41 protein-coding genes and 1 pseudogene (2 of these 42 only partly in view) are annotated in these 57,671 nt (G+C 72.6%); 25 read left to right on the forward strand and 17 right to left on the reverse strand.

The genetic code is table 11. The features are described 5' to 3' along the window. Positions 1 to 3,604 carry the 5' portion of a SpoIIE family protein phosphatase gene (locus tag ABZT47_RS11295; protein ID WP_354839027.1) on the reverse strand. Its footprint begins 533 nt before the window's first position, so the window shows 3,604 of its 4,137 coding nt (coding positions 1-3,604); its start codon is at positions 3,602 to 3,604; its stop codon lies beyond the left edge, outside the window. 456 nt (positions 3,605 to 4,060) lie between these two features. Between ABZT47_RS11295 and ABZT47_RS11300 the strand changes: the two genes are divergently transcribed. Next, positions 4,061 to 4,417 (forward strand): STAS domain-containing protein, encoded by a 357-nt coding sequence (locus ABZT47_RS11300; protein WP_354839030.1) that lies wholly within the window; start codon positions 4,061 to 4,063, stop codon positions 4,415 to 4,417. A 25-nt stretch (positions 4,418 to 4,442) separates the two neighbouring features. Here ABZT47_RS11300 and ABZT47_RS11305 read toward each other — a convergent pair whose 3' ends face one another. Beyond that, entirely contained in the window at positions 4,443 to 5,117 is a 675-nt protein-coding gene (locus ABZT47_RS11305) for an NAD(P)-binding domain-containing protein (RefSeq protein WP_354839033.1), read from the reverse strand. 100 nt (positions 5,118 to 5,217) lie between these two features. On the opposite strand from ABZT47_RS11305, the gene ABZT47_RS11310 reads away from it, so the two are divergent. From ABZT47_RS11310 to cutA, 6 genes are all read left to right on the forward strand, one after another. Further along, the gene (locus tag ABZT47_RS11310; protein ID WP_354839036.1) at positions 5,218 to 5,595 is read left to right on the forward strand and encodes a helix-turn-helix domain-containing protein; all 378 of its coding nucleotides are present in this window, start codon (positions 5,218 to 5,220) and stop codon (positions 5,593 to 5,595) included. Between the two features lie 230 nt (positions 5,596 to 5,825). Continuing rightward, the gene (locus tag ABZT47_RS11315) at positions 5,826 to 6,662 is read left to right on the forward strand and encodes an oxidoreductase (RefSeq protein WP_354839039.1); all 837 of its coding nucleotides are present in this window, start codon (positions 5,826 to 5,828) and stop codon (positions 6,660 to 6,662) included. A gap of 192 nt (positions 6,663 to 6,854) precedes the next feature. After that, positions 6,855 to 8,225, forward strand: coding sequence for a solute carrier family 23 protein (locus tag ABZT47_RS11320; protein WP_354839042.1), 1,371 nt, complete (start codon positions 6,855 to 6,857; stop codon positions 8,223 to 8,225). Beyond that, positions 8,222 to 9,118 carry an FAD binding domain-containing protein gene (locus ABZT47_RS11325; RefSeq protein WP_354839045.1) on the forward strand — a complete coding sequence of 299 codons (897 nt, stop codon included), beginning with the start codon at positions 8,222 to 8,224 and terminating at the stop codon, positions 9,116 to 9,118. Before ABZT47_RS11320 ends, ABZT47_RS11325 begins: the two co-directional genes overlap by 4 nt. Then, the gene (locus ABZT47_RS11330; RefSeq protein ID WP_354839048.1) at positions 9,111 to 9,629 is read left to right on the forward strand and encodes a (2Fe-2S)-binding protein; all 519 of its coding nucleotides are present in this window, start codon (positions 9,111 to 9,113) and stop codon (positions 9,627 to 9,629) included. The genes ABZT47_RS11325 and ABZT47_RS11330 overlap by 8 nt, the downstream gene beginning before the upstream one ends. Next, positions 9,626 to 12,016: an aerobic carbon-monoxide dehydrogenase large subunit gene (gene cutA / locus ABZT47_RS11335; RefSeq protein WP_354839051.1), complete on the forward strand. Its 2,391-nt coding sequence runs from the start codon at positions 9,626 to 9,628 to the stop codon at positions 12,014 to 12,016. The genes ABZT47_RS11330 and cutA overlap by 4 nt, the downstream gene beginning before the upstream one ends. A gap of 282 nt (positions 12,017 to 12,298) precedes the next feature. Here cutA and cydB read toward each other — a convergent pair whose 3' ends face one another. From cydB to ABZT47_RS11350, 3 genes are all read right to left on the reverse strand, one after another. Further along, positions 12,299 to 13,228 carry a cytochrome d ubiquinol oxidase subunit II gene (gene cydB, locus ABZT47_RS11340; protein ID WP_354839054.1) on the reverse strand — a complete coding sequence of 310 codons (930 nt, stop codon included), beginning with the start codon at positions 13,226 to 13,228 and terminating at the stop codon, positions 12,299 to 12,301. Between the two features lie 9 nt (positions 13,229 to 13,237). Beyond that, positions 13,238 to 14,674, reverse strand: a complete 1,437-nt coding sequence (locus ABZT47_RS11345) for a cytochrome ubiquinol oxidase subunit I (RefSeq protein ID WP_354839057.1) — start codon at positions 14,672 to 14,674, stop codon at positions 13,238 to 13,240. Between the two features lie 178 nt (positions 14,675 to 14,852). Beyond that, positions 14,853 to 15,569, reverse strand: a complete 717-nt coding sequence (locus ABZT47_RS11350) for a polysaccharide deacetylase family protein (protein WP_354839060.1) — start codon at positions 15,567 to 15,569, stop codon at positions 14,853 to 14,855. Between the two features lie 691 nt (positions 15,570 to 16,260). On the opposite strand from ABZT47_RS11350, the gene ABZT47_RS11355 reads away from it, so the two are divergent. From ABZT47_RS11355 to ABZT47_RS11370, 4 genes are all read left to right on the forward strand, one after another. Next, on the forward strand, positions 16,261 to 17,271 hold the full coding sequence (locus tag ABZT47_RS11355; protein WP_354839062.1) for a Crp/Fnr family transcriptional regulator: 1,011 nt from the start codon (positions 16,261 to 16,263) through the stop codon (positions 17,269 to 17,271). Between the two features lie 169 nt (positions 17,272 to 17,440). Continuing rightward, positions 17,441 to 18,346 (forward strand): hypothetical protein, encoded by a 906-nt coding sequence (locus ABZT47_RS11360; RefSeq protein WP_354839064.1) that lies wholly within the window; start codon positions 17,441 to 17,443, stop codon positions 18,344 to 18,346. A 561-nt stretch (positions 18,347 to 18,907) separates the two neighbouring features. Then, positions 18,908 to 19,717 (forward strand): carbon monoxide dehydrogenase subunit G, encoded by an 810-nt coding sequence (locus ABZT47_RS11365; RefSeq protein WP_354839067.1) that lies wholly within the window; start codon positions 18,908 to 18,910, stop codon positions 19,715 to 19,717. 380 nt (positions 19,718 to 20,097) lie between these two features. Beyond that, on the forward strand, positions 20,098 to 21,000 hold the full coding sequence (locus ABZT47_RS11370) for a hypothetical protein (protein WP_354839070.1): 903 nt from the start codon (positions 20,098 to 20,100) through the stop codon (positions 20,998 to 21,000). 102 nt (positions 21,001 to 21,102) lie between these two features. Here ABZT47_RS11370 and ABZT47_RS11375 read toward each other — a convergent pair whose 3' ends face one another. From ABZT47_RS11375 to ABZT47_RS11385, 3 genes are all read right to left on the reverse strand, one after another. Beyond that, entirely contained in the window at positions 21,103 to 22,470 is a 1,368-nt protein-coding gene (locus tag ABZT47_RS11375) for a glycosyl hydrolase family 28-related protein (protein ID WP_354839073.1), read from the reverse strand. Between the two features lie 167 nt (positions 22,471 to 22,637). Next, positions 22,638 to 23,300 carry a thymidine kinase gene (locus tag ABZT47_RS11380; RefSeq protein WP_354839076.1) on the reverse strand — a complete coding sequence of 221 codons (663 nt, stop codon included), beginning with the start codon at positions 23,298 to 23,300 and terminating at the stop codon, positions 22,638 to 22,640. 87 nt (positions 23,301 to 23,387) lie between these two features. Beyond that, positions 23,388 to 24,719, reverse strand: a complete 1,332-nt coding sequence (locus ABZT47_RS11385; protein WP_354839079.1) for a hypothetical protein — start codon at positions 24,717 to 24,719, stop codon at positions 23,388 to 23,390. Between the two features lie 268 nt (positions 24,720 to 24,987). Here ABZT47_RS11385 and ABZT47_RS11390 point away from each other — a divergent pair, with 268 nt between their 5' ends. Both ABZT47_RS11390 and ABZT47_RS11395 read left to right on the forward strand, forming a co-directional pair. Then, positions 24,988 to 27,186: a hydantoinase/oxoprolinase family protein gene (locus ABZT47_RS11390; RefSeq protein WP_354839082.1), complete on the forward strand. Its 2,199-nt coding sequence runs from the start codon at positions 24,988 to 24,990 to the stop codon at positions 27,184 to 27,186. After that, positions 27,183 to 29,087, forward strand: a complete 1,905-nt coding sequence (locus ABZT47_RS11395; RefSeq protein ID WP_354839085.1) for a hydantoinase B/oxoprolinase family protein — start codon at positions 27,183 to 27,185, stop codon at positions 29,085 to 29,087. The genes ABZT47_RS11390 and ABZT47_RS11395 overlap by 4 nt, the downstream gene beginning before the upstream one ends. 26 nt (positions 29,088 to 29,113) lie before the next feature. On the opposite strand, the gene ABZT47_RS11400 is transcribed toward ABZT47_RS11395, so the two are convergent. Further along, entirely contained in the window at positions 29,114 to 30,793 is a 1,680-nt protein-coding gene (locus tag ABZT47_RS11400) for a prolyl oligopeptidase family serine peptidase (RefSeq protein WP_354839088.1), read from the reverse strand. Positions 30,794 to 30,872: 79 nt separating this feature from the next. Between ABZT47_RS11400 and ABZT47_RS11405 the strand changes: the two genes are divergently transcribed. Then, positions 30,873 to 31,445: a helix-turn-helix domain-containing protein gene (locus tag ABZT47_RS11405; RefSeq protein WP_354839091.1), complete on the forward strand. Its 573-nt coding sequence runs from the start codon at positions 30,873 to 30,875 to the stop codon at positions 31,443 to 31,445. A 24-nt stretch (positions 31,446 to 31,469) separates the two neighbouring features. Here the strand turns inward: ABZT47_RS11405 and ABZT47_RS11410 are convergent, their stop codons facing one another. Together ABZT47_RS11410 and ABZT47_RS11415 are read right to left on the reverse strand one after the other, a co-directional pair. Continuing rightward, positions 31,470 to 34,991: a serine/threonine-protein kinase gene (locus ABZT47_RS11410; RefSeq protein ID WP_354839094.1), complete on the reverse strand. Its 3,522-nt coding sequence runs from the start codon at positions 34,989 to 34,991 to the stop codon at positions 31,470 to 31,472. A 163-nt stretch (positions 34,992 to 35,154) separates the two neighbouring features. After that, the gene (locus ABZT47_RS11415) at positions 35,155 to 38,844 is read right to left on the reverse strand and encodes a hypothetical protein (protein ID WP_354839097.1); all 3,690 of its coding nucleotides are present in this window, start codon (positions 38,842 to 38,844) and stop codon (positions 35,155 to 35,157) included. Positions 38,845 to 39,926: 1,082 nt separating this feature from the next. Here ABZT47_RS11415 and pip point away from each other — a divergent pair. From pip to ABZT47_RS11440, 5 genes are all read left to right on the forward strand, one after another. Then, on the forward strand, positions 39,927 to 40,892 hold the full coding sequence (gene pip, locus ABZT47_RS11420) for a prolyl aminopeptidase (RefSeq protein WP_354839100.1): 966 nt from the start codon (positions 39,927 to 39,929) through the stop codon (positions 40,890 to 40,892). Between the two features lie 167 nt (positions 40,893 to 41,059). After that, entirely contained in the window at positions 41,060 to 41,206 is a 147-nt protein-coding gene (locus ABZT47_RS11425; RefSeq protein ID WP_354839103.1) for a hypothetical protein, read from the forward strand. A 390-nt stretch (positions 41,207 to 41,596) separates the two neighbouring features. Next, a complete protein-coding gene (locus tag ABZT47_RS11430; RefSeq protein ID WP_354839106.1) occupies positions 41,597 to 41,743 on the forward strand; it encodes a hypothetical protein in 147 nt (48 codons plus the stop codon). Positions 41,744 to 41,821: 78 nt separating this feature from the next. After that, entirely contained in the window at positions 41,822 to 42,544 is a 723-nt protein-coding gene (locus ABZT47_RS11435) for a hypothetical protein (protein WP_354839109.1), read from the forward strand. A 51-nt stretch (positions 42,545 to 42,595) separates the two neighbouring features. Then, positions 42,596 to 45,472 carry a BTAD domain-containing putative transcriptional regulator gene (locus tag ABZT47_RS11440; RefSeq protein ID WP_354839112.1) on the forward strand — a complete coding sequence of 959 codons (2,877 nt, stop codon included), beginning with the start codon at positions 42,596 to 42,598 and terminating at the stop codon, positions 45,470 to 45,472. Positions 45,473 to 45,560: 88 nt separating this feature from the next. Here the strand turns inward: ABZT47_RS11440 and ABZT47_RS11445 are convergent, their stop codons facing one another. The 3 genes from ABZT47_RS11445 to ABZT47_RS11455 form a co-directional block, all read right to left on the reverse strand. After that, entirely contained in the window at positions 45,561 to 46,025 is a 465-nt protein-coding gene (locus ABZT47_RS11445; RefSeq protein ID WP_354839115.1) for an ATP-binding protein, read from the reverse strand. A 170-nt stretch (positions 46,026 to 46,195) separates the two neighbouring features. Further along, positions 46,196 to 46,939: a hypothetical protein gene (locus ABZT47_RS11450; RefSeq protein ID WP_354839118.1), complete on the reverse strand. Its 744-nt coding sequence runs from the start codon at positions 46,937 to 46,939 to the stop codon at positions 46,196 to 46,198. A gap of 39 nt (positions 46,940 to 46,978) precedes the next feature. Next, positions 46,979 to 47,317, reverse strand: coding sequence for a hypothetical protein (locus ABZT47_RS11455; RefSeq protein ID WP_354839121.1), 339 nt, complete (start codon positions 47,315 to 47,317; stop codon positions 46,979 to 46,981). 230 nt (positions 47,318 to 47,547) lie between these two features. On the opposite strand from ABZT47_RS11455, the gene ABZT47_RS11460 reads away from it, so the two are divergent. Next, complete coding sequence (locus ABZT47_RS11460; protein WP_354839124.1) at positions 47,548 to 48,885, forward strand: hypothetical protein; 1,338 nt, start codon at positions 47,548 to 47,550, stop codon at positions 48,883 to 48,885. A 474-nt stretch (positions 48,886 to 49,359) separates the two neighbouring features. Further along, positions 49,360 to 49,827 carry a hypothetical protein gene (locus ABZT47_RS11465; protein ID WP_354839126.1) on the forward strand — a complete coding sequence of 156 codons (468 nt, stop codon included), beginning with the start codon at positions 49,360 to 49,362 and terminating at the stop codon, positions 49,825 to 49,827. Here the strand turns inward: ABZT47_RS11465 and ABZT47_RS11470 are convergent. Continuing rightward, positions 49,824 to 51,716 (reverse strand): DUF6571 family protein, encoded by a 1,893-nt coding sequence (locus ABZT47_RS11470; RefSeq protein WP_354839129.1) that lies wholly within the window; start codon positions 51,714 to 51,716, stop codon positions 49,824 to 49,826. The two genes, ABZT47_RS11465 and ABZT47_RS11470, sit on opposite strands and share 4 nt — an antisense overlap. 407 nt (positions 51,717 to 52,123) lie before the next feature. On the opposite strand from ABZT47_RS11470, the gene ABZT47_RS11475 reads away from it, so the two are divergent. Next, positions 52,124 to 52,510, forward strand: a complete 387-nt coding sequence (locus ABZT47_RS11475) for a VOC family protein (RefSeq protein WP_354839132.1) — start codon at positions 52,124 to 52,126, stop codon at positions 52,508 to 52,510. Between the two features lie 92 nt (positions 52,511 to 52,602). Here ABZT47_RS11475 and ABZT47_RS11480 read toward each other — a convergent pair whose 3' ends face one another. Further along, on the reverse strand, positions 52,603 to 53,367 hold the full coding sequence (locus ABZT47_RS11480; protein ID WP_354839135.1) for a DUF2786 domain-containing protein: 765 nt from the start codon (positions 53,365 to 53,367) through the stop codon (positions 52,603 to 52,605). A 548-nt stretch (positions 53,368 to 53,915) separates the two neighbouring features. Between ABZT47_RS11480 and ABZT47_RS11485 the strand changes: the two genes are divergently transcribed. The 3 genes and pseudogenes from ABZT47_RS11485 to ABZT47_RS11495 all read left to right on the forward strand — a co-directional run bounded on the left by ABZT47_RS11485 (position 53,916) and on the right by ABZT47_RS11495 (position 57,488). Continuing rightward, positions 53,916 to 54,071 (forward strand): hypothetical protein, encoded by a 156-nt coding sequence (locus tag ABZT47_RS11485; RefSeq protein ID WP_354839138.1) that lies wholly within the window; start codon positions 53,916 to 53,918, stop codon positions 54,069 to 54,071. Positions 54,072 to 54,441: 370 nt separating this feature from the next. Continuing rightward, positions 54,442 to 55,593: pseudogene (locus ABZT47_RS11490) on the forward strand (CoA transferase); the annotation flags it as partial. Positions 55,594 to 55,805: 212 nt separating this feature from the next. After that, positions 55,806 to 57,488: a carboxyl transferase domain-containing protein gene (locus ABZT47_RS11495; protein WP_354839141.1), complete on the forward strand. Its 1,683-nt coding sequence runs from the start codon at positions 55,806 to 55,808 to the stop codon at positions 57,486 to 57,488. A gap of 112 nt (positions 57,489 to 57,600) precedes the next feature. Here ABZT47_RS11495 and ABZT47_RS11500 read toward each other — a convergent pair whose 3' ends face one another. Next, positions 57,601 to 57,671: the final stretch of a hypothetical protein gene (locus ABZT47_RS11500; RefSeq protein WP_354839144.1), read on the reverse strand. It continues 1,144 nt past the right edge of the window; the window shows 71 of its 1,215 coding nt (coding positions 1,145-1,215); its start codon lies off the right edge, out of view; its stop codon occupies positions 57,601 to 57,603.

Genomic DNA, 57,671 nt, shown 5'->3' on the forward strand with positions numbered 1-57,671 from the left:
GCCGGCGGCGCTCGACCAGGCCGTCGGTGTACAGCAGCAGGGTCGACCGGGCCGGCATGGTGCACCTGGCCTCGGGCCGGGCGAGCCCCGGCCGTACGGCCAGCGGGACGGAGCGGCCCTCCTCCAGGAGCAGGGTGGTCCCGTCGGCGTGGGCGACGATGCCGGGGGGATGGCCGGCGCTGGAGTAGACCAGGTCACCGGTGGCGGTGTCCAGGACGCCGCAGAACACGGTGGTGCACTTGGCGCCGGGGACCAGGGCGGCGAACCGGTCGAGGGCGGTCAGCGCCTGGGCGGGACCGGCGTCCTGCAGCAGCAGGGCGCGGCAGGCGCTGCGCAACTGCCCCATGACGGCCGCGGCCTTCAACCCCCGGCCCACGCAGTCGCCGACCACGATGCCGATGCGCTCCTCGGCCAGCGGCACTATGTCGTACCAGTCGCCGCCGACCTCCAGCGGCCGGCCCGCCGGTTCGTAGCGCACGGCGAAGCCGTCGGGGAGCTGGGACGGGCCGAGGATGGCGCGCTGGAGGGCCACGGCCGCTTCGCGCTGCTGGTCGAGCTGCTGGACCCGGTGCAGGCCCTGACCGAGGTGGCCGGCCAGCAGTGCCAGCAACGTCTGGTCCTCGTCGGTGAAGGGCCGGTTCTGGCCGAGATCGACCCAGATGGCCAGCAGCCCTTCGGGGTGCTCGAGGGTGACGCCGGCTCCGCCCGCCTCCGAGGCGACCGGGCGCAGCGGCGGCTGGTCGCGCAGCCCTTCCAGGTCCTCGCGCACCTTCTCCGGCAGGTCGTGCCAGCCGCCCTCCGAGGGCGCGGCGACGACGGGTGGCGGGCTGTCGCCGTTCCAGACGGCGGCCACGACGCGGCGGGCCTGCCAGACCTCCCGCAGCGCGGAAAGGGCCCCGCTCAGGGCGTCGGACACGGTGTCCGCCTGGGACAGGCGGATGCTGAGCGCGGCCAGGGCGCTCTCGCGCTGCACGAGGTAGTGCTCGGCGGTGACGTCGTGCAGGGTGCCCACGACGCGGCGCCGGCCGGTGTCGGGGTCGGCGACGTCGTTGAAGGTGGCCGCGATCCAGAGCCGGTGCCCGTCACGGTGGGTGAGGGGGATCACGTAGCTGCCATTGCCCTCGCCGACCAGCCCGGCGAACGCCTCGGCGACCATGGCGTGGGCCTGCGGGTCGTCCTTCTCGTCCGGCCACCAGGGGTGCATGGGGGTGTAGGGCAGGCCCTCGGGGCCGTAGCCGAGGATGTCGGTGAACGCCGAGTTGATCTCGATCACCGTGCCGTCCTCGTCGGTGACGAAGAACGCCTCCTGCAGGGAGTCGATCATGGCGCTGCGCCACCGGGCATGGCGGGTGCGCATCCGGGCCAGTTCGACGTTCGCCCGCACCCGGGCCAGCAGCTCGGCGGCCGAGAAAGGTTTGACCAGGTAGTCGTCCGCGCCCGCCTCCAGGCCCTCGATGGATGCCTCCTGGCCGGCGCGGGCCGACAGCAGCAGCACCGGCACGCCGGCGGTGCGCGGGTCGGACCGCAGCGCCGCGACCAGGGCCAGGCCGTCCAGGCGCGGCATCATCACGTCGCTGACCACCAGGTCGTGGGCGTCCGCGCGGACGGCGTCCAGGGCCTCCATCCCGTCGCCGACGGTCTCGACGAGGTAACCGGCGCCCCTGAGGAGGCGGGAAAGGTACTCGCGCATGTCGGCGTTGTCGTCGGCGATCAACACCCGCGTGCGGGCGCCGTCATCCGGCGCCGAGGGGTGGGTGCCGGCGGAGCCGTCGGCGGCCGTCCCGTCGGCGGCCGCGCCGTCTCCGGGCAGCCAGCGCAGGGCCTCCTCGACGAACGGTCCGGCGGTGACCGAGACCGCCTCCGCGGCCCCGGCCGGGACCAGGCTTCCGGCCGGCAGGTGGGCGGGACCGAAGGGCAGGCGGATGGTGAAGCGGGTGCCCTCGACCTCGGCGCTGTCGGCGGCGATGGTGCCGCCGTGCAGGCCGACCAGTTCCTGGACCAGGGCCAGCCCGATGCCGCTGCCCTCGTTGGAGCGCGACCGGGCGCTCTCGATGCGGTGGAAGCGCTCGAACAGCCGCGGCACCTCCTCGGCCGGGACGCCGATGCCCGTGTCGGTGACCGTGACCACCGCGTGGGCGTCCTGCGCGCGCACCGTGACGCCGATCGAGCCGTCGAAGGTGAACTTCAGCGCGTTGCTCAGCAGGTTGAGCACCACCTTCTCCCACATGCCGAGGTCGAGGTAGACCGGCTCGGCCAGCGGCGGGCAGTCCACCTTGAAGACCAGGCCGGCCTTGTCGATCGCGGAGCGGAAGACGCTGGCCAGCTCGGCGGTCACAGCGGCCAGATCCACCGGCTCGTACCGGGCCTGCATGCGGCCGGCCTCGATGCGGGAGAAGTCGAGCAGGGTGTTGACGAGCTTGCCCAGCCGCAGGCCGTTGCGGTGCACGACCTCCAGGTCGTCGCGCACCTGCTGGTCGGCGTCGGCCAGCGTGGTGCGCAGTTCCTGCACCGGCCCCATGATCAGAGTGAGAGGGGTGCGGAACTCGTGGCTGATGTTGGAGAAGAAGACGGTCTTCGCGCGGTCGAGCTCGGCCAGTTCCTCCGCACGCCGCTGCTGGGCCTGGTAGCTGCGAGCGCTGGCGATGCCCGCCGCGACGTGCCCCGCGGTCAGTTCGACGAACCCGCGGTAACCGTCGTCCAGCGTCCGGTACCGGTTGAGCGCGGCCACCAGGAACCCGTACGGCGTGCCGCCCTGCTGGAGCAGCGGCACCACCAGCGCCTGCGTGGGCGGCTCGGGCCAGCCCCCGGCCGGCAGGCCGGTGAACGGCGCGCGGTCGAGAGGCATGAGCACCGGCTCGCCCTGGGCCAGCGCCGCCGCCGGCCACACCGCGGCCGGATCATCGAGGGGGAGGATCGCGGGGGCGGCAGGGTGCCCGGCGGAGATCCCGGTCGTCCCTGCGAGCCGCGCCTGGCCCTCCTCGTCGAACAGGTAGGTCAGCGTGAACGGCAGGTCGTGCGCATTGCGGCCGAGCTGGCCGCAGGCGAAGGCCAGCATCTGCCGCTCGGTGCGGACCACGCTGGGATCGGAGCCGAGATCGCGCAGCGTCGCCATGCGCCGCTCGCCGATGACGCGGTCGGTGTCCTCGCTGACGACGCACAGCATGCCGACCACCGCGCCCGCGTCGTCCCGGAGGGGACTGTAGGAGAAGGTGTGGTAGGTCTCCTCCGGGTAGCCCGCCCGTTCGAGGAACAGCAGCAGCGCCTCGTCCCAGGTCGCCTTCCCCGTCTCCAGCACGGCGTCGATCCGCGGGCCGATGTCGTCCCAGATCTCCGCCCACACCTCGCCGGCCGGCCGCCCCAGCGCCCACGGATACTTGCGGCCCAAGGTGTCGCGGCGGTAGGCGGCGTTGCAGAAGAACGTCAACCGCGGCCCCCACGCCATCCACATGGGGAAGCGGGACGACAGCAGAATGCTCACCGCCGTCTGCAGGCTCTGCGGCCACTGGTCCGGCGGCCCGAGCGGGGTCTCCCGCCAGTCCACCCTGGCCAGATCGCGGCCCACCTCGTCATCGACGGTGAAAATCTCGGCGCCTGCCGCTCTCACCGGCCCGCGCTCAGCGTCGTCACGGCGCATCATCCGCCACCCTCCCGTCAACCCCGTCAACGCCGAGCCCGGCTACCCCGATTCGTGCACGTCACACGCCGTTCGCCTCGTCGGCGCCGGGAAAAGGCGGGCGCGTCGATCGGCGAGTCTCGAGGGCCGTCCCCGTCCCCACCGCCGCTCATCCCCGTGCCCGCCTCCGCCCGGGCGGATCGAACGCTCCGCCGCCCGACGTAGCAGGTCATGCAACGGTTCAACGGTTACGTAGGATATGGCAAATCGCTCCGGAGCCCTGCGTCCGCTCCGGGCGGCGAGGCCGAGGGAAGGAGCCTGACGTCAGAACCTTCGACGAATCGCTCACTGACGCGGCCGCGCCCCCACGACGTGTCGGACGACGCCGCGATGCCCGCCCTGTCCGTTCCCGTCCGCTCGACGGCCGTCCCTCCTCCAGGAGCCTCGGTGCAGCATGACGACGGCCTGACCGTCACTCTCCAGCCGCATTCGGCGCGCCTCCACGTGCTGGCCGTCGCCGGTGAGCTGGATCACCACACCGCCCCCCGTCTGCGGGCGGTTCTCGACGACTTCACCTTCGTCCCCGCCGCCGGGCTGGTCATCGACCTGTCGGCGCTGACGTTCTGCGACTCCACCGGCATCTCGCTGCTGGTCGCCGCGCACCAGCGCGCCCAGGAGGCCGGCGCCGCCGTGGCCCTGGCCGGCCTGCATCCCGACATCGCCCACGTCTTCCACATCATGGGCCTGGACCGGTTGTTCTCCTGCCACGACACCACGGACAAGGCCATGACCGCCCTGCAGTGAGCCACCGGCCGATCGGCGACCCGGCTCACGGGGAGGTCGTGGCCCTGTCCACCGCGGTGGCGGGTGAGGGAACCCGGGGGACGGCGGAGCGCGGGTCGACACCGGCGAAGGCCAGCCCGATGACGAAACCGGCGGCCTCCTCGAGCTGGCGGGCCCGCTCCAGCGATCCAAGAACGGCCGGCGTCCCGCCGACGTGGCGCACGAGCTCGCCGACCACGCGCAGGGCCGCCGGGTCGTCGCCGCACATCGCGACCGTCACCGGGGAGGCGTCCTGATCAGGCGCCCCGGCCCACTGCCCGGCGGGGAACAGGTGGAAGGCCTTGACGACCCGCGCGCCCGGCGCCAGCGCCGAGATCCGTCGCGCCGCCGACTCGCCGTTCCCGGTGAGCAACACCCCGACGCCGTGCTCGACGGCGTTCGTGGGATCGATCAGCGGAACTCCCTCCAGGCTCCCATCTGGAGCCCTGACGCTGTGCAACATCTCCTCCACCCCGTCCCAGGACACCGCGAGCAGCACCGCGTCGCGCCCGGTCACCGCCTCGCGCGGGGTGACCGCGCGCGCTCCCCGGCCGAGCCGGTCGGCGAGCCTGCGCGCCTTGGCCGGCGACCGCCCGCCGATCACCACCTCGTGACCCGCTTCCACCCATCCCGTGCCCAGCCCTTCGGCCAGGCTCCCCGTGCCCAGGATGCCGATTCGCATCGTCTCTCCCTGTCTTCGCCGTTGTGCGGTCGATGGCAACGCTAGGGAAGGCGATGCGCACCGATCGGTGCGCATCGCGGGAGCGATGATGGGAGGCGAGATGAGCGAGCGCGAAGCCCACTGCTACGAGCTGGTCGCCGACTGCCGCATGCGCGCGGCCACCGACCTGTTCGCCCACACCTGGGACCCGGTCGTGCTGGCCGCGCTGCGCCCGGGCCCGCGGCGGCGGCGCGAGCTGCGCGCGTCGATCGGCGGCATCAGCGACAAGGCTCTCACCGAGGCGCTGCACCGCCTGCTCGCCAACGGCCTTGTCGCTCGCCGGGCGTACGCCGAGGCCCCGCCCCGCGTCGAGTACGGCCTCACCGGTCTGGGCCGCAGCCTCGTGGACGGCCCCATGACCGCCCTCGGCCGGTGGATCCTCGACCACGGCGACGAACTCCTCGACGCCCAGGAGACCGCGACGGACAAGAGCGTGTGAACGATAGAGAAGGCCCGCGGCCGACCGGGAACGCGGTGCGGTAACGCTTTTGTGTCCGGGCGACGGTGGCCTCGTCCAGGGAAATCGTTTACTTTTGGTGACGTCCGCGAACGCTGCGTCGACGGCGTCATTCCGCGGCCTCGATCTACGTGCGAAGACTCCAGTTCGGCGCGTCCCTGCCCTTACGTCCCCGAGCCGCACTCCAGCTCCGTAGCGGAAGGCTGCACCGCATGTCGAAGGTCTGGTTGACCACGGGAAGCTCTCGCGGGCTCGGCCGCGAGCTCGCCGAGGCCGTGCCGGCCGCCGGTCATCGCCTCGTGGCCACGGCGCGCAGGCCCGAAGTGCTCCACGATCTCGTGGCCCGGTACGGCGGCCGGGTCCGCGCGGTCGCGCTGGACGTCACCGACGCCGCGGCCGCCCGTGCGGCCGTCCGGACCGCGGTCGAGGAGTTCGGCCGCCTGGACGTGGTGGTGAACAACGCCGGGTACGGCGTCGTGTCGGCCATCGAGGAGACCTCCGAGGAGGACTTCCGCGCGCAGATCGAGACCAATCTGTTCGGCACCGTCAACGTCACCAAGGCCGCTCTGCCGGTGCTGCGCGCGCAGCGATCCGGTCACATCATCCAGGTGTCGTCCCTCGGCGGCCGTGTCGCGGTCTCACCGGGCATAGGCGCCTACCAGACGGCGAAGTTCGCCGTCACGGGCTTCTCCGAATGTCTCAGCCTCGAGGTGCGGCCCTTCGGGGTCAAGGTCACGATCGTCGAGCCCGGCGCGATGCGCACCGACTGGATCGCCGGCTCCGTCAGCGGGGCGCGGGCCACGGAGAACTACCGGCAGACGGTCGGCGAGATGATCGGCTTCTTCGCCGCCTACGCCGGCAACGAGGGGGGAGACCCGGCGCGGGTGGCCAGGGCCATCGTCGGCCTCGCCGACGCCGAGGAACCGCCTCTGCGTCTGCTGCTGGGCTCGGACGCGGTCGAGATCGCCGAGCAGGCCTCCAGCGCTCGCGCGGCCGAGGCCGAGAAATGGGCGGCCGTGAGCAGGTCGGTCGACTTCCCGGTGCACTGAGCCGTCGCGGGGCCGGTGCGCAAGCGGACTGCTGGTGAGATCGTCACCTTTGGCAAGTCCTTACCATGTGGACGGCCCTGGACTGGTCTAATGTGCCGCAACAAGCCACAACGGCAATAACGGTACGACGCCGCGGAGGTCCGCCTGCGGGGTGGCCACCGACCGCCCGGCCCGGTCAGTGAAGGGGCTCTCATGGCCTTCGGTTGGAAGTTGCACGGGGACGGGCGCGGTCTGACGCCCGGCGAGGTGGTCAGGCCGGACGAGCGGCTGAGCTGGCCGCGCATGGTGGGGTTCGGCGCGCAGCACGTCATCGCCATGTTCGGGGCGACGTTCGTCTTCCCCCTGATCATGGGCCTGAACGCCAACGTGGCGATCATGATGTCGGGTGTCGCGACGATCCTGTTCCTGCTGATCGTGCAGGGCAGGATCCCGAGCTACCTGGGCACGTCGGCCTCGTTCGTCGGCGGCGTGGTGGCGATCCGCGCGGCGGGCGGCGACGACGGCACGGTCACCGGGGCCATCCTGGTGGCCGGCGTCGTGCTCGCGCTGTGCGGCGTCGCCGTGCACTACCTCGGCGTCGGGGTGATCAACCGCGTCTTCCCGCCGGTGGTGACCGGCGCGGTGGTCATGCTCATCGGGTTCGGCCTCGCCTACGTGGTCGCCGACGTCTACTGGCCGCAGGACCCGTGGATCGCGCTGATCACCATGATCGTCACCGGCGTCATCCTGGTGGCGTTCAAGGGGTTCGCCGGCCGCATCGGCATCCTGCTCGGCCTGGTCGCGGGCTTCGTCCTGTCGTGGGTCGCCGACAAGGCGTTCGGCGCCATCACCGCCTTCAACGCCGGCGCCGGCAAGGTCGACACCCACCCGCGGGTGAGCTTCCAGGGGGTGACGGACGCCTCCTGGTTCGGCTGGCCCGACCTGCACGCACCGAACTTCACCGTCTCGGCCATCGTGCTGGTGCTCCCCGCGGTGATCGCGCTGATCGCCGAGAACGTCGGCCACGTCAAGGCCGTCGGCGAGATGACCGGCACCGACGTCGATCCGTACATGGGGCGGGCGGTCTTCGCCGACGGCGTCGGCACGGCGCTGGCCAGCGCGGTCGGCGGCTCGCCCACCACGACCTACGCCGAGAACATCGGGGTCATGGCGGCGACCCGGGTCTACTCCACCGCCGCCTACTACATCGCCGCCGTCGTGGCCATCCTGTTCGGGTTCATGCCCAAGTTCGGCGCACTGGTGGCGGCCACGCCGGGCGGCGTGCTCGGCGGCATCACCGTCATCCTGTACGGCATGATCGGCCTGCTGGGCGCCAAGATCTGGATCGAGAACCGCGTGGACTTCGCAGACCCGGTGAACATGGTCCCGATCGGGGCGGGCATCATCCTGGCGATCGGCCCGGTGTCGCACCAGATCACCGGCGACTTCTCGCTGGCCGGCATCGCGCTCGGCACCGTCGTGGTCCTCGGCGGGTACCACCTGCTGCGGGCCATCTCCTGGCGGAGGACGGGCCCGGGCGGCGCGGCGCCGGCCGTCGCCGAAGGGAGAGAGACCAGCGCGTGAAGCCACCCCCGTTCGACTACCACGCGCCCACCGGCCTCGGCGAGACCCTGGAGGTCCTCGCCGGGGCGGGGGCGCACGCCAAGGTGCTGGCCGGCGGCCAGAGCCTGATCCCTCTGCTCAACATGCGGCTGGCCTCGCCGTCGCACCTGGTGGACATCAACCGCCTCGCCGAACTGGACACCATCGTGGTGCGGGGCGGCGGGGTGCGCGTCGGCGCGCTCGCCAGGCACGCGGCCGTCGAGCGGTCCGAGGCCGCCGCCCGGGCCCAGCCGCTGCTGCGGGCCGCGCTCCGTCAGGTGGCGCACCCGGTGATCCGCAACCGCGGCACCGTGGTCGGCAGCCTGGTCCACGCCGACCCCTCGGCCGAGCTGCCCGCCGTGCTCACCGTGCTGGAAGGGTCGGTGCGGCTGGCGCGGCACGGGGGCGGCGAGCGCGAGGTGCCGGCGTCGGAGTTCTTCGTCGGGCCCCTCGAGTCGGCGCTGCGCCCAGGAGAGCTGGCCGTCTCGGCGTTCTTTCCCGCGCTGCCGCCCCGCGCGGGCAGCGCCTTCTGCGAGGTGGCGCGCCGGCACGGCGACTACGCCGTGGCCGGGGCCGCCGCCGTGGTCGTGCTGGACGACGACCAGCGCATCGCCTCCGCCCGGGTGGCGTGCGTGAGCGCCGGGCCGGTCCCGGTGCTGCTGGACCTGTCGGAGGTGTGCGCCCGCAGGCCCGCCGCGTCGGCCGACTGGGCCGCCGTCGCGGCGGCCGTGCGCGACCGCGTGGACCCCGAGGGGGACATCCACGCCACCGCCGACTACCGTCGGCATCTGACCGGGGTGCTGGCCGAGCGGGCGCTGCGCGTCGCCGCCCAGGAGGCCGCCGGCGAGGGAACGGGGGAGTCCGCCGATGGGTGAGGCGCTGCACGAGATCGCGCTGACGGTCAACGGGGTGGTGCGGCGGGCGCGGGTCCCGGCCCGGCGGCTGCTGTCGGACTGCCTGCGCCACGACCTCGGCCTCACCGGCACCCACGTCGGCTGCGAGCACGGCGTCTGCGGGTGCTGCACGGTGCTGATGGACGGCGCGCCCGCCCGCTCGTGCCTGACGTTCGCGGTGACGGCGGACGGGCACGAGATCACGACCGTCGAGGGGCTGGCCGGGCCGGACGGCGCGCTGTCGCCGGTGCAGCGGGCGTTCTCCGAGTGCCACGCGCTGCAGTGCGGCTTCTGCACTCCCGGGTTCCTGTGCACGGTCACCGCGCTGCTGCGCGAGACACCTGCGCCGACCGACGAGCAGGTGGTCGAGGGCATCTCGGGCAACCTGTGCCGGTGCACCGGCTACCAGAACATCGTCAAGGCGGTCCACCGGGCGGCCGAGCTGATCGCCGACGAGGACGGGACGCCGGCCGCGGCGGGTGGTGAGGCGTGACGACCAGACTGTTCGGCGAGCCGGTCCAGCGCAGGGAGGACCTGCGGCTGATCACCGGGCAGGGCCGCTACCTGGACGACCTGGGGCACGACGCGCTGGCCGCGGCCTTCGTCCGCTCGCCGCACGCGCACGCCCGCATCCGCGACATCGACGTGTCGGCCGCCCTCGACGTGGACGGGCTGGTCGCGATCTACACCTGGGAGGACCTGCCGGAACGGGTCCGCGACCCGCTGCCGCTGCTGATCCCGCACCCGGCGCTGACCCACGGGCGCACCGCCTACCCGCTGGCCAGAGAACTCGTCCGGCACGTCGGCGAGCCGGTCGTCATGGTCGTCGCCCGCGACCGCTACCTCGCCGAGGACGCCGCCGCGCTCATCGAGGTCGACTACGAGATCCTCAAGCCGGTCGTGGGCATCGAGGAGGCCGCCCAGGGCGCCCACCTGGTGCACCAGGACGTCCCCGGCAACCTCGGCGCCCACCTGGTGCAGGAGGTGCCCTCCGCCGCGGGCCGCGGCGCCCGGGAGGCCGTCGAGGCGGCGCCGCACGTGCTGTCGTTCCGCCTGGACTTCGAGCGCAGCGCCTCCACGCCACTGGAGGGGCGCGGCGTGTACGCGCGGTGGGACGCCGACGACCGGTCGCTGCGGGTCTACAGCTCGACGCAGACCTCGACCAGCGTGCGCATGGCCATCGCCGCAAAGCTGGGGCTCCCGCTGCCCTCGGTGGAGGTGATCGCCCCCGACGTCGGCGGCGGGTTCGGCGTCAAGATCGTCCACCCCTGGCCGGAGGAGGTGCTCGTCCCCTGGGCGGCGATGCTGCTCGGCCGGGAGGTCAAGTGGGCGGAGGACCGCCGCGAGCACTTCGTCTCCTCGGCCCACGAGCGCGGCCAGGTGCAGCACGTGCGCGTCGGCTTCGACGACGAGGGGCACGTGCTGGGCCTCGAGGTGACGATCCTGCACGACCACGGCGCCTACACCCCGTACGGCATCATCGTGCCGATCATCACCTCGACCCAGCTGCTCGGGCCGTACCGCATCGGCGCCTACCGGGTCGAGTTCTCCTCGATCTACACCAACACCGTGCAGGTCACCCCGTACCGCGGCGCCGGGCGCCCGCAGGGGGTGTTCTGCATGGAGCGCACGATGGACCGCATCGCGGCCCACCTCGGCATGGACCGCGCGGCGGTGCGCGCCGCCAACTTCATCCAGCCCGGCGACTTCCCCTACGACCAGGGGCTGGTCTTCCAGGACGGCCGCCCGCTGATCTACGACAGCGGCGACTATCCCGAGTCGCTGCGCATGCTCAAGGAGCTGATCGGCTGGGACGGCTTCCCGGCGATGAAGGCCGAGGCGGCCGCGCGCGGCCAGCGGCTCGGCATCGGGCTCGGCTGCTACGTCGAGGGCACCGGCGTGGGCCCCTACGAGGGCGGCCACGTGCAGGTGACCTCCGACGGACGGGTCCACGTCTCCACCGGCCTCACCTCGCAGGGCCAGGGGCACGAGACGGTGTTCGCGCAGATCGCGGCCACCGAGCTGGGCGTGCCGATGTCCAGCGTGTCGGTGGTGACCGGCGACACCCGGCGCTTCGGGTACGCCGTCGGCACCTTCGCCTCGCGGGCCGCCGTGATGAGCGGCAACGCGATCGCCCTGGCCTGCCGCAAGGTCCGCGACAAGGCCCTGCGCATCGCCGCCGAGGCGCTGGAGGCCGACCCGCGCGACCTCGAGATCGAGGACGGCGTCGTGCGCGTCGTCGGCGCCCCCGGGGCGTCGCTGCCGCTGGCGACGGTCGCCGTGCTGTCCAACCCGCTCAGGTACGCCTTCGACGAGGAGGCCGCGCGGGCGACGCAGTTCGCGGGGCAGGCCCCGATGGACCGGCCGCCGGTCGAGGAGGGCGAGGAGCCGGGACTGGAGGGGCGCGACTACTACTCGCCGGTGCGCTCGACCTTCGCCTCCGGCATGCACGCCGCCATCGTCGAGACCGACCCCGACACCGCCGAGATCCGCATCCTGCGCTACGCCGTCGTGCACGACTGCGGCAAACTCATCAACCCCATGATCGTCGAGGGGCAGATCCACGGCGGGGTCGCGCAGGGCGTCGGCGGGGCGCTGTACGAACGCATGGTCTACGACGGGCACGGTCAGCTGCTCAACGCCTCCTTCATGGACTTCCTGATGCCCTACGCCACCGAGGTGCCGGCCATCGAGACCGCCCACCTGGAGACGCCTTCGCCGCTGAACCCGCTCGGCATCAAGGGCGCGGGCGAGGCGGGGGTGATCCCGGTGTCCGCGGTGATCGCCTCGGCGATCGAGGACGCCGAGGGGCTGTCCGTCGACCGAATGCCCATCTCCCCGTCCGAGCTGTACGAACTGCGCCGCTCCGCGAGGCGCTGACAAGCCCCGCCGGCCTCTCATGGCGAAGGCCGCCACGGGGTGGCGGCCTTCGCGCCCGCTCCGGCGGGGGCGGGGGGTGCCGACCGGTCAGGTCGGCTCCGGTAGGCGGATGACGTCGGACGGCGGGGTGGAGGAGGGACGCCGTGGCTCCCTCACCCCTCCCGTGTCGGGCCGGTCGTCGCGTCCACCAGCGGGGACGCGCGAACGGCGGCGCAGCAGCCGGTCGATGAGCCGTTTGAGCCCCATATGCATATGACGTCCGTGGCCCTGCGGAGAGTTCCCTCAGGCGGTGACGCGCTTGCGGAACACCCAGTAGGTCCAGGCCTGGTAGCCGAGGACGAACGGCAGGGCCGCCAGGCCGATCCAGGTGAGCACGCCCAGCGTGTACGGGCCGGACGCCGCCTCGGCGACGGTCAGGCCCGGCAGCGGCGCGCGCCACAGCGTGCCGAACAGCGCGGCCGTGGCCAGGGCGATCGAGGCGGCGGTGGCGGTGAACGCCCAGCCCTCGCGGCGGCGCCAGAGCAGCGCGGCCGCGGCGGTCAGCGCGCCGGCGGCGGCCCCCGCGGCCAGCCACGGCAGCGGGTGGGCCGTCCAGCCGCCGCCCGCGGCCCCCGCGGCGGGGATGCCGGGGAGCGCCAGGACGGCGACCGGCAGAGCCACCGCCGCGATGCCCGAAGCGGCGCGGCGGGCACGGGCGCGCAGCGGCCCGGTCGTCTTCAGCGCGACGAACACCGCGCCGTGCACCAGGGCCAGCGTCAGCGACAGCGCGCCGCCGAGCACGGTCGCCACCGCCGTGCCGTACAGCAGGTTGCCGAAGATCGCCCCCCAGAGGAACGCGGTCAGCGCGCTGCCGGCCACGATGCCCGCGTCGCACAGCGCGCGCTCCCGCGCGGTCACCTTGCCGCGCCACTCCAGGGCGACGCCGCGGACGATCAGGCCGGCCAGCACCATGACCAGCGGCAGGTAGAACCCGCTGAGCAGCCCCGCGTACCAGGCGGGGAAGGCCGCGAACATGGCGCCGACCGCGGTGATCAGCCACACCTCGTTGCCGTCCCAGACCGGGCCGATCGTCTCGAGCATCTGCTTGCGCTCGGCCTCGCCCCTGGTCAGCAGGGGCAGCAGCGCGCCGACGCCGAAGTCGAAGCCCTCAAGGACGAAGTAGCCGGTCCACAGGAAGGCGACGACCAGGAACCAGAAGGTGGTGAGTTCCATCGCGCTCTCCTAGTACATGAGGGTCGGTGTGAGGCGGGCCGCCTCGGCGTCGACGTCGCCCGGCCCGCGCGGGTCCGGCGACACGGTGAGGGGGTCGGGCCCGGCCTTGACGTGCCGCACGAGCAGGCGGGCCTCCGCGATCGCCAGCGCGCCGTACAGGACCGTGAAGACGGCCAGCGATGCGGCCACCTCGCCGAGCGACACCCCGGGCGACACGCTGGCCGCGGTGAGCAGCTCGCCCTGGACGGTCCAGGGCTGCCGCCCGATCTCGCTGAGCAGCCACCCGGCGATCACCGCGAGCGTGGGCAGCGGGAGGGCGAGCAGGCCGGCGCGGGCGAACCAGGCGGGGACCGGGCGGCGGCGCCGGGTCAGCCAGAGGCCGAGCAGCGACAGCCCCACCGTCGAGAGCCCGAAGACGATCATGAGGCGGAACGACCAGTAGACGACGGGGATGTTCGGCCGGTAGTCGGCGGGCCCGAACTCCGCCTGGTAGCGCCGCTGGATGTCCTCGACGCCCTGCACGCGGGCTTGCGGGTCGTGCGCGGCCAGCAGGCTCAGCAGGTTCGGCACCTCGATGCCCGGCACGGGGGAGAACGGCGCCCCGGCGGTGTCGTGCCGCAGCCCTTCGGCGGCGGCCAGCTTCATGGGCTGCTGCTCGCCCATGTACCGCGCGGACGCATCGCCGGTGCCGGCAAGGACGGCCCCGGCGATGGCGGTCATGACCAGCGCGCCCCGCAGTGCGCCGCGCCACATGGCCGGGTCGCCGGGGACGCGGGCGGCGCGGGTGAGCGGGACGGCGGCGTCCCCGCCGGTGGCCGCGCGACGCTCGCGGGTGATCCGGTAGCCGCTGACCGCGATGACGAAGCCGCCGGCGACGACGAAGGCGGCGGCGACCACGTGGGGCACCTGGGCCAGGGCCGTGGGGTTGGTCAGGACGGCCCACAGGTCGGTCATGCGGGCCCGGCCGTCGACCACCTGGTAGCCGACCGGGTGCTTCATCCAGGCGTTGGCGGCCAGGATGAAGTACGCCGAGATATTCGAGCCGAGCACCGCGGCCCAGATGCAGGCCAGGTGCACCCGCTTGGGCAGCCGGTCCCAGCCGAAGATCCACAACCCGAGGAACGTCGACTCCAGGAAGAAGGCGAGCAGCGCCTCAAGGGCGAGCGGCGCGCCGAAGACGTCGCCGACGAAGGTGGAGTACTCACTCCAGTTCATCCCGAACTGGAACTCCTGCACGATGCCGGTGACCACGCCCATCGCGAAGTTGATCAGGAAGAGCTTGCCGAAGAACCTGGTCAGCCGCAGGTAGTGCTCCTTGCCCGTGCGGTGCCAGGCGGTCTGCAGGCCGGCGACGAAGACCCCGAGGCCGATCGTCAGGGGTACGAAGAGAAAGTGGTACACGGTGGTGACCCCGAACTGCCACCGTGCCAGATCCAGTGCGTCCATGCACCCCTCACCCGGGCCCCTCAGCTCTACGTCTTGTAGTTCTACTTCTAGTAGTACTACGGCTTGTAGAGTAAACGTGGTGCGGAGGTCATGCCGTCCTGTGCGATCTTCGTCACACCCCCGCCCGCCGGTCCCCCGGCGACGGGTCAATGGTCGGCCTCCCGGCCCGGCCGGGGCGTCACCCCACCGGCTGATTCCCCCCTACACCGCCCGGCGGAGCGGGCAGGCGCACGCCCGCCGCCCTGAGGTAGGCATCCAGGTTCCCCAGTTCGAAGCCGCGCCGCTCGATCTTGTCGAGCAGGATCCGGAAGTCCCTCGCCAGATGGGCGCGGAAGTGCAGGAGCAGGATGTCGCCGGGGTGCAGCCGCTTGTCCGGCGTCTGGTAGGAGATCTTCCCGCCCGGCTGCACCGTCGCCGTCCACAGCAGTACGGCCGGCAGCCCGCACGACTTCGCCGCCCGCAGCGTGGTCCCGGTGTAGTTGCCGAACGGCGGCCGGAACAGCACGGGCCTGCGCCCGATCTCCCTCGCCACGACCTCGGCCGAGCCGCAGATCTCCTTGCGCTGCGCCCGGCTCCCGAGGTTCCACAGGTTCGGATGGGTCAGCGTGTGGGCCTCGACCGGCACGCCGAGGTCGCGCAGCTCCCGGAAGTAGGACCACTTGCCCGCGCCGACGTACCGTCCGCCCGCCGCCCCCGGGTCCGGCACGCCGCGCGCCTCCACCGCGTCGCGCATCGCGAACACCGTGATGGGGACCGCCCGCTCCCGGACCAGCCGCACGAACCCCGGATCCTGCTCCCAGCCGTCGTCGATGGTGAGGAAGACGACCTTCCGCCGGGTCGGGATCGAGCTGATCACCGGCACGACCTCACCGGCCTGCGCCCGGACCCGCCCCACCTCCCCGTCCCGAGGCGCCGCCCCCACCGGCACCGAGGAGACCGCGGGGCCCGAGGAGGCTTGCGGGCGTGGAGTGAGCGTGGGGCCTGCGGGAACCATGGCGCTCGGAGACACCGCGGGACCCGGCGAGGAACGCGGGAGGGGCCCGTCGGTGATGGGGGGCCGCGCCTCGGGTGGCCGGCCGGAGGTGGGGCGGACCTGCGATGATCCGCCCATGCCAGGGGGGACCCGAGGCCGTTCGGCGGAGGCCGCGCCCACCGGGGGCGCCTCGCCGGAGGCGGTCCCGCCCATCGAGCAGACCACCAGAAGTCCCAGTCCCGCGGCCGCGCGTGACGCCTTCCGTCCCCAGATCATGACGGGCAATCTTGCCATCACGCCGATCCCTTGCCGAAAGCGCGCGATCCGGCCGGCCGCCGTTGTTGCCCATCCGCAAGGTATCCGCAAGGACGTCGACGGAGGGTAGGACCCGCGAACGGGAACGGTCGCGCCGCGGCCACGCCGTGCACCCGAGAGGCCATCGCCGTCGGCGACCCGGCCTCCCGGGGCTCCACGCGTGCGCGCCGCCGGCACGCCGGCCCGCGCTCGCGCGGCAAGGCACGGGTGGGGGCCCGGGCACGGACCATCGGCCCTCAGGCGGCCGGCGTGAGGTGGGAGGACTGCCATGACCGGCCCCGTACCAAGGCGGGCCTGCGTGATCCGCAATGTGGGCGCCTGGCCCCGGCGCGGCCTGCTCGGCGGTCTGCCCAGCGAGGTGAGAGACGAACTGCTGGCGCTGGGGAGGCCCTGGCAGTACGCGGCGGGGACCGCCCTGACCACCGAGGGCGAGTGGTCCGCCGACGCGATCCTCCTGCTCGACGGCTGCGTCGGCATCACCAGCACCCGTCCCATGTCCGCCTCGGCCGCTGTCCCGAGGATCGGCACGGCCCCCGGCTCGGGCGGCACCTGGGACGCGGCGGCCGTTCCCGGTATAAGCGCCGTCCCCGAACCGCGCAAGGGCGACGATCCCGGTAGTGATGACGATCCTGGTGTCGTGCCAGGGCGGGGTGCGGGTGACGATCCGGGTCGTGATGACGGTCCTGGTGTCGTGCCGGGGTGGGGCAAAGGCGACAGTGACCGGCAGGGGGCGGTACCCCGCTCCGGCATGGGGGACGGTCCGAGGAGTGTGCCAGGGGCGGGTGGCGTCGCGGGCAGGGCGGCGCTCGTCGGCATCCGCGCCGGAGGCGACCTGGTGGGGGAGGCCGCGGTACTGGCCGGGCGGCGCCAGGAGGTGACGGTCACCGCGGCGGACGCCTGCCTCGCGCGTCGCATCCCGCCGCGGGAACTGGCCCGGCTCGCCGTGCGGTTCCCGGAGTTCGCCCACGCGATCTACGGCCCGACCGGCGGGCGCCGCGCCGCGGCCCGCCGGTACGCGACGGGCGCGTACACGGCGATGGGCCGGCTGGTCCGCGTCCTGGTCGAGCTGGCCCGCTGCTACGGCGAGACCGTCCCGGAGGGCGTCATGATCGGGGTCTCGCTCACCCGGCCGGAGCTCGCGGGACTCGCGGAGGCGGAGGACCCGGCGGTCGGCCGGGCGCTGACCGTGCTGCGCCGGACGGGCGTCATCGGCACCGGGTACCGGCGCATCGTCGTGCACGACATCCGCGCGCTGCGCGCCTCCGCCGAGACGGGCGACGGTCCCGCCGGCGGCGGTCCGGCGCGGTGATGACCGCGGTGGTGCCTGCGGTGGTGTCCGCGGAGGTGCTTGCGGTGGTGTCCGCGGTGATGACCGCGGAGGTGCCTGCGGGGATGACCGCGGTGCCGAGGTGGGGAGCGCGGCGCCGGGAGGGGAGCCGCGTATCCGTCGAAACGATGAGATGGGAGGGAGAGCACTGGTGAACGATCTGGGGGGAGAAGTACGCCGACTTTGCGTCGCCGTCGACGCCGAGCAGGACGGGGGGCGATCCGGCGTGCGGCATGGGGAGACGCGCCGCCGCCTCGCCGAGGTGATCGAGGAGGCCGCCGCGCACGCGGGACTGGACCGTCTCTACATCGCCGACCCGCTCCCCGCGCCGCCGAGCGCCGAGCAGGGCACGGCCGACCTCGCCCTGCCCGACCCGTCCGGCCTCGAGCACGGCACCGCCGGCCACGTTCCGCTCGACTCGTCCGGCGTCGCCCGCCATCCGGCGTCCGGCGTCGCCTACGGCATCGGCGGCTCCGCTCCGCCCGAGCCGTCCGGCTTCGATGAGGGCACGGGCGGACGGAACGCCACCGCGTCGCCGCGCGCCGAGGACGGCGTCTCGGGGCCGGTGGGGTCCGGCGCCGTCGCGGGGGCGGGTGCCGGGCCGCTGCTCATCCTGCCGCCGGGGGTGAACGAGGCACGGGTGATCGCCGGGCTGACCGGCGAGCTGCGCATCGCCCTGCGGCGGCGCAACGAGCGCGCCGGCACGGGGGCGTCCGCGCGGCTGCGGCTGCGCGTGGCGTTCCACCAGGGGTCGATCAGCATCGGGGACGACGGGTTCGCGGGCCGGGCGGCGGCCACGGCCCGCGCCTTGCGCGACAGCGACGAGGTTCGGGCGGCGCTGCGGCAACGCCCGGGCGCCGACCTGGCCGTCGCCGTCTCGGCGCCGCTGTTCGAGGACGTCATCGAGCACGCCCACCGAGGCCTGGTGCGGCACATGTTCCACCCGGTGACCCTGCGTTCCGTGGACGCCGGGACGCGGGTCTGGATCAGCGCGCCCGACGCCCTGCACACCTTGTACGGCGGTCACCCCGTGGAGTTACCCCTGACCGCCGGCTGACCCCCGGCCCCCACGACACCGACGGACGCCGGGGGTCCGGACCTACCGCTGACCCCGGCGTCCACAGGAGGTCGGCGGGAACGTCCGGTCCCGGGTGGGTCGGCGGGAACGTCCGGTCGCGGGTGGAGGCCGGTACGAACGTCCGGCGGCGGGCGGCCAGGACGGCGGCCCAGGCCGTGCCGCCGCCGGACAGGCCGGGTACTGGGAGGGAAGGGGAGAGCCTTTCCGGTACCCGGCCACTGGCCGGTGGACTCTGATCCCACTGCCGTCCCAAGCCCGCGCCCGCGCGGGGCGGGCACCCCGCATAGCCGCGCCGCGACATGCGTGAGGTCCAAGCCCGCGCCCGCGCGGGGCGGGCGCCGAGCCGTGCTGGAGTCGTCTCCGTTGCGAGCGCGGCTTGTGGAGGGTGGGGTGGTGTTAGCGTGACCTTGAGGCGGGGCGGGGATGTCGGCGTCACCCCGGCGGCGGCGACATCTGACGAGGTCCGGCCGGTCGGGCGGGCAGAAGTTGCCCTTATGCGTGCCACGGCCCGTCCCTAGTCTCTCGGCATCGGAGGTGTCCATGAAGGTCGTCGGCAGTGCCGTCGTCGGGGTCGACCGCAACAGCGTGTGGGCCGCGCTCCAGGATCCGGCCGTGCTGGTGCGCACGATCCCCGGATGCGAGCGGCTGGAGGCCACGGGCGCCGACACCTACCGCATGACGGTCAGCGCGGGCGTCGCCTCCATCAAGGGCATCTACCAGGGCGAAGTCGCCCTGTCCGACCCGCACGAGCCCGAGCGGTTCACCCTCCGCGCACGCGGCGCCGGCGCGCCCGGCACGGTGGAGGCGACCGTGCTCATCCGGCTCAGCGAGGTCGACGGCGGCGCGACCCGGGTCGACTACGACGCCGAGGCCGTCATCGGCGGGATGATCGGCGGCGTCGGGCAGCGGATGCTGGGCTCGGTCGCCAAGCGGACGGCCGGTGAGTTCTTCAGCGCCGTCGAGCAGCACCTCCAGGTCACCGCCGCGACCGCCCGGGCCGCGGCGGGCACCGGCCCCGCCGTCGTCGCGCGGCAGGCCGGTGCTCCGCAGGCCGGTGCTCTGCAGACCGGTGCTCTGCAGGACGGCGGGTTGCCGGCGTTGGTCCCCGCGGCGGCTCCGGCCGCGCCTGGGGCGGTGACGGCCGCCGGCTCGGCGGCGGCTCCCGCGGCGGCGCTCGCCGGGCAGGTGTTCGAGCGACCGCGCGCCGAGGCGGGGCAAGGGGGTTTGGCGTCCCGCTCCGGCGGCACGCCGGTCTGGCCGGTGCTGACGGCGTTCGGCATGGGCGCGGGCGTCGCCCTCGGCAGCGCGGTCATCGGCTGGCTCCTCGGCCGCTCCGGCCGCGCACGCTGACCCGCCCCGCCGCCCCAGGTCCGCCGATCGAGGGCCGGCGATCAGGGTGCGCCGATCAGGGTGCGCCGATCAGGGTGCGCCGATCAGGGCCACCGACCTGGGTTGGTCGACTTGGGATACGTCCACTGGTCTGGGTCGACTGGTCTAAGTCGACTGGTCTGAGTCCACTGGCCTGGGTCGACTGGCCTAGATCGACTGGTCTGGGTGCACTGACCTGGGCCTGCCCGGGCTGGTGACCCAAGGGGTTCTCATGGCCGGGGTGGGGGTTCGGTGCGAGTGGTGGGTGGTTTGCCATGGTCGGAGGCATATGGAGGTTCTGATGTGGTCTGGGGATATTGTCGGACCTCGCGGAAGAGGATCTCCGGGCGTAACGTGGGGATATGCGAGAGTTCCGTGCGGAGGACGCTCGATCAGAGGCTCGGCGGCTCATCCACGACCTGCTGGGTGAGCGGCAGCCGACGGCCGCCTCGCTCCTGGGCGACGCCGCGACCGTGCTCGGCGCCGAGCGCACCGCCCGCTGTGCCGAGCTGGCGCAAGGAGCCGCGCTGACCCGGCGTTCCTCGGAGCTGGCGGCGATCGCCGGCCTGCTCGTCGGCACCGGAGTGCTGGGCGCGGACTGGTGGACCTCCGGCCGCGGCGGCAAGATCCCCGCGCCGGACGAGGTGCTGGCCGCCAACACGGCCATCGAGCCGTGGATCGACCTCACCGTCCTGGAAATGCTCGCAGCCTGGATCGCCGACGACGGCGCCGACGCCGCCTGGGGCCCGCCGGTCGCCTCCGTGGACCTCAACTCCTGGCAGGCGGAGGACCGCGTCGAGCTGCCGGCGGACGCCGTCCCCGGCGCGCGCCTGGTCGTCGCGTTCGACGCGGGCGGCCGGCTGGACGCCGTGGTGGTCGAGCGGCCGGACGGCGCGCTCGGGTCCAACCTCGACTTCTCCTCGCTGCGCTACTCCCGGGCCGCCGAGGCCCAGTGGAGCTGGGGCGTCGCCGCGGGGCTCGGCCCGCACCCGCTCCCCGGCGAGGACCCCGACCCCTACGCCGACACGGTCGACCAGCAGGCGGCCGAGTACCTCCGCCAGTGGGCGCTGCGCCACGGCGCCACCGGCGAGCAGGTCGGCGCGCGCTGGCAGGCCAAGGGAGACGTGGTCGCCGCCGTCGAACGCGTCGACTGGATGTGGCGCAGCGGCGAGTGGTTCGCCTGGTGGCGGGCGACGTCCGCGCTGCTCGGCGGCGACCCCGTCCAGCTCGCCTCCCGCATGGACGACATCGCCTCCGCCTCCTGAGCGGGCCACTCGGCCCGCGGTCCGCCCTCCCTCGGCCCGCGGTCCGCCCTCCCTCGGCCCGCGGTCCGCCCTCCCGGCCCGCTCTCACGGTGGCGGCGCCGGTCAGCCCGAGATGTCCGCCGTCGCCCAGCTGTCACGGAAGGCGTAGCGCGCCGGCGCGCTCGCGTACCGCAGGAACGCCGAGCCGCCGGTGACGCCCACCGCGGTGGTCGTGTGGTGGGTGCGGCAGCCCTCGTAGATCATCTTGCCGTTCGTCAGGGACGTGCCGACGCCGCCTACCTGGTGGTAGCCCGCCAGCGTGCAGTCCTGGTAGCGGACGATCGGGATCCGGTTCGAGGCCGGGGTGTAGAGGTGGAAGTTGTAGGGCGCGCCGTCGCTTCCCGACACCGACGCGATGTCGGAACAGGAGGTGAACGTCACCGACCCGAGACCCCAAGCGCACTCGATGATCTTCTGGTTCGCGCTCTTCTTCGGCTCGAAGCGGACGCCGTTGACGTTCAGCCTCGACGCGGTCGCGTCGCCGTTGGCGGTGGGCATGTAGAAGTATCGCGCCGCCTCCGTGCTGGTCATCGACCACGAGCCGCCGAACACGTTGATCGAGCCACCCCGGTCGAAGCGGAAGAAGTCGCCCGCCTGGAGCGCGAAGTTGCACGACAGCACGAAGTAGTTGAGGAACTGGTTCTGCTGGCTGTTGCCGGCCGGGTTGGTGATCCCGCAGTGCAGGAAGGCGTCGGTGTACCTCGACGCCGTGTCGGTCGAGCACATGACGAAGTGGTGCTCGCTGTTGTTGTTGGCCTGGGAGTCGCCGTCGATGCCGATGACGCGGTCCCACGTGCCCCGCCACTCGACATTGCGGTAGACGAAGTACTGGTTCTGCCCGGCCCCGTACGTGGGGTACACCGAGGCGCCGTCGACCTGGTCCACCGACCAGTAGTACGCGAAGCGGTTGGCGGCGTTGGTCGAGCGGAAGCTCATGTCCTCGAAGGAGGTGTACCGCAGGCGCACGGCGGCGGTGATGAGGTTGTTCTCGCGCGGGTCGGCGTTCGGGGTGAAGGAGGTCGCGAAGTCGATGTTGGTCACCCGCGGGCCGGCGCCCCGGAAGCGCAGGCCGAACACCTGGTCCGCGGAGCCCGAGGTGGGCGACCACATCAGCGTGTCCTTCTTGGTCACCTTGTAGTTGCCCGGCGGGAAGAACACGTCCTTGCGGACGACGCCGGAGGCGCGGCCGGCGATGGCCGCCGCCACCGCCGCGCGGATCGCGTCGGAGTCGTCGGTGACGCCGTCGCCCTTGGCGCCGTAGTCCTTGACGTCCACGGTGAACACCGACGGGTCGGTGTTGGCCGCCGCAGGCGACGCCGCCAGCAGGTCCAGGGCGCCCGCGCCCGTCGCGGCCAGACCGCCCGCCGCACCGAGGGCGAAGGCCCTGCGGCTCACCGTGCCGGAACGGTCTCCTGTGTCGTGTTCAGGCATGCTGGAAACACTCATTTCGGTCTTGATCGTTGGAGGGGCGATCAAGGTACCGCAGCTATCCAACGGCGCGGGGACGTTTCGCTCAAGCGGTGCACGAGGGACTCACCGGGACGTCCGGGACTCCGGTCAGGGCGCTGGACGTGCGGGTTCCGCGGGGGAGACTCCGGTCAGGCGCCGGCCGTGGTGAGCGACGCGGCGCGGGACTCGCCGAGGTCGCCGGAGCGGTAGTGGCGGCGGCACAGCACGCGGTAGTGCACCTGCGCCCCGTCGGTGTCGGCGATGACGACCTGCTCGCCGGTTCGTGCCATGACCCCGTCCACGACGCGGGCGTTCAGCCTGCCCTGGCGCCCGCACCAGCACAGCACCTCCACCTGCAGCCGGGACACCTCGTCGGCCAGTTCGAACAGCCGCTGTGCGGCGGGGAACATGCGCGAGCGGAAGTCCGAGGCCAGGCCGAAGGCGTAGACGTCCACGCCGTGCTCGTCCACCAGTTCGGCGAGCTGCTCGATCTGCGTCACCGTGTAGAAGCACGCCTCGTCGCAGATGAGGTAGTCGATGCGGTCGTGGGCGAGCACCAGCCCGACCAGGTCGAGGTCCTCGTCGACCTCGACCGCCGAAAGGCCCAGCCCGATGCGGCTGGTGACGCGCGGGCCGCCCGAGCGGTCGTGCTTGGTCAGCACCAGTCCCCGCCGGCCCTGGCGGCCGTGGTTGTAGTTCATCTGCAACGCGAGCGTGGACTTGCCGCAGTCCATCGGGCCGTGGAAGAACCTCAGCACCGCGTCGCGGTGCGGGGGTGCGGGGACGGCGGACAAGGCGGACGTATCACTCACGGGGCGTCAGCATACAGTTCGCCCGCGCACGAGGGCCGCCTGGCGGGGGTCAGGCGGCCGGCCGACCGGTGGCGTCGGTGGGGGTGGTCAGGTGGTGGCGGGCGCCGCGTGGCGGAGGAGGGTGAGGCCGGGGATGGACAGCCGGGCCGCGGGACCGCCGCCGTTTCCTCCTTTCCCGCCGTCGAAACGCAGGACGCCGTCGGTGACGCCCACGTAGACCCCGTCCCCGCCGGGCGTGACCACGGCGCCGCGCGCGGGCGAGGGCAGGCGCCACTCGCGCCGCACGGCCAGCGAGTGCGGGTCGACGGCCCGCAGGGACGGCCCGGCGGCCAGGTACACGAAGCCCTCGGAGGAGGCGAAGACCGACGCGGCCGTCGTGCCCGCCGAGGCCGACGCCGCCGAGGAGCCCTTGGCGGGGGACGCGCCGATCGTCGCGGTGTCGACGATGGTGAGCGACTCGGTGCTCGCCCGCACGAGCGTTCCTTGGCCGTCCTCGTACACGTACAGCGAGCCCGCGGAAAGGGTGAGGGTGTGTCCGGCGGCCGGGGCCCGGCCGAACGGCTCGGGCAGGTCCAGGCAGTACGCCCACCGCTGGTTGAGGTCGAGCACGTGGACGAACGCGTGCACCCCGGTGCCGCGCCCGGCCAGCAGGTCACGGGTGTGCAGGTGGTCGGGCTGGTGGGTGTAGAGGGTGTAGAGCCGCTGCTGGACGGGGTCGAGCACGGCGGCGCGCCCGTCGCCGCGCATGGTCTCCTCCGCGTCCTCGGGCACCGGCTTCTTGTCGCGGGTGGACAGCGGCCACAGCGCCTTGTGCTCCAGGTCGTAGACCTTCACCTTGTAGCTCTCGGGCGCGGCGGCGGGCAGATACTGCAGGAGGAACAGGCCGTCGCCGACGGCGGTGAACCCGTCGGGCTGGAAATTGCCCTTCAGGCGGACGGTCCTGGGCTTGCGCCCTCCGTCCGGCGCGACGACCACCACGCTGGTCCTGGTGCGCCCCGGCCGGCCGTAGGGGGTGGCCGGGGGAGGGGGCGTCAGGGCCACAGCGTTCTCCAGCGAGGACACCACGCGCGGGATCAGGCCCCGTGGAACGGAGGTACGAGCGGTCGCCTCGCCGGTCAGGGCGTCCAGCGTCACCAGGTCTCCGGCGGGGGAGACGGTGTACAGGCGCCGCCAGTCCGCCGAGGGCACCGGCCGGTCGGCGGTGAACAGCGTCGTCCCGGTCCCGGCGTCGAAGGCCGCCAGGCGCGCCGAGACGTCGGCGTAGACGATGTGCCGCGCGGCCGGCGGCGTGGCCGCGGCCATGGGCCGGGGTGCGGAAACGGGGGAGGCGGGGGTGCCACCGGGGCCGCCGGTGCACGACGTGAGCAGTGCCGTGCCGGTCAGACCGCCCGTGAGCCTCAGGAAGTCGCGTCGCTCCATGCCCTTCCTACCGCCGCCACGTCCCGCGGGTTCCACCATGGTGCCCGCGGGTTTCAAGGCCCGGCGCGCCGCGGGTCCCGACCGGCTCACCACGGGTTCCGGCCGGGTGCGCCGCGAGGTTCGCGGACGACGTTCCGCGGGTTCCGGTCTGGTGGCGTGAGGAGGGCGGCCGGGGCGTATGGACGGCGGAAGCTGCCGATGGATGGGCGATTTCTTGGCGGATCTCGCTGATTCCCGAGGCGGGAACGGTTCAGTAGACACTGAGAGCATGCGCAATGTCCGTATCGGCGTCGACACCGGGGGCACGTTCACCGACGTGGTCATGGTGGACGAGCAGACCGGCGAGATCACCACGACCAAGACCCCTTCCACGCCGGCCGATCCGGCGGAGGGGTTCATGAACGGCGTGCACAAGATCCTCGCCGGACGGCTCCTCGCCGACGTCGCCGGCATCGTGCACGGCACCACCGTCGCGACCAACCAGCTCCTCGAGGACCGCCCGGTCGACCTCGGCTTCGTCACCACCGAGGGCTTCGAGTTCATCCTGGAGATCGCCCGGCAGAGCGTCCCGGACGGGTACGGCAACTCCTACTTCTGGGTCAAGCCGCCCCGCATCGTGCCGGTACACCGGGTCAGGACCGTCGGCGGGCGGCTGGACCATCTCGGCCGGGAGGTGCGGCCGTTCGACGAGGCGCAGGCCGTCGAGGTGGCACGGTGGTTCCGGGCGCGGGGCGTCACCGCCGTCGGCGTCTGCTTCCTGCACTCCTACGCCGACCCCGGGCACGAACGCGCCATGCGGGCCGTGCTGGAGCGCGAGCACCCGGACGCGGTGGTCTCCCTGTCCAGCGACGTCCTGCGCGAGTACCGCGAGTACGAGCGCTCGGTGACGACCCTGGTCGACGCGGCCGTCAAACCCACCATGCGCCGCTACATCGCCAACCTGTCCTCGCGCCTCGGCATGCCGTTCTCGGTGATGAAGAGCAACGGCGGGGTGCTGTCGGCGGCCGAGGTGGTGCACCAGCCGATCACCACGGTGCTGTCCGGGCCGGCCGCGGGCGCGCTGGGCGCCGCCCTCATCGCGGGCACCGCCGGCCGCCGTTCGGCCATCACGCTGGACGGCGGCGGCACCTCCACCGACGTCGCCGTCGTCGTCGACGGCGAGCCGTCCCTCACCACCGAGGGCTCCGTCGGCCGCTACCCGTGCAAGATCCCGATGATCGACATCGTGACCGTCGGCGCGGGCGGCGGCTCGATCGCGTGGATCTCCCCGGAGGGCACGCTGAAGGTCGGGCCGAGGTCCGCCGGGGCCGACCCCGGCCCGGTCTGCTACGGCAAGGGCGGCACCGAGGTGACCGTCACCGACGCCCACGTGTACCTCGGCCGCGTGCCGCCCCACCTGCTCGGCGGCGAGATCCCGCTGGACGCCGCCGCGGCCGGCGCCGCCGTCGAGGCGCTGGCCGGCAAGCTCGGCCTATCCCCGGAGCGCACGGCCGTCGGCATCCTGGAGATCAGCGCGTTCAACCAGTCCAACGCCATCCGGCAGATCACGGTCAAGCGCGGCCTGGACGTGCGCGACTTCCCGATGGTGGCCTTCGGCGGGTCGGGGCCGCTGCTGGTCTGCCGCCTCATCGACATCCTGTCCCTGCCGGCGGTGGTCGTGCCCGTCGACCCCGGCAACGTCTCGGCGTTCGGCCTGCTCACGGTGGACGTCAAGAACGACTACGTGCGCACGCACGTGACGCGCGAGCTGTCGCCGGAGGCGGCGCGGGACGTCTTCGGCGACCTGGAGGCGCAGGCGGCGGACGCGCTGCGGCGCGAGGGTTTCGCCGGCGACCGGCACATCTACGCGCGCAGCGCCGACCTGCGCTACTTCGGGCAGGCGTACGAGGTGCGGGTGCCCGCGCCGTCCGGCCCGCTGGACGAGGCGTGGCGGGCCGAGGTGCTCGGCCGCTTCCACGAGGCCCACCACAAGCTGTACGGGTACGGGTACCGCGACGACCCCCGGCACGCCGTCGAATGGGTCAACCTGCGCGTCTCGGGCATCGGTCCCATCACCCGCCCCGCCCTGCCCGAGCTGCCGATCCCGGCGGACGGCGCGCCACCGCCGCCTCCCGGCCACCGCAGGGTCTACTTCGAGGAGGACCCGGCCCCGCCCGGCCCACGGGGCGGGCGGCGGGACGACAGACCGAACGACAGACCGGACGACCGGCGGGACGACAGACCGGACGACCGGCGGGACGGCTGGTGGACGGCGCCCGTCCACCAGCGGGGCGACCTGCGCCGCGGCGACGTCGTCACCGGCCCCGCGGTGATCGAGGAGTACGGCTCCACCCTGCCGCTGCATCCCGGCTTCACCGCCGAGGTCGACGCCCACGGAAACCTCGTCGTGCGGTCCGCGAGCCGGTCTCAGGACCAGGTGACGGCCGGCGGGCCGGCCGCGGAGCTCGTGAAGGGAGCGGACGCGTGAGCGAGGTCGACCCGGTGCTGGTGGAGATCGTCGAGGGGACCCTCGCCTCGGTCGAGATGGAGGTCGAGACGGCCATCGCCCGCACGGCCCGCTCACCGATGATCCGCGACGCGCACGACTTCCGCGCGGGCATCCACGACGCGCGGCTGCGCAAGCTGACCGGCCGCTCCTACTCGGCGCTCGTCCAGCCGATCGTGCGCGACTTCCCGATCGCCGAGATGAACCCCGGCGACGTGTTCTTCCACAACGACGTCTACCTGTCGGAAGGAGGCATCGGCCACCTGCCCGACCTGTGCGTCACCGTCCCGGTGTTCCACGACGGCGAGGTGGTGGCGTTCGTGCAGGCGTTCGGCCACCACGACGACATCGGCGGCGCCGTGCCCGGGTCGATGCCCTCGCGGGCCCGCAGCGCCTTCGAGGAGGGGCTGATGGTCCCGCCGATCAAGCTGTGGGACCGCGGCGTGCCCAACAGGGCCGCCCTGACCATCATGACCCGCAACTCCCGCATGCCCGACTCGCTGGCCGGTGACCTGGACGCCGAGTGCTCGGCCTGCCTGATGGGGGCCCGCCGGCTGGCCGAGCTGTTCGCCCGGTACGGCCGGGCCGCCGTCGAGGGATGCTTCGACGCGATCATCGCCAAGACCACCGAGACCTTCCGGCGCGAGCTGCTGTCCAAGATCCCCGAAGGTGTGCACGTCTGGGAGGACTACGCCGAGCACGACGGCGTCGAGGAGCCCCGGCTGCACGCCCAGCGCATCACGCTCACCGTCGACCACTCGGCGGAGCGGCCGCTGGTGATCGACTTCACCGGCACCTCGCCGCAGGCCAAGGGCCCGATCAACCATGCCGGCGACTACGCGGGCGGCGTCTTCCTGATCAAGTGGCTGGCTCCCATCCTGCGCAATCTCGCCGACACCCCCGAGCGCATGGCCGAGCTGGACGTCAACGAGGGCGTCGTGCCGCTCATCGAGATGAGGTTCCCCGGCAAGGGCACCCTGCTCACCCCGGTCTTCCCCGCCCCGACCAACGCGCGCACGTTCGTCATCCTGCGCCTGCTCGGCGTGCTCGCGGGCGCGCTGGCCAAGGCCACCGGCGGCCGCATGCCCGCCGACCAGGAGACCATCCGCTACACCGGCGTGTACGGGGAGGACGAGGAGGGCCGGCCGTACCTGATGCGCGAGGTGCTCGGCGGCGGCTCCGGCGGACGCTGGTACGCCGACGGCGAGGACACCATCCACATCGTCCCCGACTCGCGCAACATCCCCGTGGAGTTCGCCGAGGCGCGCTGGCCGTTCAGGGTCGAACGGCTCGGCCTCGCCCGCGACTCCGGCGGCCCCGGCCTGTACCGGGGCGGCCTCGGCTACGACAAGCACATCCGGATGCTGCGCGACGCCTCGTTCATGTCCATCGCCGACCGGTCCATCCTGGCCTGCTGGGGCGTCAACGGCGGCAGGGCGGGCCGCCCCTTCCTGGTCACCGTCGGCGGCCGGGAGATGGAGGGGCTCGTGGACGACTTCCCGGTCAGGGCCGGCGAGATCGTCCGGGTGCGCACCACCGGGGGCGGCGGCTGGGGCTCGCCCTACGACCGCGACCCCGAGGTGGTGGCCGCCGACGTCCGCGACGGCAAGGTGTCGCCCGAGGGCGCCCGCGCCGACTACGGCGTCGTCCTGGACGGCCCGGCGGACCAGCCACGCGTGGACGCCGCCGCCACCGAGGCGCTGCGGGCGGAACTGCGCGCCGCCCCGGCGGTCCCCTTCTTCGACCGCGGCCCCGGCTATCCCACTCTGTCCGGCGGCGAACCCCACGCCGACGTCGACCTCCTCGACCTCGACGACGCGGGCAACGCGGACGGCGTCGGCGGCGTCGGCGGCGCCGGCGGCGCGGACTCCCGGACCGGCTGAGCCCGGGAGGCGGGCGGGGCCTTCGGTCACGGGAGCAGCAGGCCCCAGTAGAGGGCCCAGGGCAGGAACACGACCCCGCCCGCCAGCAGCAGCCCGAGCCGGACCCGCTCGCCCCGGCCGGGACGTCCCCCGAGGTGGGGGAGGTCTCCGGTGGCCTGGTCGCCGGCGCGGGGCGCCCGGCCGTGGAGCAGGCCCGACGCGACCACGGCGGTCGCGGCCGCCGTGGTCACCGCCAGAGCCTGCAGCACGAGCCAGATCAGCGGCCGCCCCGCCGCCACCGGTCCCGTGGTGGCCAGTTTGCCTCCGGTCATGACCAGGTAGAACACGTAGCCGAAGGAGCCGGCGACCGAGGTGAGTCCGCCCGCGCTGAGCAGCCGCGCGGCCCGGCTCGCCGCGGGGCGCGCACGGCCCCGCAGGCGCCGCACCACCGTGGTCGCCGGGTAGGCCGTGAACGCGACCAGCATCAAGGCGAGGGCGGCGGCCTGGGCGTTCGCCGACTCCCACCACGCCGGCGGATCGACGGTCACGGTCGGTGAGGCCTGTACGGGCGTGGGTCCGGAGACGCTCGTGAGCGGCGCCTTTCCCGCGATGGCGGCGGCGGTCCAGGACCCGACCAGGTCGGCGTAGCCGGGGGCGAGCTCGGGCAGGCGGGTGACGCCGCCGTCCGGGGTCCGGTGCGCGGCGTGGTCGGCTTCTCCGAAGAAACGGAAGGTGTAGCGCCGGTTGCCGCCGCTCTCCAGCGCCTTGGCGAGCAGCGGGGGAGTCTCCCGGGGCGGCGTCAGCAGGTCGTAGGTGCCCCAGATGGCCAGGACCGGCTGACGGAGCGAGGCCAGAACGGGGGCCGGGTCGTAGTACGGCTCGGGGAACATGCCGCCGTCGCTGATCGCCCGGTACAGGTTCGGCTCGGTCCGGTCGACGAGCGAGCCCGACACGCCCGCTTTGCGCAGCCCGGCCGCCACCGCCCACGTCTGCTGGCGCAGCGGCTGCAGCGCGTTGGCGCCGACCAGCACGACGAACGCGACGTCCGCGGACCGGGAGGCGGCCAGCGGCGCGACCCAGCCGCCCTCGCTGAGCCCCCAGATGCCGACCTTCGCCGGGTCGACGCCCGGCTGGGAGCGAAGCGCCGCCACCGCGCCGAGCGCGTCGTCGGCCAGCTGGGAGTACGACCGGCGGAACAGCGAGTAGCCCACCGACCGCTTGTCGTATACCAGGACCGACAGGCCCCTGCGGGCGAACTGGACGGCCTCCTCCATGAGCTTCGTGCGCGGCGTTCCGGATCCGGCGCCGTGCACCAGGACGATGCCCCGGCGCCCCGGCCCGGCGGCGGCGGGGGAGAGCACCGTGCCGTGCATCTCAAGGCCCCCGGCGCCCCGGAACGAGACCTCCCGCGCCGCCAGGTCCGGGGGGACCGCGGGCCACGGCTCGACGAGGCCGTGCGGAACGGCACGCGCCCCGGCGAGGGAGGGGCCGGCGACGGCGTGGGCGGTGGCGGGGACCGCGAGGGAGGGGACGGTGACGGCGAGGGAGGGGCCGGCGACGGCGTGGGCGGTGGCGGGGACCGCGAGGGAGGGGACGGTGACGGCGAGGGAGGGGATGGTGACGGCGGGGATGGTGACGGCGGGGATGGCGAGGGAGGGGGCGGCGACGGCGGGGATGGCGAGCAGGCGGAGCGCGGTCGCGGCGGCCGCGAGGATGCTTGATGTCATATCGCCGAACCTACTCTGCAGAGAGTTCTCGGCAAAGGAGCATCTGCAGATATCCTTCTGCGGTATTAGGCTGCTCCTCATGAAGGATGACGAGCCGTTCCTGCTCGACGACCCCGCGCGGCTGAAGGCCCTGGCCCATCCCATGCGGCGCCGCATGCTGCGCCACCTCAACATGTACGGCCCGGCGACCTCCACCACGCTGGGCGAGCTGCTCGGCGCCAAGACCGGCACTACCAGCTACCACCTGCGCCAGCTGGAGAAGTACGGCTTCATCGAGGAGATCCCGGAGCGTTCGACGGGCCGTGAGCGCTGGTGGCGCACCGCCGGAGGCCGGGGGGACATCCGGCTCCCCACACCCGACCGGCTCGCCCCCGAGGACCGTCCCGTCCTGGCCGAGTTCCACCGGCTGGGCATGGAGGAGGACCGCCTGCTGTTCGAGCGCTTCCCCGAGGTCCACGCGCGCGACCCCGAATGGGCCACCGGATCACGAGGCTTCGGATGGATGACCAAAGAGGACTTCGCGCGGTTCTACGAGGCGTACATCACCCTGCTCAAGGCGCACACCCACCGCCCCGAGACCGCGCCGCCGGGCGCCCGGCCGGTCTATGTCCGCCTTTTCACTCTTCCCGCCGACGACCCCGCCGTCGAGTGAGGCCCTGGCGGGAGCACAGTACGGTCAGGAGCGGCAGACGTCCCGGTAGGGGATGCCGGGGAGGTAGCGGGTCCACTCCGCGCGGGTGAGGGTGCGGCCGGCCCGCGCGCACACCGCCGTCGCGGCCGCCCCGGCCCCGGCGGGCAGCCGGTAGAGCGTGCCGCTCTGGTCGGAGATCGTCAGGGCCGAACCGTCCGGGTCGAACGCCATGCTCATGGCGAAGTCGCCGAACAGTTTGACCGGCACGCCGATCCGCCGCTTGGCGTCCACGTCCCACAACTGCACCGTCCTGGACTCGCTCACCGTGGCCAGCAGCCGCCCGTCCGGGGAGAAGGACATGAGCGCGATGGGCTCGGCCACCCCGCGCAGCACCGGCGGCACCGCCGACCTCGTCCGCGTGTCGTACAGCGCCACGCGCCCCGCGCCGCCGCCCGAGGCGAGCAGCCCGCCCGCCGGGCTGACCGCGAGCACGCCCAGCGACGGCGCGCTGTTGAACGGCGGGCCCACCTGTGCGCCGGAGACGGCGTCGAGGAGCCGCCCCGCGGACGTGGCGATCGTGCGCCCATCGGGGGTGAAGGCGATCGCGCCCGGGCCGGTGGCCGGTCGCAGCGTCCTGATCAGCCGCCCCGTGCGGGCGTCCCATTCCGGCAGGGGGAACTCGGCCGACCCGTTGAGGGCGGTGAGGACCGCGGCGTAGGTCGCGCCGTCCTGGCTGAAGACGCCGCCCACCGAGTCGAATCCGGAGGGGAGCCTGTGGCTCCACAGCGGTGTGAGCGACGGGATGTCGAAGGCGCGCAGCGTGCCGCCGGTGACGGTGACCGCCGTCCGGCCTCGGGGGTCGAAATCGGCGGGCACGCCGGAATCGGCCGTGCCGGGAAACACCCCGGCGTACCGGCGCCGCCGCACGTCCCACAGCCGGATCGGGGTGGAGTCGGAGAGCTCGGCGGACATCCACCGGGCGTCCGGGCTCAGGCCCGTCTTGAAGACCTTCCCTCCGGGGCCGGTCGTGGTGACGCGCGGCCGGACGTCGAGGGTGACGACCGTGCCGTCCATCAGGAAGCGCAGGGTGCGGCCGTCGGAGCCCAGGCTCGCGTTGTCGACCTCGCCGTCGGCCCGGTAGGAGAAGATCCGCCGCTGGTCGGCCACCCGCCACACCGTGATGTCGCGGTCGGCGAACCCGAGCAGGAGCCGCCCGTCGGGGCTGAACCGCAGCCCGAGGCTCCCGCCGCCGGCCAGCGCCCCGCCCTCGGGCCAGCGCCAGTCCTCGTCCTCGTGATAGGGGATGCGCTTGCCGGTACCCGTGGTGACCAGCCTGACCGTCCACCCGGCACACGCCAGGGTCGCGCCGTCCGCGCTGAAGGCCGCCACACCGGTGTCGCTCGGGCAGGCCTCGCGGAAGCGCCGGTCCTCCGTGCCGCCCGGCAGCCGGTAGGCCCTCAGGCCGTTCTCCGTGGCGACCAGCGCCGCCAGGTGCGCCTTGGCCGACACGACCGGGCCTGAGCCCCTCCAGTGGTGGCGGCCGTAGGTGCGGTCCGTCGCGAGATCCCAGACATAAGGCTCGCTGTCGTCGTCCACGAGGGTGAGCGTGGACCCGCCGGTCCCGAACGCCACCCGGGTCCACAGTGACCCGCCCGGCAGCCGCAACCGGCCGCGCTCCCTGCCGGCCCGCAGGTCCCACACGATGAGGACGTCCGCTGTGGAGATCGCCACCAGCCGCCCGTCCGAGCTCAGCGCGACCTCCCGCACGTCCAGCCCGCGCGTCGCCGGTGTGGGGACGCGCCTGATCAGAAGGCCCCGCGCCAGGTCGTAGAGGCGGATCTCGCCCGGCGACACGCTGACCATCAGCCGCCCGTCCCCGCTCAGCGCCCTGGACGGAGAGTCACGCACGGGCGGTTCGGTGAATACGGCCGTTTCCGGCTGGTAGAGGGAGGACATCAGGCTGGAACGGGCCTCGGCGCCGCCGTCCAGGCGGTAGGCGGCGACGCTCAGCAGCATCGCGGCGGCCGGGTCGGCGGTGCGCAGGGTACCGGACAGGTAGGCCAGCTCGCGGCCCTTGGCCCGGTCGCGTTGCGCGGTGATCTGGTCGCGCTGCTCGGCGACGCGGGCGCCCTGGTAGACCGCGAGGCCCCCGGCCGCGAGCGACACGACGAGCAGGACGGCCAGCGCCGCGGTGAGCAGGCGGCGGCGGCGCGCGCGCCGGCGGGTCAGCGCGGCCGAGGCGTCCAGGAAGTCGCGTTCGAGCGGGTTGAGGGTGAGCCGGCGGCGCCCGGTGGCGGCCCACCGCACGGCGGCGTCGAGGCGGCCGCCCTGCAGCACGTCGCCGTCGCGGCGGCCGTGCTCGTCCCACTGCCGCGCCTGCGCGAGGATGCCGGCGTGGACCGGCAGGCCCTCGTGCTCGTCCCGCACCCAGGAACGCAGCCTCGGCCACGCGCCCAGCAGCGCCGGGCGGACGAGCCGCACCTCTCCGTCCTGGTGCGAGAGCACGTAGGCGAACACGCGCAGCACGTTCTCGGCGCCCGCCGGCAGTTCGTCGGCCCGCGCCGGGCGGGTGACCGGCTCCCCGTCCGGGCCGATCGCCACCATGCGCAGGAAGACCTCCGGCGCCAGGTCGCGCTCGGCCGGGGAGAGCATGCCGTAGGCGTCCTCGGCGAGCGTGCCGAGGGCGGGGTCGCGCGCCTGCGCCGGGCCGACCCGTCCCGCCGCCGCGCTGCCCCGCTCCAGCAGCCGGGCCGTGCCGGCGCCCTCCCCGCCGCTGATCAGGCCGAGCAGCAGGTCGGTCGCGGTGGGACGGTCCTGGGGCTCCTTGCGCAGGGCCGCTGCGACCAGCGGGCGCAGGGAGGCGGGCAGGACGTCCAGGTCGGGGTCCACCGACAGCACCCGGTGCATGACCCCGCCCAGGCTCTCGGCCTTGAACGGGTCCTCGCCGGTGGCGGCGAACAGCATGACGCCGCCCCAGGCGAACACGTCGGCGGGGGCCCCCGCGCGCTGCCCGGTGAACACCTCGGGGGCCATGTACGTCGGGGTGCCGGCCACCAGCCCGGTCGTGGTCAGCGACATCTCCAGCGTCCGGGCGATGCCGAAGTCGATCACACGCGGCCCGTCCGGGCCGAGCAGCACGTTGTCGGGCTTGAGGTCGCGGTGGACCACTCCGGCCTCGTGGACGGCCGCCAGCGCGGTCGCGACGGCCGTGCCCAGGCGGTGCAGGTCGTCGCCGGTGAAGGCGCGTCCGTCCTGCACCGCGCGGCGCAGGCTCGGCCCCTCCACGTACTCGCTGACGATGAACGGCCGCTCGCCGTCCAGCTCGGCGGCGATCACCCGGGCCGTGCAGAACGAGGCCACTCGCCGCGCCGCCGAGGCCTCCCGGCCGAAACGGTCCCGGAGCTCCGGGTCGCCGGCCGCGCCGCCGTGCACCACCTTGAGCGCGACCCGGCGGCCCTCCTCGTCGTAGGCCTCGTAGACCACGCCCTGGCCGCCGGCGCCCAGCCGTCCCGCCAGCCAGTAGCCGCCCAGGCGCTCCGGATCGTCCGGGCTCAGCCTTCCCGCCATGTGCCGCCCCCCTGTCTCCGCGTCGCCCCGCCGGCACGACACGGCATTAGATGCGCGCGAGCGGCGCGAGGTTCTCCCATCCGGGCTCTGGGCCGCAGACGGGTCTCGCTGTTCATGGCCGAGGTCCGCGTTCTTCCGGCCGGTCCATGGTCACGGAGCCGGTCTACCGGCCGGCGGGACCGGCGAGCACGCGGTCCACCTGGCGCAGCAGGCCGCCGGTCGGCGCGCACGCGTCACAGTTCCACACGCGCACGGTTCCGTCGTCGTGCGTGGTGAGCATCCGCCGGCCGTCCTCGGCGAACGAGACGCTCTCGACGCTCGCGCCGAACCCGGAGAAGGTCAGCGGCTGGCCGGCCGTGTCCGACCGCCACACGCGCACTGTGGCGTCGTGCCCGGCCGAGGCCACCCAGCGGCCGTCGGCGCTGAACGCCACGTACCACACCATGCCCTGGTGGGCCCGGTGCACCAGCGGCGTGCCCCGCCCGTCCGCCGGCCAGACCCGGACGGTGCCGTCGCTGCCGGCGCTCGCCACGCGGCGGCCGTCCGGGCTGAACGCCACCGACCAGACCAGCCCCTGATGGCCGCGCAGCACCACGGGCGGGGCCTCGCCGGTGGTGTCCCACACCCGCACAGTGCCGTCTTGCCCGCCCGTGGCGATGTGGCGCCCGTCCGGGCTGAACGCCGCGAACCGGATCTGGCCCTCGTCGGCCTTGCGGACCAGGGCCGGGCCCGAGCCGTCGGCGGACCAGACGCGCAGAGTGCCGTCGATGCCGGCGGTGGCGACGCGGCGCATGTCCGGGCTGAAGGACACCGTCCACACCACGCCGCTGTGCCCGCGCAGGACGACCGGCGGCGCGGCTCCGTCCAGATCCCATATGCGCACGGTGCCGTCCCGGCCCGCGCTCGCCACGTGCCGGCCGTCGGGAGCGGCGGTGACGCCGAGCACCTCACCGTGGCCGCCGCCGGGCACCTCACCGTGGTGGCCGTTGCCGAGCACCCGCCGCCGCCCGGTCGACAGATCCCAGAGGCCGACCTCGCCGTCCTCGCCCCCGCTGACGATCCGCCGCCCGCCGGGCAGGAAGGCCGCCGACCACACGGCGCCACGGTGACCGCGCAGAATCGTCGAACCGTCGCGCAGCGACCAGACCCGCACCGTGCCGTCCTCGCCGCCGGAGACCAGCCGCGCCCCGTCCGGGCTGAACGCCACGCTCCACACCACCCGCTGGTGGCCGCGCAGCACCAGCGGATGGCCGCCGCCGTCCGAGCTCCACACCCGCACGGTGGAGTCGTCGCTGGTGGTCGCGAGCCAGTGGCCGTCGGGGCTGAAGTCCAGGCCCTCCACCGTGCCGTCATGGCCGCGGAGCACCACCGGGCCGCCGTGCCCGCCGGCCGGCCAGACGCGCGCCGTGCCGTCGACACCGGCGCCGGCGCTGGCCACCCGCGTGCCGTCCGGGCTGAACCGCACGGTCTTGACCGCGCCGTCGTGGCCGCGCAGCACCGCCGTGGCCTTCCCCGTGCCGAGGTCCCACAGGCGCACCGTGCGGTCGTGGCCGCCGGTGGCCAGGCGGTGGCCGTCCGGGCTGAAGGCGACGCCCTCCACCGGACCCTCGTGCCCGCGCAGCACCACCGCCCCGCCCGCGCCGCCGGAGTCCTGGACGCGCACGGTGCCGTCCTCGCCGGTGCTGGCGACCCGCCGCCCGTCCGGGCTGAACGCCACATTCCACACCGTCTTGTGGTGGCCGGTCAGCACGACCGGCGGGGCGGAGCCGTCCAGCGACCACACCCGCACCGTGCCGTCCGAGCCCGCAGTGGCGAGCCGGCGCCCGTCCGGGCTGAAAGCGGGGCTGTGCACGTCGCCCTGGTGCCCGGTCAGCACGAGCGGGACGCCGGACGGCAGCCCGGTGCGGGGGTCGCACGACCACACGCGCACCGTGCCGTCCGAGGCGGTCGCCGCCACGTGGGCGCCCCTGGCGCTCCAGGCCACCCCCATCTGCCGGCCGGTGAGGCCGGGCAGCGACATCAGCATGCGGTCGTCGACCAGCGCCTGGCGCAGCGCGGTCTCCGCCTCGCCGGTGGGACGGACCGCGTACGCCCGCCGCGCCTGCCGCAGCGCCCCCTCCGGGTCGAACTGCGACTGCGTGCGCGACTCGGCCGCGAGCTGCCGCGACACCGCGACGTCGCGCTGGGTGCTGATCTCCCCAGCCTGCATGAGCGCCATGGCCGCCAGCACGCTCACCGCGATGACGGCGCAGGTCAGGCCGCTCAGCGCCAGGACGACCCGCCGCCGGACCGCGCCGCGCTCGCCGGCCTGCTGCCGCCGGCCCGCCGCGAGGAAGTCGCGTTCGAGGTCGTTGAGCCCCTCCAGCGACCGGCCGTCCCAGTGCGCGAGCCGCGCCCCCCGGTACAGGAACGCCGCGTCGCGGCCGTGCTGGTCCCATTCCGCGGCCGCCTCGGTCAGCTTGCGGTGGGCGCGCAGCAGCTCGCGGTCCTCGGCCAGCCAGGAGCGCAGCCGCGGCCAGGTCCGGATCAGCGCCTCGTGGGCGATGGTCACGCTGTCCTGGCCGGCGGTCACCAGCCGCCCCTCGATCAGCCGGTCCAGCACGGCCGCCACCGCGGCGCTGTCCGGGCCGCTCACCAGCTCCGCGCGTCGGGCCCGCCGCCGGGTGTCCTCGGTTCCGTCGCCGGGGGCGATCAGACGCAGCATCACCCGCCGCACCAGGTGCCGCCGCTCGTCCGGCAGCTCGCCGTAGACCCGCTCGGCCGTCATCGCGATCGCCCCGCGCACCCCGCCCGCCGCCCGGTAGCCGGTCACGGTCAGCGAGGAGCCGCGCCGCCGCCGCCAGGTCTCCAGCAGCGTGTGCGAGATCAGGGGCAGCGCGCCGGACTGCTCGCCCACCTCGGTGACCATGATGTCGACCAGCTCGGGGGCCACCTTGCCGCCCACCCGCTCGGCGGGCCCGGTGATGGCCCGCCGCAGGTCCTCCTCCTCCATCGGGCCGACCAGCACCTGACGGTCGCGCATGGCGGCCACCAGGTCGGCGTGGCCGGCGCAGTGGGCGTAGAAGTCGGCGCGCACGCCGAGCACGACCCGCGCCCTGGGCTCGCCGCTCATGGCGACCACCAGCGCGACGAACTCCGCGCGCTCCCGCTCGTCCCGGCAGAGGGTGAAGACCTCCTCGAACTGGTCGACCACCAGCAGCAGGCGGGCCTGCTCCGGCCGCTCGCCGAGCATCCGCGCCACGGCGGACGGCAGGGCGGCGGGGGTGGCGGTCGGGGCCGCCAGGCGCAGGCGGAGCGCCTCCAGCGGGTGCTCGCCGGGCGTCAGCGCGACGACCGGCCAGTGTTCACCGCCGGCCACGCCCCCGGCGGCGACGGCCGGCAGCAGCCCGGCGCGCAGCAGCGAGGACTTCCCCGCCCCCGAAGCCCCGAAGACCGCCAGCAGCGGCGAGGCGGCGAGCCGCGCGCACAGGTCCGCCACCAGCCGTTCGCGCCCGAAGAACAGGTCGGCGTGCTCGGGGCCGAAGGCCGCGAGCCCACGGTAGGGAGCGTCGTCGGCGGGGCGGGCGGGCTGGTCGTCCTCGCGCCGGGCCAGCTCGTCGGCGAGCTTGCGCCAGCGCTCCTCCCACTCCTGGACGTCGCCGCCGCAGGCCCGGACGTAGGCGAGGGTCACCGGCAGGCTCGGCAGGACGTTGCCGCCGGCGGCCTCCGACAGTGCCGTCACCGAGAAGTTCGCCTGGCCGGACAACCGCCGGTAGCTCGGCCGTCCTGCGGCCTCGCGTAATCGCCGCAGTTCGAAGGCGAAGGCGTGCAGCAGATCCTTGTCCGGATCGAGCTCGCGTTCCGGACGTCCCATACCTGCGCTCCCCGTGCGTGTTGTTTGTCCAGTGGGGCAAACCCTCGCTGGACAACCCATGGCCGACTATACCGATAGCGATGCCGCTCGCTGGGAGTAATGGCACGCGGTGCTGGATTGGTGTGAACCGGAATGGAGGGCGAGAAGACCACCATGCGAATGAGGGGAATGATCGCTTTCGTGCCCGGGTTCACCTTGGCGTTCGCGGCGTGCTCCGCCGGGGCCGGCGAGTTCGCCTTCATCCGTCCGTCATGCCGGGCGGGCCGCGCGGCCTGCCCGCCACCCCGGGCGGGACCGAGATGCGCGATCCCGCGACGGTGCCCCCGGCGCCGGCCGCGCCCGTCCGCGGGCACGGCCTGACACGTTCCACTCCAGCTCACGGAGCGAGGGCGCGAGATGTCCCCGGCTCGCCCGCGCGAAAGGGGCCCGTGTGCCGGACGCCGTGCCACCACAAGGGCACGGCGGTGGAACGAGGTGCCGCGCCGGTCGCACCTGAAGCGGGATCATCCACGGTCGCCCTCGCGGCGGGCGACCTACACGAAGCCACCCTGGAAGGCCCCGCACCGCCTCGGGCAACCCCCTCCTGCTCGGCCGGTGCGAGCCCAAGGACGGAAGACAGGCGCCCTCCCCGCCATCCCGGCCAGGCCGGGGGGCTTCCCCGGGGAGGCACGCCTGGCCGTTTCCGTCCTGCCTCACATGGCCTCGCCCCCGGTCTCGATACCTCCCGAGAACCGGAGGCGAGGCCATGTGGCGGTTTATGCTGCTAAATCGATTTGTGGGTGATAAGCGACGGCAAAGAGGGCCAATGGGGGGAAATATCGTATAAATCCACAGGCCCCGCACCGGCCGTTGACAGGCCTCCCCGAAGCGGCGGACCGGCCCCTCCAGCACGGTGCGGACGCCCGATCAGATCACCCGCCGCCGGTCCACCGGATCCACGACAAGGCGGATGTGGTCCACGTCCGAGTCGCCGCACGGGCGTCCGACCAGGTCGAAGATGGTGCGTGAGTCATTCGCCGTGCGCTCCCGGGTGGGCGTGCCCGTGCGGCGTCCGGGGCGGCGCACTGCCAAGATGGCTGGTCATGAGGACGCTCTATCCACCGCTCGAGCCCTACGACTCCGGCATGCTCGACGCCGGCGACGGCGACCAGGTCTACTGGGAGGTCTGCGGCAACCCCGACGGCAGGCCCGTGGTCATGGTGCACGGAGGGCCGGGTGGTGGCTGCACCCCCGACCACCGCCGCCAGTTCGACCCCGAGGCCTACCGCATCGTGCTGTTCGACCAGCGCAACTGCGGGCGCAGCCTGCCGCACGCGAGCGACCCCGCCGTGTCTCTGGAGCACAACACCACATGGAACTTGGTCGCCGACATGGAACGCCTGCGTGAGCATCTCGGCGTCGAGCGCTGGCAGGTCTTCGGCGGCTCGTGGGGCAGCGCCCTCTCCCTCGCCTACGCCCAGACCCACCCCGGCCGGGTGACCGAGCTCGTGCTGCGCGGCATCTTCACGCTCCGGCCCCTGGAACTGCGGTGGTTCTACCAGGAGGGCGCCTCGCTGGTCTACCCCGATCTGTGGGAGAGCTACATCGCGCCGATCCCGCAGGACGAACGCGGCGACCTCATCGGCGCCTTCCACCGCCGGCTCAACGACCCCGACCCGGACGTACGGCTGCCCGCCGCCCGCGCGTGGAGCGTCTGGGAAGGCTCCACGATCACCGTGCGCCCGAACCCGGACATCATCGCCACCCACGGCGAGGACGACTACGCGGTGGCCTTCTCCCGCATCGAGTGCCACTACTTCGTCAACAACGGCTTCCTCGAGGACGAGCAGCTGCTGCGCGACGTCGACAAGATCAGGCACATCCCCTGCGTCATCGTCCAGGGCCGCTACGACATGTGCACCCCGGCCAGGACCGCCTGGGACCTGCACCGCGCCTGGCCCGAAGCCGAGTTCCACATGGTCCCCGAGGCCGGCCACGCCTACTCCGAACCGGCCATCCTCGACCGCCTCATCACCACCACCGACCAGTTCGCCCGCAAACCCGCCTGACCCCGCCGCCCCCCCGCTTCAACGCCCACCGTCGTCCGTCCGTCCGTTCTCCGGCCGTCCGAGGCCTTCGGCGCTCTCCGGGACGCCCCGAAGATCTTCCGAAGCGTTTTCGAAGACCGCCGCGCCACGATGGCCGGGAAGTTCTCACCACCGCACCGGAGGTTCCAATGGCGAACGGGCAGACATCAGGCGAGCGGAACTCCGAGACCCAGGTGCTGCGGGACGCGCTGGTCGTCCCCATCCGCATGAGCATCGTCTGGAATGCTCCCCGCAGCTCCAGGGAACTCGCCGTGACGGGCGCCGAAGGGCGCTGACGCAGACGTTCCCGGCCCTGGGCCCTCCCACGCTCACAGGGCCGGGAACCCTCATCCCCGAAGGCGGACCCCACCGCCGCGGGCCGCCTCCACGCCCCGGCGAAACCGCGACCCCGGCCGCCCTCCCCAGCCGGTCCGAGGCCCACGGTCCCGTCATCACGATCCCGTACCAGGCCCGCCTTCCCCAGCCGGTCCGAGGCGACGGTCTCGTTATCACGATCCCGTACCTGGCCCGCCTTCCCCGGCCGGTCCGAGGCGACGGTCTCGTCCGGCAGAAACCCGCACCACGGCCCGGTTCCCCAGCCGGGCCGTGGACCGCGGTCTCGACCCGCCGGCCGGCCGCCCGGCCGGAGGTTTCCGCCACCCGGACGACCTTCTGAGGAGAAGCCCATGACACACGGTTCCACGAAGTCCACGCGCAGCGCCGAGACCCGGATCCTGCGGGACTCTCTGACGCTCCCCATCCGCATGAGCATCACCTGGAACGCCCCCCGCAGCCCGAAGGAACTCGCCTTCGCGGACGCCGGGCAGCACTGATCCACGGGTCCTCCGGCCCCGGGAACCCCAAGATCCCGAGGCCGGAGGGCCTCCCGTCTCGTGAAGGTCACCCTCCCCATGACGTCCTTCTCGTTCCGCGCCTGCTTCGACGGCGTCGTCCCCCCGACGGCCGCCGACCCGTCGGCGCTCGGAACGCCGCCCTTCCGCGCCGTCTCGTACTGCGAGCCCTTCCGCGCCGCCTCCGGCTACGGCTGGTACCTGTACCCGCCGGTGGACTGCTACATCAAGTGGGACGGCGCCGCGTTCCACTGGCTGATGGAGAACGCGGACGACTGGATGCCGCTGACCAACATCGCCGCGCAGACGCTGATCCGGCTGACCGGCGCGGAGCCCACCGACGACGCCTTCCTCGGGCTGCCGGTCTTCTCCACCCCTCCCGAGCCCGGCCTGCTGCAGATCTGGACCGGTCTGGTGGCCGTCACACCGCCCGAATGGAGCCTCCTGGTGCGCGGCGTGCCCAACCTGCCCGGCAGCATCACCTACGAGGTGCAGGACGGCATCCTGGAGACCGGCTGGTGGCACGGCCCCGTCCTGGGCAACCTGCGCTTCCGTCGCACCGACGAAGTGATCCAGCTCTCGCGCAGGATGCCGCTGTTCGCCGTCCAGCCGGTGCCCTGCGCCGCCTACCAGGGCAAACTGCTCCGGCAGACGGAGTTCGTGCCGGTGAGCGACGAGAGCCGCGCGGAGACCGCCAAGATGATCTCCGACGCGTTCTCCGTCCGCGACGACGACAGCCCCGGAGGCTACCGCCGGGAGGTCTCGCGCCGACGACGCGCATGAGACCAGGTGACCCCAGTAGCCTTGGCGCAGGCCGAAGAAGGGGCTCACCGGGTGCGTTTCCGCTATCAGCTGCTGGGGCCGGTCACGGTGTCCGGCCCGGACGGGCCGCTGCGTCTCGGCGGTCCCAAACAACGGGCGGTGCTGGCCGCCCTGCTGCTGAACGCCAACCGCGTGGTGGCCGAGGAGCGGCTGTTCGACCATGTGTGGGGCGACGACCCCCCGCCCAGCGTCCGCGGGCAGCTCCACGTCCACATCTCCGACCTGCGCAAGATCATCGGCCGTGACGCGATCGTCCGGCGCCGCCCCGGCTACCTCCTGCAGATGCGCCCCGGGGAGCTCGACCTCGACGCCTTCGACGACGCCGTCGCCGGGGCCCACGCCGAGCTGGCCGCCGGCCAGGCCGACTCCGCCGCCCACCGGCTGCGCGCCGCGCTGGCATTGTGGCAGGGCGCCGCGCTCGGCGGCGTCACCGAGCCGCTCCTGGCGCTCGAAGGCCCGGCGTTGCGGGAGCGGCGGCTCAGCGCGCTGGAGGACTATTTCCACGCCCAGCTCGAAGCCGGGTGGCACATCCACGCCGTCGGCGAGTTGCGCCGCGCCGCCGAGGAGAACCCGTTCAGGGAGCGTCTCCAGTCGCTGCTGATGCTGGCGCTGCACCACTGCGGGCGCACTCCCGAAGCGCTGGAGGTGTACGCCGCCGCCCGCGAGCGCCTCACCTCCGAGCTCGGCCTCGAGCCCGGCGCGCTGCTCCGCGACACCCAGCTGCGGCTACTGCGCCACCGCGACCGCGACGCCGACCTGCCCGGCTCGGGCGCCGTACCCGGCTTGGGCGCCGGCCTGCCGGGGGCCGGCGCCGATTCGCCCGGTTCCCGCGGCGCCATCACTCCCAGGCAACTGCCCGCCGACGTCACCTCGTTCGTCGGCCGCGCCGGCCCCATCGCCCGCCTCGACGCGCTGCTGCCGCGTGACGGCGGGCCGTCCACCGCCGTCGTGGCCGCGATCGGCGGCGGCGCCGGCGTGGGGAAGACGTCGCTCGCCGTGCACTGGGGGCACCGCGTCCGCGACCGCTTCCCCGACGGGCAGCTGTATGTGAACCTTCGCGGCTTCGACCCGAAGGGCTCGATGATGAGCCCGGCCGAGGCCGTCTGCGGGTTCCTGGAGGCTTTTGGAGTGTCCGGGCAGCGCATCCCCGCCGGCGAGGCCGCGCGCTTCAGCCTCTACCGCAGCCTGCTCGCCGGCAAGCGCGTGCTCGTCCTGCTCGACAACGCGCGGGACGCCGACCAGGTGCGGCCCCTGCTGCCCGGCGACCCCGGATGCCTCACGGTGGTCACCAGCCGCGACCAGATGGCCGGGCTCGTCGCCGTCGAAGGGGCCCAGCCGATCAGCCTCGACCTGCTGTCCGCCGCCGAGTCCCGCGAGCTGATGGCGCGCCGCCTCGGCGCGGGCCGGGTCGCCGCCGAGGCGCGCGCCGTCGACCGCATCGGTGACCTGTGCGCCCGCCTCCCCCTCGCGCTCGCCATCGTGGCCGCCCGCGCCGCCACCAACCCGACCTTCCCGCTCGCCGCCCTCGCCGACGAGCTGCGCGAGGCCCACGGAGACCTCGACGCCTTCGACGGCGGCGACCCGGCGAGCAACGTGCGCACCACCTTCTCCTGGTCGTACCGCACCCTCAGCCCGGACGCGGCCCGGCTGACCCGGCTGCTCGGCCTGCACCCCGGCCGGTACGTCGCCGGCGGCGTCGCGGTCAGCCTGGCCGGCCTGCCGGTACGGCGCACCCGCGCGCTGCTGGCCGAACTCACGCGCGCGCAACTCGTCACCGAGTACACCCCCGGGCGCTACACCCTGCACGACCTGCTGCGCGTCTACGCCACCGAGCTGGCCCACACCCACGACCCGGAGGCCGAACGGCGCGGCGCGACGCACCGCCTGCTCGACCACTACCTGCACACCGCGCACTCGGCGGGCCACCGCTTCTCCTCGCAGCCGCCGATGCCTCTGGACCCCGCCCTGGACGGCGTCGTCCCCGAGGCACTCACCGAACAGCAGGCCGTCGACTGGTTCGCCGCCGAGTACCCCGTCATCCTCGCGGCCATCGACCAGGCCGTCGACGCCGGGTTCCCCACGCGCGCCTGGCAGCTCGTCTGCACCCTGACCACCACCTTCTTCCACCAGCGCGGCGGCTGGCTCAACGAGGCGATGACGACCTACCGCCGGGTCCTCGACGCCGCCGTGCGCCGCGGCGACCTCACCGGGCAGGCCCATAGCCACCGTGGTCTCGCCCTGGTCCACGCCGGGCTCGGCCACATCGGCCAGGCCGACACCCACCTGCGCCGGGCCGTGGACCTGTTCGGCCGTCTCGGCGACCTCGCCTACGAGGCCGACGCCAACCAGGGCCTCACCTGGGTGAGCGACCAGCAGGGATGCTTCGAGCTGGTGCTCCACCACGCCGAGCGGGCCCTGGAGCTGTTCACGGCCGCCGGCCATCGTCCCGGCCAGGCCGTCGCGCTCAACAACGTCGGCTGGGGCCACGCCCGGCTCGGCGACCACGAACGCGCCCTGTACTACTGCCACAAGTCCCTCGAACTGTGCGAGGAGTTCCCCGACCAGATCGGCAAGGCCACCATCCGCGACAGCCTCGGGTACGCCCATCACCAACTCGGCCACTACGAGGAGGCCGTCACCCGCTACCGGCAGGCCCTGGAGCTGTACCGCCGCTCGGGCAGCATGTACTACGAGACCCGCACTCTCAGCCGACTCGGCGACGCCTACCAGGCCATGGGCGACCCCGCCGCCGCCCAGCACGCCTGGCGCCAGGCCCTGAGCATCCTGGACAACCTCTCCCACCCCGACGCCACCCTGCTCCGCGCCAAACTGTCCCCCACCCCACCACTCCCCGCCGGCGCCCCCACCCCTCCTCTCGTCACCTCGTGACCGCGCGACGAGGCGCCGCGTAGGCCGAAGGCGTACGGCCTATCGGCGTCTCCGCAGGGCGGCGAGCCCGCCGGGGTCGCGGTACAGGTCATGCCTGGTCAGCGTTCGGGTGGGGGTGAAGGGCGAACCAGACGACGCAGCGGGGGCGGTCCTCGATGTAGCCCCATTGGTCGGCGATGGCGCGGACGAGACGCACGCCCCGGCCCGACTCCGCCAACTTTCCCCACTCCGCCGGCGCGGCCGCGTCGACGGAAACGCGGCGGCAGGTGCACGGCAGCGTCTCGGCTCCCTCGGACACCACCTCCACCTGCAGCCGCTGGTCCTCCTCACCGAGCAGGACGACCCCGACCACGGTGGACCGGGTGTGCACGACGGCGTTGGTGAACGTCTCCGACAGCAGCAGGAGAGCGTCGTCGCGGCGCGGATGACCCTCCAGCACCTTCGCCGCCCACTTCCGCGCTTCGGGGACCGAGCCCTCGGCGGCACTGAACGCCGCCCTCTCGAGCAGGCGTACGACGGGAGCGGCGCCGAAGGCGTCCTCGCACATGGGCATTCGCTGGTCCTTCACGAAAGAGGCCGGGTCGATCGCGAGCCGCGTTCCGGCAGCGGCCCAGCGAAAGCCAAGCTCTTTCGCGTGGCCGTCGCCATCTCACCGACGCCGCTCAGATGGCCTCGCTCCCGTCCTCGTTCCCTCACCATCGTGTCGTCCCCGGCCTCGACCCCTCACTGCCGTCTGGTGACCGCCCCCCATATTCCTCGCAAACTTCGGAGTCCTCGCGATGTCCACGCGGTCGGCCCGCCAGACGCACCTCGCCGTCGTGCCCTTCGGCGCTGGACTTCCGTGCCACCGGGGTTGTCCGGATGACGCTGGAGGCGCGCCTCGGGCATGATCACGAGCGCGACCACGGCCATGCTGAGGACGAGGAACACGGCCGTCACCATCGGGCCTGAAAGCCACGTGACCGCCCCGGTACCTCGGACCGGTCCTAGATCGCTCAGCACCCGGCCGAGCCACCACAGCGATCCCGCCGTCAGAGACGCCGACAGCAGAGCCCAGCAGGCGACGAAGCGGTCAGGCTCGCTCGCCACCACCAGGACGAGCAGGAAGGACACCACCAGCAGGGACAGGACGGTCTCGGCGGCCGGAGTCACCGCCGATCCGGCGGAGGAGCCCGCCAGGTCCCACAGGGACAAGTAGGTGACGATTCCTCGACCGTCCTCGCGGTGATGCCGAAGACCCACCCACGGCAGTGCGCTCGCGAAGATCAGCAGCACCGAGACCATGCCGCCGCGTACCGCGTGTCCCAGCCTGCGGCGGATCTCCAGCGACCACGGTGAGCCCGTGAGCCTCTGTCCTGCGGACGCCGTCATCCGGCGCGCGGTGTCTCGCTCGTCGGCACTGTCGACGAGAGTGAGCAGGCCGAGTCCGAGTATCAGAGCCAGCGTTTCGACGAGCGCTGCGGCCACGCCGGGTGCGGTGCCGTCGGGGGCGGCGTCGCCGAGCGCCTAGTGCAGCCACATGGTGTTCAGAAAGCTGAGCGCGTCAGCGAGCAGCGCGCCGAGCACCATCGGACGCGCGGGATGGAAAGCGGCCAGGAGGGTGAGCGCGAGAGCCAGCAACAGCATGCCGAGCGCGCCTCCGCCATACGCGCTCACGGAACCGGCATCGGACCCCGGCAACTCCCACAGGGTCAGCCCCTCGCCCGTCGACCAGGGATGGGTACTAGGCAGCCACGCCACGGTGCTCGTGACAAGCAGGCCGAGGGACAGGCCGGCACACCACACCGAATACCGGATGCGCTGGACGGCCGCGAAAGGCTCGACGGGAGCCGGTGAGCTGGACATGCGAATCAGACCGCACCTTCAAGTTGGATCGGGTCGGGAGAATCTCGCCGGGGACGCTATGAGGCTCGTCCGATCGGCGGCGTCGCTCTCCCGTGTCGCCAACGGGCACCGACCGGTCACCGATGTGGCATGCCTGTGCCTCGACCGCCGTGACACCGAAAACGGCTGGCCCTCACCCGCGACGCCACTTAAAGTCGCGAAGTGATTACCGAACGTTGACCGTATGGTTCGTGAAGGCGGTGTTCCGGATGCCCGGCCGGCAGACGTTGTTGAGAGTGTTGCTGTCCAAGCGTCACCAGGAGACGCATCGGGCGTTCTGCCTGGAGTACGAGAAGGTGGCGCGGGCCATCGACCGGCGCCTCATCGGCTCGGCCCCGAGCCGCGAGGCGTTCGGCCGCTGGCTCAAGGGCCACCTGAAGACCAAGCCGCAGGCCGACCACTGCCGGGTGCTGGAACGGATGTTTCCCGGCCACACCGTTGCGGAACTGCTCGCGCCGTACGACCCTGAAGGGAAAGGCTCCGGCGTCGCACCAACGCGCCCCGACCCCCGGGAGGCGGCCACGAACCGGCGAGAAGTCTTCCACCTAGGCGCCACCACCATGGCCCTCGGCCTCACCGAGACCCTCTCCCGAACCCCCGACCTCTTCGAGCAGGTTCTCGATGCCAGCAGCGTGAGCGAGGCACGGGTGCTCTACCTGGAGAACGAGGCGGATCGGCTTGGACGGAATGTACCGCCTCCCACCGTGCTGCCAGAGGCGCTTCTCCATCTGGCGAGTGTGAGAGAACTGCTGACGCAGAGGCATCCCGCTGAAGCGCAACGCAGGCTGACCAGGGTGGGTGCCAAGCTGGCCATTGTGGTGGGCGAAATCATGTTCTGCGCCAACCACTTCCCACTCGCCCGCAGGTGGTACACGACCGCGACCAGGGCGGCGGACGAGGCCGGCGATCGTTACCTCGCCGATCTCGCCCTCTCCAGCACCGCGCTCATACCGACGTATGCGGCAGATCCCCATGCGACTCTCGCCATGGTCGTGCCCCGGCTGGAACGCAGCGTCACCGCCACGCCGGCCATCGCCTGGATGTGGGGCCTCGCCGCCCTCGCCCACGCCTCGCTCGGCGACAGGCCGGCGTTCGAACGCGCCATCAACCGATCCGGGTACACGCTGGACCGTTGCGCGGACGACCTGCTCCAGCCGGGAGTGCTGTCCTTCCAGCGAGAGCGCCAACTCTTCTACGAGGCACGAGGGCGGGCCGACCTAGGAGACCTGGGCGGCACGGCCGAGGCGATGACCCGGGCACTGGCGCGCTACGGGGCCAAGGACTCCAACGATCCCGCTCTCGTCCGGCTTGCCTACGCCTGTGCACTCGCCAAGGCGGGGGAGATCGAAGAAGCGTGCCACTTCGCCACGGCGGCCGTCCGGGACGCGCACACCGGACCGAGCATCACCGTGGTCGTAAGGGCCCACGATTTCGACGATCTTCTCGCGGACTCGGGTTCGGCGACGGCCGACTGGCGAGAAGCCCTCTCCGGTCTTCGAGCACCGGACCCGACATCACTGGTGTCCTAGGCTGCGTGATCGCTCACGGGGAGACCTCGAGGAAGACGGCGGGGGTGAATGCTGCTATGACCAGCCGCTCATGCTGGCCGCCGTCGACCGCGAGACCTTGCTCGGCGTGGATCGCAACTCAGCCTCCAGCTCGGCCAGGATGTGGTGAACGGCTGTCTTCAGACGCGCCCGCCGCCCATTCAACTCCTCCCCGAACGCCCGAGCCGTAGGCCCAACCCACACGACACGCCCCCCGAACGTGGCACAGGCAGGATCAAGGGCGGTCTCCAGCGCCCGCACATACACCCGCACGGCAGCGAGAGCCGCCTCAAGGTCCCGATGCCGGGGGTTCGGCACCAAGTCGTCGTCGATGGGCAACGCCTGGCTCCTCCTGCGATGAAAGTCTGAGTGAGTATGTGGATACTAGGTGGCGCAGCGGCTCTCACTGAGATTATGTGGGAAGCGACTCGGTCTCGAACAGACGTGGAGGCGAAGATGGTGCAGCGGTCTAGTGACTCGACCCTGCGCCGCAAGTTCGCCGCTGTTGCATTGCTCACACCCCTAGTGCTCACAGCCTGCACGATCGACAAAGGCCCCACCGTTGCCCAGGCCGGACAAACATTGAAAGGACACATTCTTCAATTGTTGCAGGAGCGGCATGCAAGGGATGTGACGATCACGGACCCCGGTGGAAAAAATGTTCCTTGTGGGCATGGCAGGGCCAAACAGACCTTCGCTGTTAGAGCGACAGATATCGATGCTCGCTCTAAGTCGCAACTAGTAAAGGACGGATTGGTCGCTACCCTCAAGCGTGTAGCTCCGTATGAAATCGCTAGCGACGATTTCGATAGCAAGCCTATTCGCTTGGAGAACCAGGATGCCGCTACCGTCCTGTATGTTGGTTCGCCACTAGATGGTCAGATTGATCTGCGGGGTGAGACGCATTGCTTGAAGGTGTCTTAGCCTCCGTCATCCAACTTTAGGGCCCGCTCTGCAACGCGGGTTTTCCGTCCTTCAAGTGTGGTTGCAAACTGGTCGGAAATTTCGCCGAATGACTTCAAGTCTCCACTGCCCATGCCATTATCAATGAACCAGCTGTCGAGGGCGTTCAGTCCATTTTCGCCGGTCGTCAGGATCTCTGAAAATGGTCGAAGCAGTCCTGATTGATTTGCTATTCCTGGATAGCGTGCAGGTGGAATCCGTGGCGCCATTCCGCCTTCCGTAAGCCAGTTCGCTATTGTGTGCTGACGGCCTAGGGTTTCGTCGCGATTCCTTTGCTCGACCTTCTCTCCTTCTTCATTCTCTTCTTTGTAGGTGTCGAATGCAGACCAGCCGCCGCTGAGTAAGGTCCATGCCGTAGCGCCTATCTTCTCGCCGGGGACGAAGATGCCTATGACGCCCAGCATGTTGCCCGATATCGTGCTGAATGTTTTCCCGGCCGCGTCGTCGGCGTCGTCCTTAACTTGGCTGAGCTTCTTCTCGGCGGCGAGTTGCATGCCAGCCGTATTGCCTAGGGCTGCGAAAATCTCATTCACCCGTGCGGGATCCTTGCTTTCCAGCATGGCCGGGACTTCTGCGTGGATCAGCCTACGGGCGAGATTTCCCATACCTTCCCGGAAGGGTGTCTGCGTCTCTGGACTGTCCGCGAAGGTCTTGATGAACTTGTAGGTGTCCTCTGGGCTCAGTCGGAACGTAGGCTTCAGCCCGGGAGTGCGAGAAACTACGTCTACGAATGCGCTGGGAAGCAAGTGGTTCTTGTCGGTTATATCAGACCCTTCAGCTATCTCGGTCACGTACCTACCGGCGATCTCTGCCAGGTGTATGCGAGCGGCCTGGCCGATGCGGAGGTCTCCCATTGTTGTCATGACGGTGAAGGCGAATAGGGCTGCGTCTTTGCTGTGGGTGCCGTCTTTTTCGTCGTGGGCGCCGGAGGCGGCGGCGAGCATGCGGCCGAAGGCGTCTGCCTCGATGTCGGTGGCGTACGGTCCGCTCGTGCGGTCACTCATGCCCTTGAGCCACTTCTTAAGCGCTGACTGGTCGGCGCTGTCGCCTAGAGCCGTTTTGATCGCCAAGCGGGCGGCGGCGGGATTGTTTCCGAGAGCGTACAGATAACCGGTGTGTACGTCGCGCGGTGTCGCCAGTCCTCGCGCTGCCACCACCTGCGCCAGCCACTCGGCAGGGAAGGCTCCCGCTGCCAGGATGAGGCTGGCGCCGAATGTGTCCCTCGGGTCGAGATCCGGACTCCGGAGAGCGTTACTGATCTGCGTCATTCCAGGGAGGCGAGAGCCCGACGAGACCGCGGTGGCGAAAGCTTGGCTTATTGCGCGAATGAGCTCGTCGTCGGGGCGAGGCGGTGCGAGCGTGGCTTCGCCGGGGTCGCCGAGGTGCTCGCGGAGGACTACTGGGAGTTGCAGGGTTTCGTGCACGCCCAGGGCTGCGAAGAACGCGGCGGTGTAGGCGGGGTCGTGGACGTGCTGGGCGAGCGTGTCGAGGACCTTCTGGTATTCCGCCTGGCGGTCCAGGTTGATAAGGCCCTCGCTGGCCTTCTTGTACTGCGTGGCGAGTTCCTGGCCGAGGCGTTGGGCTTCTGCCGTGGGGAGAGCAGGCTTCTCTTCGTAGGGGATGAGGTGCGTCGCCTGGGGAGACCAGTTGGGAAGCTGTGCCGTGTTTCTTGCTGTCTGCACTCGGCGGCGGAGGTCGGGGAGGTGGGTGTCTATCCAGTGTTCTACTTCGGCTATGGGGGTGAGGGAGGTGGCGGGGAGGTCGTTGGCGGCGAATACGCGGCGGATGGCTTCGGTGTGTTCGGCGATGGTGCCTCGGGCGTGGTCGATCTCGGTGATGAAGCCGGTCATCCGATCGGGGTCGATGCCGGTGAAATCGGGTGACAGGGGGCCGGTTCCGGGGGGCACGGGTCCTGTTTCCTGTGTCACGGTCTCGGCCTTTCGACGCCCCGGCAACCTCCGTAACCAACGTAACGCAGCCGGATGTCACGGATGCGTGATCGACGGGAACCGTTCACATGTCGGGCCGGGGCGCACAGTGGGTCAGGCCGAAGCGCGCGGTGGGTCAGGCAGGGGCGCTCGTGGATCGGGCAGGGTCTCGCGAGTCGGGGGAGGTGCTCGTGGGTTGGGGGAGGTGCGTGGTGGGTCAGGGCGGGGGGTTCGGCGAGCCGGGGCGGAGGGGGTTGGGGTGGCTTGCGGGGAGCTGAAGGGTCTGGTTGCGTAGCGCGGTGTGGAGAAGCTCGTCGGGAGGTAGGGGCGTGGCGCACTACAGCAGGGTTTCCAAAGTCGTGATCGACGTCTCCGAGGACGTCCACGACGCCGAACTGAGGTTCTGGGAGGGCGCGGCGGGGGTGACGATGCATGCATTCGAGTCCGAACCTGCGTATCACGGAGCGGATCTGCCGGGGCAGGATGCCTGGCTGCTGATCCAGCGACTGGGGGAGGGGCCGAGCCGGGTGCATCTGGACGTCCACACCGACGACCTGGAGGCGGAGGTCGCGCGGCTGGAGAAGCTCGGGGCGCGGCGGGTCCGCCAGGTCGACGGCAGATGGTGGATCATGGAGGATCCGGCCGGTCTGCCGTTCTGCGTCATCCCCGACGAGCGGACGGACTTCAACGAGGGCAATGCCCGGCGCTGGGACTGACCCCTTTCGTTCGTTCGAGGTGGGACCGCGCCCTTCATCATTCGTTCCTGGTTTCTCCGGAACTTCTCGTGCCGGGCCGCGGCGCCCCGGTTTCAGTGGGGGAGGCGGCCGAGGGGGAGGTCGGGGAGGGCTCGGTCGCTGAGGTCGGCGGTGCGGCCGGCTTGCCGGCCGGTGTGGTAGCCGTCGGCGTCGAGCGTGGTGGCGCGGGCTCGCTTGAGGCCGGGGAAGCGGCGCTGGAACTCGGCCTGGACGAGCGCCGACCGGTCGAGGAGCACGAGTTCGGCGCCGGTGCCCTTCACCTGGTCGGCTATCTCGGCGACCCGGTCGCGGAGTTTGGCCGAGACGCCGGAGCCGAAGCCGACGTAGAAGGCGCGCCGGTAGTCGGACGTCGCGCGGGCGCGTCGGTCCTTGCCCTCGACGCCCGTCAGGTCGCGGGCGGTGAAATGCCGCAGAGCGGGTCTCACCTGGTTCTCCATCTGGAGGGTGATGGACGGGAGCAGTACGCGCAGGCTGTCGAGGACGGGGTCGGGTCCGACGACGGTCATGGTGACGTGCCGCGCGCCACGGATGCCGCGCCCGTGCACACCCGTCCAGTGCTGGGCGCCTTTGCAGCCGAGCGCGTCGCAGATGAGGTGGAGCGCCCAGCAACGCTCCCGCGCGTGGCCGCCTCGGTTGGAGACCTCGAACTCGATGCCGTCGATCTTCTCGGAACGCCCGGTGGCGCCGCGCCGTACCGCGCTGGCGTCCAGCCCGTGCCGTAGCATCAGGGCGGCCGCGTGAGCGGAGGCGAGCGCCGCTTCGTCCTCGCCGGTGTTGGGATGCTCGGCGAGGTCCAGCAGCCGCCGGACCCGCTCCATGATCTTCGCTCTGGACGTCGCGTCAGTGCTGGTCAGCGGGCTCTCCTTCGGTCGTGCGCGACCGTCTCTCGTCGTCGGGCGGCATAGGGCCGTCGCCCCTGCGGGAGCCGTCGCCCCTGCGGAGTCGGCGCTCCTGCGAGCTGGTCCTCCTATGAGAGCCGCGCTCCGCGGTGCCTGTCTGGGCGATGCCAGTGCCCTGCGACGTCGCGACCCGAGTGACCCAGCGACGGTGGCGACCCCGGCGACCTACCAACCTAATGCACGAGCTGGTGGCGGGGCGCGTGGACTCGGCCACCGCCGGGCCGGTGACCACGCGCCGCGCGGCGCGTCGTCCCGGTCGTGATCACCGATGGAGCGACCCCTCGCTCCGAATTGTCGGCGTAAATCCCCAATTGGTCACGCGGGCATCGCCGGATGGTCGTGGCTGTATCCCACAATCGTCATCGCTTGTCCTGTTTTATCGGCTTGCGAGCACAATGCGTGATTGGCGGGGGATGTCGAGGGTAGCCGTTCGAGGGAAACGGCGATCGACAGGCGGTGGTGACACGATGGCATCCATGATGGACCGCATCAAGGAGTACCTGCGCGGCCCGAAGGGGCATGAGCACGTCGAGAAGGTCAAGACGATGGCCAGGGACCCGCAGAACCAGCGCAAACTCCGCGAACTCGTGGACCGCTGGCGTACGCGCAGGACCCACCACTAGGCAGACAAGGCTCGCGAAGCGCCCCCGCGCGGTCGCGAGCTCCTCTTCGGGCGAACCGGGACGATTCTCGGACGAGCCAGACGGTTCTCCCGGGCGGGCCCAGATGTCCTCCCGAACGGGCTGAGACGGTTCCTCCCGAACGGCCTGAGACGGTTCCCCCGGATGGACGGCGGCCGACGCGACGCGACCGGTCGGGACGGGTTCTCCCGGCCGGCGCGCGTAGATCGTCCCGAATGGGACGGTCCAGAGGGATGGCGGGGGTAACCGGCGTGTTTCGGGGCGGCACCTGGGTGTCGGGACGGCGGTGTCACCTGGCAGGCTTGCCTGTGGACGAGAACACGTTCTCCTCACACCCCCGTGGAGGCTGACCTTGCAGGGACCGCTCAGCGACATCGTGGTCCTCGACCTGTCCCGGGCGCTGGCCGGGCCGCACGGAGCGCAGATGCTCGGCGACCTCGGCGCCATGGTGATCAAAGTCGAGCATCCCGACGGCGGCGACGAGTCGCGTGGCTGGGGGCCGCCCTTCGTCGGGCCCGAGGGGGACATCTCCACCTATTTCCTGGCGGCCAACCGCAACAAACGGTCCATCACCCTGGACCTGAAGTCCGAGGAGGGCGCCGCCCTGCTCACCCGGCTCGTGCGGCAGAGCGACGTCCTGGTCGAGAACTTCCGCACCGGCGTGCTGGACCGGCTCGGCTTCTCCGTGGAGCGCCTGCACGAGCTGAGCCCCCGCCTGGTCATCCTGTCGATCACCGGTTTCGGCCACGACGGCCCCGAGGGCGGGCGGCCCGGGTACGACCAGATCGCGCAGGGCGAGGCGGGCCTGATGAGCCTCACCGGCCCTTCGCCCGACGAGCCGTACCGCGTGGGCTCCTCGATCGCCGACCTGCTCGCCGGCATCCACGGCGCGTACGGCGTGCTGGCGGCGCTGTACGAACGCCAGCGGACGGGCGTGGGGAAGGTCGTGCGCACCTCGCTGCTGGCCTCGGTGGTCGGCGTGCACTCCTACCACGGGACGGCGTGGACGGTCGGCGGCAAGGTGCCAGGGGCGAGCGGCAACCACCACGCCTCGATCGCGCCGTACGGGGCGTTCCGCTGCGCCGACGGGGTGATCCAGATCGCGGTCGCCAACGACGCCCAGTGGGGCAGGCTCGCCCCGCTGCTGGGCATCGACCCGGCGACACCGAAATACGCGGTCAACCGGGAGCGGCGTGCCCACCGTGACGAGCTGGTCGCCGACATGGAGGAGGCGCTGGGCGCCCACGACCGGGCGCACTGGCTCGCCGTGCTGAGCGAGGCGGGCGTCCCCGCCGGGGCGGTCCGCACGCTGGACGAGGTCTACGCCTGGAAGCAGACGCGGTCGCAGGAGCTGGTGGTCACCGTGGACCACCCGGTGCTCGGCACCATCGAGCTGCCGGGGTCGCCGCTGCGGTTCGACGGCGCGCCACCCGCCGAGCATCTGCCGCCGCCTTCGCTCGGCCAGGACGACCGGTCGGTCCGCGACTGGCTGGCCGGGCGCGAGGCGCAGGGCGCGACCGCGACCGTCGCGGGGCGACCTGAGAACGGATCGGACCCGGAACAGGGCCTGACTGGGACGGACGTGGTACCGGGCTTGACCGGGACGGACGCGGTACCGAGCGGTCCGAGAGTGGCAGGGGTACCGGACGCGCCGGAGACGTCCGGGAGGCCGGTCCACCTCGCGGATGCGGACAAGCGGGAAGGGTGAGCGGTCCGGTGAGCGGCGTCGCACGCCCCGACGCGTACACGTTGATCCGTATCGTCCTGGACCCCGGGTCGTGGAAGTCGTGGGACGAGCCGACCGTGGATCCCGCGCCCCCCGGCTCGCCGTACGCCGAGGAACTGGCGGCGGCGCGGGCCCGGACGCCCTACGACGAGTCGGTGGTCACCGGGGAGGGGCTGCTGGGCGGCCGCCGCGTGGCCGTCATGGCCTGCGAGTTCTCGTTCCTGGCCGGTTCGATCGGGGTCGCCGCCGCCGAGCGGCTCGTGCGCGCGGTGGAGCGGGCGACGGCGGAGCGGCTGCCGTTGCTGGCCGCGCCGGCGTCGGGCGGCACCCGGATGCAGGAGGGCGCGCTCGCCTTCGTCCAGATGATCAAGATCAGCGCCGCGGTGTCGGCCCACCGCGCCGCCGGTTTGCCCTACATCGTGTATCTCCGCCATCCCACCACGGGCGGGGTGTTCGCCTCGTGGGGATCGCTCGGGCACGTCACCGCCGCCGAGCCGGGCGCGCTCATCGGCTTTCTCGGCCCGCGGGTGTTCGAGTCCCTGCACGGATACCCGTTCCCCGAGGGCGTGCAGGTCGCCGAGAACCTCTTCAAGCACGGCCTGGTCGACGCCGTCGTCTCGGCCGCGAGCGCCCGCGAGGTGGCGATCCGCGCCCTCGCCGTCCTGTGCTCCTTGATGGACACGCGGGACGCGGCCCCCGGCGAACAGCAGCGGAGCCTGCCCCGGCCGCCTCACCACAACGCCACCGCCACCGAGGAAGAAGCTGGCGAGGAAGAACGCGGTGAGGCCGGACGTGGCGAGGACGGACGTGAAGAGGGCGGACGTGGCGAGGGCGGACGTGAAGAGGGCGGACATGGCGAGGGCGGGCCGGCCTGGCGGGTGGAGCCGGAGGACCGGGTCGCCGAGGTCGGCGCCTGGGAGGCGATCAGCCGCTCCCGGCGTGACGACCGTCCCGGCGTGAAGGCCCTGCTCAAGCTCGGCGCCTCGGACGTGACCCCCCTGAACGGCACCGGCGCCGGCGAGAACGATCCCGGCCTGCTGCTCGCCCTGGCCAGGTTCGGCCGGGCGCCCGCCGTGGTGCTCGGCCAGGACCGCCGGCAGAGCGCCGGCCGTCACCTCGGCCCCGCCGGGCTGCGGGTGGCCCGCCGGGGCATGCACCTGGCCGCCGAGCTGGGGCTGCCGCTCGTCACGGTGATCGACACGGCGGGGGCGGCGCTGTCCAGGACGGCTGAGGAGGGCGGCCTGGCAGCCGAGATCGCCCGCGCGCTGACCACCCTGGTGTCGCTGAACACGCCGACCGTGTGCCTGATCCTCGGGGAGGGGGCGGGCGGCGGCGCCCTGGCCTTGCTGCCGACCGACCGCGTCTTGTGCGCCCAGCACGGCTGGCTGTCGCCGCTGTCCCCCGAGGGCGCGTCGGCGATCCTGTACCGGACCATCGACTTCGCGCCCGAGATCGCCAAAGCTCAAGGGGTGCAAGCCCGCGACCTGCGGCGGGACGGCATCGTCGACCGCGTCATCCCGGAGTTCCCGGACGCGGCCTACGAGCCGCAGGCCTTCTGCGAGCGGGTCGGCGCGACGATCGAGCACGAGATCCTCGGCCTGATGGGGAGCCCGCCCGAGGACCGCCTGGCGACCCGCCTGGCCCGCTACCGCTACCTCGGCACTCCAACCTGACCGCCCGCCTCCCTCACCCGCTGTCCGGGCCCGGTCGTCTGGCCGTCACCGCACTCCCCGGGCCGATCGTCGGCCCGTCGGCGCGGTGAACGGCGGCACTGGCGGCCGCCGTTCACCGCGCCGGTGTGGACAGCGGGACACCGGTCCACAGAGGCGGATGGGGAGGCACCTTCTCCCGCCAGA

Source organism: Sphaerisporangium sp. NPDC005289, from assembly GCF_040607455.1.
Classification (GTDB): Bacteria; Actinomycetota; Actinomycetes; order Streptosporangiales; family Streptosporangiaceae; genus Sphaerisporangium; species Sphaerisporangium rhizosphaerae.

Excerpts from the sequence above, each read along its gene's own strand:
- ABZT47_RS11305 (WP_354839033.1), bottom strand. The coding sequence starts at position 5,117 with ATGCGAATCGGCATCCTGGGCACGGGGAGCCTGGCCGAAGGGCTGGGC.
- ABZT47_RS11310 (WP_354839036.1), top strand. The coding sequence starts at position 5,218 with ATGAGCGAGCGCGAAGCCCACTGCTACGAGCTGGTCGCCGACTGCCGC.
- ABZT47_RS11315 (WP_354839039.1), top strand. The coding sequence starts at position 5,826 with ATGTCGAAGGTCTGGTTGACCACGGGAAGCTCTCGCGGGCTCGGCCGC.
- ABZT47_RS11320 (WP_354839042.1), top strand. The coding sequence starts at position 6,855 with ATGGCCTTCGGTTGGAAGTTGCACGGGGACGGGCGCGGTCTGACGCCC.
- ABZT47_RS11330 (WP_354839048.1), top strand. The coding sequence starts at position 9,111 with ATGGGTGAGGCGCTGCACGAGATCGCGCTGACGGTCAACGGGGTGGTG.
- cydB (WP_354839054.1), bottom strand. The coding sequence starts at position 13,228 with ATGGAACTCACCACCTTCTGGTTCCTGGTCGTCGCCTTCCTGTGGACC.
- ABZT47_RS11345 (WP_354839057.1), bottom strand. The coding sequence starts at position 14,674 with ATGGACGCACTGGATCTGGCACGGTGGCAGTTCGGGGTCACCACCGTG.
- ABZT47_RS11365 (WP_354839067.1), top strand. The coding sequence starts at position 18,908 with ATGAAGGTCGTCGGCAGTGCCGTCGTCGGGGTCGACCGCAACAGCGTG.
- ABZT47_RS11370 (WP_354839070.1), top strand. The coding sequence starts at position 20,098 with ATGCGAGAGTTCCGTGCGGAGGACGCTCGATCAGAGGCTCGGCGGCTC.
- ABZT47_RS11375 (WP_354839073.1), bottom strand. The coding sequence starts at position 22,470 with ATGCCTGAACACGACACAGGAGACCGTTCCGGCACGGTGAGCCGCAGG.
- ABZT47_RS11385 (WP_354839079.1), bottom strand. The coding sequence starts at position 24,719 with ATGGAGCGACGCGACTTCCTGAGGCTCACGGGCGGTCTGACCGGCACG.
- ABZT47_RS11390 (WP_354839082.1), top strand. The coding sequence starts at position 24,988 with ATGCGCAATGTCCGTATCGGCGTCGACACCGGGGGCACGTTCACCGAC.
- ABZT47_RS11400 (WP_354839088.1), bottom strand. The coding sequence starts at position 30,793 with ATGACATCAAGCATCCTCGCGGCCGCCGCGACCGCGCTCCGCCTGCTC.
- ABZT47_RS11405 (WP_354839091.1), top strand. The coding sequence starts at position 30,873 with ATGAAGGATGACGAGCCGTTCCTGCTCGACGACCCCGCGCGGCTGAAG.
- ABZT47_RS11410 (WP_354839094.1), bottom strand. The coding sequence starts at position 34,991 with ATGGCGGGAAGGCTGAGCCCGGACGATCCGGAGCGCCTGGGCGGCTAC.
- ABZT47_RS11415 (WP_354839097.1), bottom strand. The coding sequence starts at position 38,844 with ATGGGACGTCCGGAACGCGAGCTCGATCCGGACAAGGATCTGCTGCAC.
- pip (WP_354839100.1), top strand. The coding sequence starts at position 39,927 with ATGAGGACGCTCTATCCACCGCTCGAGCCCTACGACTCCGGCATGCTC.
- ABZT47_RS11425 (WP_354839103.1), top strand. The coding sequence starts at position 41,060 with ATGGCGAACGGGCAGACATCAGGCGAGCGGAACTCCGAGACCCAGGTG.
- ABZT47_RS11430 (WP_354839106.1), top strand. The coding sequence starts at position 41,597 with ATGACACACGGTTCCACGAAGTCCACGCGCAGCGCCGAGACCCGGATC.
- ABZT47_RS11435 (WP_354839109.1), top strand. The coding sequence starts at position 41,822 with ATGACGTCCTTCTCGTTCCGCGCCTGCTTCGACGGCGTCGTCCCCCCG.
- ABZT47_RS11445 (WP_354839115.1), bottom strand. The coding sequence starts at position 46,025 with ATGCCCATGTGCGAGGACGCCTTCGGCGCCGCTCCCGTCGTACGCCTG.
- ABZT47_RS11455 (WP_354839121.1), bottom strand. The coding sequence starts at position 47,317 with ATGTCCAGCTCACCGGCTCCCGTCGAGCCTTTCGCGGCCGTCCAGCGC.
- ABZT47_RS11465 (WP_354839126.1), top strand. The coding sequence starts at position 49,360 with ATGGTGCAGCGGTCTAGTGACTCGACCCTGCGCCGCAAGTTCGCCGCT.
- ABZT47_RS11470 (WP_354839129.1), bottom strand. The coding sequence starts at position 51,716 with ATGACCGGCTTCATCACCGAGATCGACCACGCCCGAGGCACCATCGCC.
- ABZT47_RS11480 (WP_354839135.1), bottom strand. The coding sequence starts at position 53,367 with ATGGAGCGGGTCCGGCGGCTGCTGGACCTCGCCGAGCATCCCAACACC.
- ABZT47_RS11485 (WP_354839138.1), top strand. The coding sequence starts at position 53,916 with ATGGCATCCATGATGGACCGCATCAAGGAGTACCTGCGCGGCCCGAAG.